The organism is Paraburkholderia sp. UCT31 (genome assembly GCF_014397655.1).
GTDB classification, from domain to species: domain Bacteria; phylum Pseudomonadota; class Gammaproteobacteria; order Burkholderiales; family Burkholderiaceae; genus Paraburkholderia; species Paraburkholderia tuberum.
In genome coordinates this window covers 1-53,882 of record NZ_VZQP01000056.1, presented here as the reverse complement: position 1 = coordinate 53,882, position 53,882 = coordinate 1, and the positions used below count along the sequence as shown (strand labels likewise).

Genomic DNA, 53,882 nt, shown 5'->3' with positions numbered 1-53,882 from the left:
GGGCAAGGGAATGCTTATGCCGTATCGCTATAGAGCCTAGTTGAAAAATCGCCCGTAAGCATAATGGGATTTTGCGCGGCCGGCATTTTCGCGCGCAGGGCGAGCGCTGGACGAGGGCATCCCGGACCTTCGCCGCCGCGCGCGGCGACCTATGATGAAGGGGGTTTCCCTGCCTTGACAACCCGCCCGCAGGACAACCATAATCGCCGAAGCGTTCGCTAAACGAATCACTGTTCACGCAACGAACAATTCAGCGGCGAAGCAATCGAAGGCGCCAGCCCGCTCTCCCCCTCGCGAGCCGTCGCCAGCATGCCCGGAGACTGTTTCCGCGCGAGCCTTGCCGGTTACGGCTGTCAGCCCCGCGGCACGTAGCGCCCCCAAAGGAAATTCGACATGATCAACAAGATTTTCGAGACACTTCAATCGGCGGTCGCCGATGTCCACGACGGCGCGACCGTCATGATCGGCGGCTTCGGCACGGCCGGCATGCCGTCCGAGTTGATCGACGCGCTGATCGAGCAGGGCGCGCGCAACCTCACCATCGTCAACAACAACGCAGGCAACGGCGATATCGGCCTCGCGGCGCTGCTGAAGGCCAAGCGCGTGCGCAAGATCATCTGCTCGTTCCCGCGCCAGACCGACTCGTATGTGTTCGACGCGCTCTATCGCGCCGGCGAAATCGAACTCGAACTCGTGCCGCAAGGCAACCTCGCCGAGCGCATCCGCGCCGCGGGGGCGGGCATCGGCGGCTTCTTCACGCCGACCGCTTACGGCACCAAGCTCGCCGAAGGCAAGGAAACCCGCCTGATCGACGGCCGTCACTACGTTCTCGAAGCGCCGCTGCACGCGGACTTCGCTCTGATCAAGGCGTACAAGGGCGATCGCTGGGGCAACCTGATCTATCGCAAGACCGCGCGTAACTTCGGACCGATCATGGCGAGCGCCGCGAAGACCGCGATCGTGCAGGTGTCGGAAGTGGTGCCGCTCGGCGGCCTCGATCCGGAAGAAATCGTCACGCCCGGCATTTTCGTGCAACGCGTGATCGCGGTGCCGCAAGCGGCGCATGCCCCCACGCCCAATCCTCACGACGCTGCTGCCTGACCCGGAGACCGACATGAAGAAACTGACTCGCGATGAAATGGCCAGGCGCGTTGCCCAGGACATCCCTGAAGGCGCTTACGTGAACCTCGGCATCGGCGTGCCGACGCTGGTGGCGAACCACCTCGCCGCAGACAAGGAAATCTTCCTGCACAGCGAAAACGGTCTGCTCGGCATGGGCCCGGCACCGGCGAAGGGCCAGGAAGACGACGAACTGATCAACGCCGGCAAGCAGCACGTCACGCTGCTGACGGGCGGCGCCTACTTCCATCACGCGGACTCGTTCGCGATGATGCGGGGCGGCCATCTGGACTTCTGCGTGCTCGGCGCGTTCCAGGTGTCGGCGAAGGGCGATCTCGCGAACTGGCACACCGGCGCACCCGACGCGATTCCGGCGGTCGGCGGCGCGATGGACCTCGCGATCGGCGCGAAGCAGGTCTACGTGATGATGGAGCATCTGACCAAGCAGGGCGAGAGCAAGATCACCGCCGAGTGCTCGTACCCGGTCACCGGTATCGGTTGCGTGACCCGTATCTATACGGACCTCGCAATGATCGACGTCACGAAGGAAGGCCTCGTCGTGCGCGAGATTTTCACGGACATCGGCTTCGACGAACTGCGGAAGCTGACCGGTGTGCCGATGACCGACGGCACGCAGGCCGCGCGCGCGGCCTGATGGTTGGCTGAGGCGTCGCGGCGGCGGTCTGCTTTGCGGCCGCGTCGATGGCGTCTCGTCTGAAAGCGGCATTGCGCGAACGGGCCAGCGCTGACGGGGCGAACTCCTCGTCAGCACTGGCCTGGCAACTTCAGCGACGGGCTGACCGCGTTTGGCGCACAATACGCAGCACATACCGCGGCATACGCACGGCACGAGCGCTTGCTCCGCCACGGCGTCTGCTTCGAACCGCCGCGCGCCGTGCCGCTTCTTCGCTTCCGATTCCCTCAAACATCGTCGTCACCATGCTCGACTCCAGCGCCCGTCTGACTGGCCTTCTTTGCGGCACACAGCCGATGAACGACATCTGGGCGCCGCGTGCCACGCTGCAGCGGATGCTCGACGTCGAAGCCGCGCTCGCGCGTGCCTCTGCCGCGCACAAAGTCATTCCCGGATCCGCCGTCCCCGCGATCGAAGCGGCCTGCCAGGCCGACCAGCTCGACGCCGACGCGCTCGCACGCGACGCCGCGCTCGGCGGCAACCTCGCGATTCCGCTCGTCAAGCAACTGACTGCACGCGTCAAAGCCGCCGATGCCGAAGCTGGCAAATACGTGCATTGGGGCGCGACGAGCCAGGACATCATCGACACCGCGACGGTACTGCAACTGCGCGACACTTTCGACCTGCTCGACGGCGGCCTGCAAGCCACCTGCGACGCGGTCGCGAAACTCGCGGCCACCCATCGCGCGACACCGATGATCGGCCGCACGTGGCTGCAACAGGCGCTGCCGATCACGCTGGGTCTGAAGTTCGCGCAATGGCTCGACGCGCTGTTGCGTCATCGCGAGCGGCTCGATGCGTTGCGCGAACGTGTGCTGGTGCTGCAATTCGGCGGCGCGGCCGGCACCCTCGCGAGTCTGCGCGAGGCGGCGCCGCAGGTCACGCAGTCGCTCGCCAAGGAACTCGGCCTCGCGGTACCGACCTTGCCGTGGCACACGCAACGCGATCGCATCGCCGAGACGGCGTCGCTGTTCGGCATGCTGATCGGCACGCTCGGCAAGATCGCGCGCGACGTGTCGCTGCAGATGCAAACCGAAATCGACGAACTCGCCGAACCGGCTGCGGCCGGCAAGGGCGGTTCGTCGACGATGCCGCACAAACGCAACCCGGTCGGTTGCGCGGCGGTACTGACGGCCGCGACACGCGCGCCCGGCCTCGTGGCGACCGTGTTCGCCGGCATGGTGCAGGAGCACGAACGCGCGCTCGGCGGCTGGCAGGCCGAATGGGACGCGCTGCCGGATCTCGCGCGCCTCGCGGGCGGCGCGCTCGCGAACATCGAACAGATCGCGTCCGGTCTGAGCGTGAACGTACCGCGCCTCGCCGCGAATCTCGACGTCACGCACGGCCTGATCCTCGGCGAAGCGGTGATGCTCGCGCTCGGCGATTCCATCGGCCGGCTCGACGCGCATCATCTGGTCGAGCGCGCGTCGAAGGCGGCGATCCGCGACGGCAAGACGCTGTATGACGTGCTCGCCGCCGACGCGGCCGTCACCGAACATCTTTCGCTCGAGCGCCTGAAGCAGCTGCTCGATCCCGCTCAATACGTCGGCCAGGCGCACGCATATGTCGACGCCGCGCTGACGCTTCACACCACGCGCGCGCAGCGCGCCCATTCCAAGGAGTAACCGGCATGCCCTACGCCGCAGTCAACGGCACCGAGCTTCACTATCGTATCGACGGCGATCGTCACGGCCACGCGCCGTGGCTCGTGCTGTCGAATTCGCTCGGCTGCGATATGTCCATGTGGACGCCGCAGGTCGCGGCGTTGTCGAAGCATTTCCGCGTGCTGCGCTACGACACGCGCGGCCACGGTCATTCGGAAGCGCCGAAGGGTCCATACACGATCGAGCAGCTGAGCGGCGACGTGCTCGGCCTGATGGATACGCTGAAGATCGCGCGCGCGAATTTCTGCGGCATATCGATGGGCGGCCTGACCGGCGTCGCACTCGCCGCGCGTCACGGCGACCGCTTCGAGCGCGTCGTGTTGTGCAACACGGCCGCGCGCATCGGCTCGCCGGAAGTGTGGGTGCCGCGTGCCGCGAAGGCGCGCAGCGAAGGCATGTTCGCGCTCGCCGACGCGGTGCTGCCGCGCTGGTTCACGGCAGACTTCATCGAGCGCGAGCCGGTCGTGCTGGCGATGATCCGCGACGTGTTCGTGCATACCGACAAGGAAGGCTACGCATCGAACTGCGACGCGATCGACGCGGCCGACCTGCGGCCCGAAACGCCGGGCATCAAGCTGCCGACGCTCGTGATCAGCGGCACGCACGATCTGGCCGCCACGGCCGCGCAAGGCCGCGAACTTGCGCAGTCGATTCCGGGCGCGCGCTACGTCGAACTCAATGCCTCGCATATCTCCAACATCGAAAAGGCCGGTGAGTTCACGAAGACCGTGCTCGACTTCCTGACGGAGGCAAAATGAACGACGAAGACCGTTACGAAGCCGGTATGGAGGTGCGTCGCGCGGTGCTGGGCAACGCGCACGTCGACCGTTCGCTCGCGAACCGCACCGAGCTGACCGAGGAGTTCCAGAACCTGATCACGCGTTACGCATGGGGCGAGATCTGGACGCGTGAAGGTCTGCCGCGTCATACGCGCAGCCTGCTGACGATCGCGATGATGGTGGCGTTGAATCGCAGCGAAGAACTCGCGCTGCACCTGCGTGCCGCCAAAAACAACGGCGTGACGCGCGAGCAGATCAAGGAAGTGCTGCTGCAGACCGCGATCTACTGCGGCGTGCCGGCGGCCAACTCCGCATTCCATCTGGCCGACAAGCTGTTTCGCGAGGATGATGCGGCGGCCGCGGCGGCGAAGTCGTAAAGACTGAGCACACGTAACTGGCCCTGCGCATCGCGCAGCGCGGCGATAAAGGCCGGGTGTCGAGCAGCGCATTGAGGTACTGGCGGTAGGAAGGGTTGCGGTAGCGGCCGGCCATTTCAGTTCGTCCATTCCGACCGGCCGCGACAGGTCAGGACTGCCTTGCGTTCAATGCAGGCCAGCGGGCCAGGGCAATGAACCACAGCAGAATGACGTTCGCCACCGGAATGAAGGTGAGCAGCGACCAGGCGCCCGCATATCCCGCCTTCTTCAGGATCAGCCATAGCGGGATAATCTCCGCGATGACGACGACAAGAACAAACACCAGCGAGTGCCATATGGAAAGAGCGCCCACGCATACCTCAATTTTTTAAAGTTGACGGGCAGAGCTGAGGATAACGACGCACGGGCGACTCCTTTCTCAATATTTCCGGCTGCCATCGATGCCGCACACCCGCTGCGCTTCACGTGCGTAGTCCTGCAACGCGGTCAGTTTCCGTATGGTCGCATCCCCGTCGCTGGTGATACCGAGAAGATCGTCAGCAGCCGCTGCGTCAAGTCCGGCTGTACCGGCTCCATCAGCTCCAACCATCCGTTCGCATCCGACCGTGCGGGAGGCGGCCAGACACTTCCGCGCCACGCAGCTGGCCGTACTCGACGCGTGCGAAGACTGGGAGGGCGATGGTTACATGCGGCCCGCAACGGGCTTTCGCGCCGGAAGCGGTATCGGATCGATTGCCCGCCTTGGCGACTATCTCGTGGAAGCCTACAGATAGACCCGAACCAGACGTACAGGCCGCGCGGGCAAGGGGTGTAATGATTGAAACAGAGCGAGGCAGGGGCCTTATGACGCGCCGCTCGCAGGCAAAAAAAGACCCGCGCGATGCGGGTCCGGGTCTGAACTGGCGCGGTTCACTCGATATGCCTGTACCGAGTGTCCCCGCCGCCACGCTGCAACTGTTTCGAAACGATAAGAAACTGTTCGTCACTAATCGTACACTCCAGTTCGCCTATCTCGTACACAGCAATCAGCTTGATCTTATTTCCGTTTCGCTCCTCAAAGGTAATCTGATACACCCCGCGCCACATTGGTTCGCCATCCTCATATTTACCGATCTTCTCGGACGCCAGTCGCACGGCCCTTGTTTTCGTAGCATCGAAATCCAGGGAGAGGATGTCAGTTTTTCTTAGCGCCATCTGGGCCACATAGGCCGGAAACCGGTCGCCGCATGGCGGGTATGGTCCGGGTTCCGCCAGGCATAGCGCGGGAAGGGATAGCAGCAGGACTGCAAAAGCGTGTTTCATGGATTCAAAGACCTCACTCTATCTGCTTGAACATTCTGTCAGCCTCGACTCTTGACAGCAAATGCTTCGAAACGACAAAAACCTCTACGGCACTCATTGAGCATTCAAATTCGCCAGCGTCGTTCACAGCAATCACCTTGACCTTGTTTCCGTTTTTTTCGTGAAAGGTGATGTGATAGACCTCACGCCACAACTGTTCGCCATCCTCATCTTTTCCTATTTTCTCGGACGCCAGTTGCACGGCTTGGGTTTTCGTATAGTCGATACTGCCAAGCATGCCAGCTTTTTTTAGGCTGTTTTCGGCGATGTTGGTCGGCCACCCGTCGCACGGCGGGTTCGGTCTGCCTTGCGCCAGGCATAGCGCGGGAAGGGATAGCAGCAGGACTGCAAAGGTGCGTTTCATGGATGTTTCACCCTAAGCATTCTGTCGCCACTGTTCCAGATTTGCTTGCGGTATGGCAAGTGCAGAACGATACATCCATTTGACGCGTTGCCGGGATCGGTCTGGCTGTCGCCGTGGATCATGAAGGCGGAACGTTCGCCTAAGCACGTTCCGCAAACCGGGTTAAGCCGCATCGAGAACGGTCCAGTTTTAGGGTGCGGAAACGGTGCCGTAATTTCATACAGGCCAACGGGGATTGGTCCCCAGTCGCGGACATACTGGCTACTGTGTTTATTCTTGTGCTCCCCCTTGCCGGAATATCCCTTACCTGTGGTTAATTTGTCGTTGTGATACAACAAGTGGCTCTCACGCTTGTAAATCCACACCACCGTCTTTTCCTCATTGGTTGTACGAACCAACGATTACACCAGATCATCTGGCTGCACACAATTTTTAAGATATACGTCAGTTTGATCTGCATCCCCGTATCGAGCCGACAGAGGCAAGTGCAATTGATCGCGAAAGATCACGGCGAATATGAGTATGGGGCCGATTCGTGGGGAAAACAGAACCACGCCGCAACGATTGCCGGCGCAACACAATGTAAAGAATGCGAATCAAAGCAACAAAAAAGAACGCGAAGATGCAGCCGCAACGAACGTTCAAAACGCAGATGTGCAAAAGCCGGACGTTACGAAGGTCGGCGAAGTGAAGCCTCAAGCCACGAAAACCGCAGCATACGAAAGCCGCAAAACGAAAACGCCTGTTACCGTTGTGAAGGAATGCGCGCCGTTCAGGACTGGTATCGAAGGAATCCGCACGGCATTCGCGGATTCGGCGCGCGTCGATATTTTTTATGCGGTAGTCGTCGCTACAACGCTCACCGGCGCCTGCACGCACACCGCACGCAACACCGTCTCCTTGATCACCTCGCGCCAATGCGCGAGCGCCGCCTCGTCCATCAGCGGCTCGCCGAGAAACGCGCCGAGCGTGTACTGATTGGCGTTATAGAAATAGCCGAGCGACGCGATCATCAGATACACGTCGCGCGCCGCGATATCGGTGCGAAACACGTGCTGCGCGCGGCCCGCCTCCAATAGCCTCTGCACGACCGAAATCGCGTAGCCCGAAATCTCCTTGAGCTTCTGCGATTTTTTCGCATGCTTGCCCTGGTGCAGATTTTCGCTCGACAGCAGCGTCACGAACTCCGGGTGATCGAGGTAGTACTGCCAGACGAACTCGACCATCTGTTCGAGGCCATGCACCGGATCGCGCAGATCGAGATCGAGTTTGCTTTCCGCTTCGTTGAACTGCGTGTAGATCGTCTCCAGCACTTCGATGAACAGCTGCTCCTTGCTGCCGAAGTAGTAATAGATCATCCGGTCGTGCGAACGCGCGCCCTTCGAAATACTTTCGATGCGGCCGCTCGCATAACCCTGCTTCGCGAACACCCTGATGGCCGCCTTCAGGATCTTGGCGCGCGTGTCCTGCGCCTGTTTCGCGCGGATACCGATGGCGCCCGGCTTGCGGGCGGCGGTGGGGCTCATGACGGTCTCGGATCTCTTTGTCAGCGTAGGTTTGAACGGCGGGCGCACAGACTCAGCACGCCGATGCCGCATTGCACCATGATTCCGCGTGACGGAAAACACGTTGCACAGTCGATTTTGATCGAGTAGATTTCAATCGAGTTTGGTGTAGAAGATACTACATGAACGGTGAGTGACCGCAACATGAAAATGGGCGGCCCACGCGGAAATGCCCTGAAACCGGGACGATTCGCGCACCACGCAGCACCGCCAGCCATGTCGCGCCTGTGATGTCGTAGGGAACCCCACGATGACAGAACATACGAAGGTCGATTTCGGTGCAGAGAGTGTCGATCGCGATACCGCGTCGACGCCGGGGCCGACCGTGCTCGCAAAGTCGGCGCCGCGCAGCGAGCGCATGGCCTCGAACAAGATCGAATGCAATGCGTGTCCGGTGCTGTGCCAGATCTCGGAAGGGCGCACCGGCGCGTGCGACCGTTATGCGAATGCGGATGGGCGGTTGATTCGCGTCGATCCGGTGGTGTTTCTGTCGCGTACGGATGATGCCGACGCCGATCCGGCAAATGCGGCGATCGAATTCGGCACAGCCCCCGCCGCGGACCCAGGCACCACCGAACCCGCCCTCTTCGTCACCGGCGTCGGTGCCTCCTCGACCTATCCCGACTACAAGCCCGCGCCGTTCATCGTCGCGTCGAAGCTCGACGACGTCGACATGGTCACCGTCGTCACCGAAGGCATCTTCAGCTATTGCAGCTTCAAGGTGAAGATCGACACCGACCGCTTTCTCGGCCCCGAACAGGCCAACGTGCGCTGCGACGGCGAGATCGTCGGTCACGTGAGCACGGCCGAATACGGCTCGCAGATGCTGAGCCTCGGCGGCGTCCATCATCTGACCGGCGGCAGCAAGAAAGAAGGCCGCGTGACCTGCGACATGATGCTCGCGCTCGGCAACAAGGAGGCGGTCGAGCTTGGTATCGACGGCGGCGCGAGTCTCGTGATTCGCGCCGGCGTCGCGCCGATCGTCGACGGTGTCGAGGAGCAGCGCATGCGCGTCGGCTGCGGCTCCGCGACGATCGGTATCTTCGCGAAGCAATGGTTCGGCCACGTCGATGAGGTGGTGGTCGTCGACGATCACATTACGGGCGTGCTGACCGAGCACCAGGCGGGCCGCTGCCTCGGCATGACGCGCTCGGGACTCAAGATACGCGGCCGCAAATCGACGCCGGGCCGCTATTTCCAGGTTGCCAATCCTGGCACCGGTTGGGGGGGCACCGACATTCAGGACCCGCTCGCGATCGTCGAAGGATTCGATCCGTCGGTCGCGAAGCCGGGCATGCGCGTGCTGATGGTCTCGACGACCGGCGAACACGCGCAATGGTACGAACTCGACGCACAGCTCGTGCCGCGCATCGCGCCGATGCCCGACGCGGTGCGCCGCACGGTCGAGCGGATCGGCGAGAACTGCGAGCCGTCGCTCGCGACGGTGCTGTTTCTCGGCGGCGCGGGCGGCAGTCTGCGCGCCGGCGCGACCGAGAATCCGGTGCTGCTCACGCGCGCGATCAAGCGCAAGCTCGTCAACGTCACGTGCGGCGGCGCGCCGGCTTATGTGTGGCCGGGCGGCGGCATCACCGTGATGGTCGATGTGACGCGCATGCCGGACCGCTCGTTCGGCACGGTGCCGACACCGGCGCTCGTCGCGCCGATCGAATTCACGATGACGTACGACACGTACCGCGATCTCGGCGGCCACGTCGAGGCGGTGCGCTCGTTGCAGAGCGTGCTCGCGAGCGGGCCGACGCATACGGAAGGCGCGCCGCTCGCGCGGCGGACGCTGGCTCGCGATCCGGACAATCCGTGGCCGCCTGCAATGCCCGGTTAAGCACCCTGACCAAAAAATCACACGATGACCCCCACCCGAACCCGCCTCGACGAACACCGCTGGCATTGGCAGCACGGGCCGATCGACCTGATCCTCGGCGCCGACGGCGAGCCCGACGCGGTGCGTGCCGCATATGACGCATGCTGGGAGCGCTTCAGTCCTGTGCTGGAGGAGCTGGTCCGCGAATTGAACGTGCTTCGGCAACCAGTGCAGGCTGTGGCGGCACGACATGATTGCCCGCTTCGAGGGCCGGTCGCGACGCGTATGTGGCGTGCGTGTCATCCGCATCGTTCGAGCTTCATCACGCCGATGGCGGCGGTTGCGGGCAGCGTCGCCGACGAACTGATCGCCGCGTTCGCGCGCGACGGCATCGCGCGTGCGTTCATCAACAACGGCGGCGACATCGCGCTGCACCTGGCGGCGGGGCAGCAGTATCGCGTGGGCGTGTTGGCGGACCTCGCGCAAATTTCGGGCACGCGTTTCGCGCACGACCCTGCGCTCGACGCGCATCTGACGCTCGACGCTCGGCAGCCGATTCGCGGCGTCGCGACGAGCGGCTGGCGCGGCCGCAGCTTCAGTCTCGGCATCGCCGACAGCGTGACCGTGCTCGCGCGCGATGCCGCGAGCGCCGACGCCGCCGCGACGATGATCGCGAACGCGGTCGAGCTCGACCATGCGGGAATCGTGCGGCGTCCGGCGTCGTCGCTGAAGGACGATAGCGATCTCGGCGATCTGCTGGTGACCGTCGACGTGCCGCGTCTGCCGCAGCCGCTGATCGATTTCGCGCTCGCGCGCGGCGTCGATGTCGCGAAGCGGTTGCGCGGCCAGGGTTTGATCGAAGGCGCCGCGCTGTTCCTGCAAGGACGGGCGCGGGTCACCGGCATCGACGATTCACGCGCGTTGTCCGCCACGCGCGTTTCACTGACAACGGAGGCGCCGTGTTCGAAATACGCCGCGTGCTGACGCACGTCGAAGACATCTTTCACGAGTTCGGCCCCGCGCCCGCGCAGCCGCTCAAACGAGGCGCGATCGCCGCGGTGATGACGAATCCGTTCGCGGGCCGCTACGAGCCGAAAATCGAACATGCGATGGAAGCGCTGAAGCCGATCGGCTTCGAGATGGCGCAACGGCTGCTGACGGCGATGGCGGTGCCGCATGCGTCGATCGAAAGCTATGGGAAGGGCGCGATCGTCGGCGCGCGCGGGGAACTCGAGCACGGCGCGCTATGGCATGTGCCCGGCGGCTACGCGATGCGCGAGCTGCTCGAAAAGCACGGCGTGCCGACCCACGCGATCGTACCGTCGACGAAGAAGGTCGGCGCGCCGTCCACCGCGCTCGACGTGCCGCTCACGCATGTCAACGCGAGCTACGTGCGCAGCCACTTCGATGCGATCGAAGTGCGCGTGCCCGGCGCCCCAGCCGCCGACGAGATCGTCTACATCCTCGTGATGAGCACGGGGCAGCGCGTGCATGCGCGGGTGGGCGGCCTCGCGAAAGAGGCGATCGTCGGCAAGGATGGCTTGCGCTGAAGCGGCGCGCGGCAACCATACAGCAAGGCAACGAAACTCGGAGAGCGCAAATGGCAATCAGGCTTCGCAAGCTGGTCGTGCAGGTCGACGAAACACGCATCGAAATGGGCCAGACCGTCGAGCCGCCCGCGCGCCGCGCGGTCGCGATCGCGGTGATCGATAATCCGTATGCGGGCCGCTATGAGGCGAAGCTCGACGCGCTGATCGAAGCTGGCGAGGAACTCGGCGCGCTGCTCGGCAAGCGCTGCGTCGAGGCGTTGGGCATCGCGCCCGGGGCGGCGCAAAGCTACGGCAAGGCGGCAATCGTCGGCGAGGCGGGCGAACTCGAACATGCGGCCGCGATCCTGCATCCGAAGCTCGGCGCGCCGCTGCGCGCGGCGGTCGAAAAGGGCGCGGCGCTGGTGCCGTCGGCGAAGAAGATCGGCACCCTGGGCACCGCGATCGACGTGCCGCTCGGCCACAAGGACGCCGCCTACGTGCGCAGCCATTTCGACGCGATCGAGGCGCGCGTGGCCGATGCGCCGCGCGCGAACGAAATCGTCGTGGCGGTCGCAGTGACCGCGTCGGGCCGGCCGCTGCCGCGCATCGGCGGCTTGCAGGCGAACGAGATCAAAGGCGAGGACGGCCTGCGCTGAGCGATCGTTTTTTTCAGCCGCCTGTTTGCCGTCGCTTGTTTTGCGGGTTGTTTCGCTGGTAGTGTCCTGCCGTTGACGCGGGCGCGCATGGTGCCGCCCGCGCTGCAACGTCCGCCGATCGGGCCGCTGCGCATGTTGCGCGCGCGCCGTTCGGCGAGCCGACGAGGGTCGCGATGCTTTCGAATCTGCTGGTACAACTGGTCAATGGACTCGCCGACGCGTCGACGCTGTTTCTGGTCGCCGCCGGTTTGTCGTTGATCTTCGGCGTGACGCGCATCGTCAACTTTGCGCACGGCTCGTTCTATATGTTCGGCATTTACGTCGCGTATAGCATCGCGAGCCGCTTTGGCCACACGGCGGGCGGCTTCTGGCTGTCGGTGCTCGCCGCCGCGCTCGCGGTCGCGGTGTTGGGCGCGCTCGTCGAAATCGTCGTGTTGCGGCGGATCTATCAGGCGCCGGAGTTATTCCATCTGCTCGCCACGTTTGCGCTCGTGTTGATCTTTCGCGACGCCGCGCTATGGCTTTGGGGCCCGGAGGATCTGTTCGGCCCGCGCGCGCCGCATCTCGCGGGCGCGGTCGACTTTCTCGGCCATCCGCTGCCCACGTACGACATCGCGCTGATCGTGATCGGTCCGGTCGTCTTGCTGCTGCTGTGGTACGCGTTGACGCGCACGCGTTGGGGCACGCTCGTGCGCGCCGCGACGCAGGATCGCGAGATGCTCGGCGCGCTCGGCATCAATCAGGCGTGGCTGTTTACCGGCGTGTTCTTCGTCGGCGCGTTTCTCGCGGGACTCGGCGGCGCGCTGCAAGGGCCGCGCATGTCGGCGAACCTGTCGCTCGACCTCGAGACGATCGGCAATGCGTTCGTGGTCGTCGTGGTCGGTGGCATGGGTTCGATTCCGGGCGCATTCGTCGCCGCGCTGCTGATCGCCGAGATCAAGGCGCTGTGCATCGGTATCGGGCACGTGACGATCTTCGGCATCGGTTTATCGCTGAGCCGCTTCACGCTGGTGGCCGAATTCGTCGTGATGGCGGTCGTGCTGGTGGTGCGGCCTTGGGGTTTGCTCGGCCGCGCGAGCGCCGCGGTGCGCGCGATGGGTACGCCGGAAACGCCATTGCGTCCGGCGGGCAGGCGTCTGAAGGGGCTGGCCGCCTTCGTGTTGCTGGTGCTGGTTCTGGCGCCGCTCGCGGCCAACGCGTTTCCGTATATGCCGGTGCTGCTGGTTGAAATCCTGATCGCGGTGCTGTTCGCGGCGAGTCTGCATTTCATCATGGGTCCGGGCGGCCTGCATTCGTTTGGCCATGCCGCGTACTTTGGACTTGGCGCTTACGGCGCGGCGCTGTTTCTGAAGGTGCTGAATCTGCCGATGGAAGCCGCGTTGCTGCTCGGGCCGCTGCTGGCGGTGGTGGGCGCGCTCGTGTTCGGCTGGTTCTGCGTGCGCCTGTCCGGTGTCTATCTGGCGATGCTGACGCTCGCGTTCGCGCAGATCGTCTGGTCGGTCGTGTTCCAGTGGGACGACGTGACGGGCGGCAGCAACGGCATTCTCGGTCTTTGGCCGTCGAACTGGCTGTCGTCGCAGGTCGCGTTCTACTACCTGACGCTCGCGTGCGCCGTGCTCGGCGTGTGGCTGCTGCGCCGCATGCTGTTCTCGCCGCTCGGCTATGCGATGCGCGCGTCGCGCGATTCCGCGCTACGCGCCGAGGCGATCGGCATCGACGTGAAGCGGGTTCAGTGGGCGTCGTTCGTGATCGCGGCGTTGTTCTGCGGACTCGCCGGATCGCTGTACGCGTTTTCGAAGGGCAACATCTCGCCCGAAGTGATCAGCGTGAGCCGCTCGGTCGATGGCCTCGTGATGGTGCTGCTCGGCGGCTTGCAGACGTTGAGCGGGCCGATCGTCGGCGCGGCCGTGTTTACGTGGCTGCAGGACACGGTCGCGCGCCAGACCGACTACTGGCAGGCGCTGCTCGGCCTCGCGATCCTGCTGCTGGTGATCGCGTTTCCACAGGGTATCGTCGGCTTCATTCGCGAGCGTTTCGGCGACGCGAACGGCGATCAGGCCGACAAGACCAACGGCGGCGCCGCGTCGCCGTCGCAACGGGCCGCCGCGGTCAAGGAGGGGCTATGAGCCTGCTGCGCGTAAGCGGTCTGTCGAGATCGTTCGGAGGACTGAAGGCGGTCGATAACGTTTCATTCGATCTCGAGGCGGGTCAACTGCTGGCGCTGCTCGGCCCCAACGGCGCGGGCAAATCGACTTGTTTCAACATGGTCAACGGCCAGTTGCAGCCGTCGTCGGGTTCGATTCTGCTCGACGGTCACGAACTCGTCGGCATGCGGCCGCGCGATATCTGGCGGCGCGGCGTCGGCCGCACGTTCCAGATCGCCGCGACGTTCAACTCGATGACGGTGCTCGAAAACGTGCAAATGGCGCTGGTGTCGCGCGAGAAAAAGACCTTCGGCCTCTGGAAGCCAGCGGGCTCGCACCATGCCGACGAAGCGTTCGCGCTGCTCGAACAGGTCGGCATGGGCGCGCACGCGAAGCGCGCGTGCGGCGTGCTCGCGTATGGCGACGTGAAGCGCGTCGAGCTTGCGATCGCGCTCGCGAACCGGCCAAAGCTGCTGTTGATGGACGAACCGACCGCCGGCATGGCGCCGAAGGAGCGCAACGAATTGATGGCGTTGACCAGGCGGCTGGTGACCGAACACGAGATCGGCGTGCTGTTCACCGAACACAGCATGGACGTCGTATTCGCGTACGCCGACCGGATGATCGTGCTCGCGCGCGGCAAGCTGATCGCCGAAGGCGACGCCGACACGATCCGCAACGACGCACGCGTGCAGGAGGTCTATTTCGGCACCGGCAAGACGTTCCGGCCGCACGCGCCACTGCAAGACGCGTCGGGCAGCGCGCGGGATCGTGGAGCATTGCAATGAGCGAACCGATGCTGAAAGTCTCCGGCCTCAATGCGTTCTACGGTCGCGCGCACATTCTGTTCGACGTCGGCCTCGAAGTCGGCCGCGGCGAGGTGGTCGCGCTGATGGGCCGCAACGGCGCCGGCAAATCGACGACGATGAAAGCGGTGATGGGACTGCTGCCGCGCCGCCACGGTGAAGTGACGTTTCGCGGCCAGAACATCAGCGCGCTCGCGCCGTACAAGATCGCGCGCATGGGCGTCGGTTTCGTGCCCGAGGACCGCCGCGTGTTCGCGGACCTGACGGTGATGGAAAACCTCGACACGGGCCGCCAGCCGCCGCGCGAAGGCGCGCCGCAATGGACGCCCGACAAGCTGTTCCGCCTGTTTCCGAATCTCGGCGAAATGCCGAAGCGCCCCGGCGGCCAGATGAGCGGCGGCGAGCAGCAGATGCTGACCGTGTCGCGCACGCTAATGGGCAATCCGTATCTGGTGCTGCTCGACGAACCGTCCGAAGGCGTCGCGCCGGTGATCGTCGAGCAGATGGCGAACATGATTCTCGAACTGAAACGCGAAGGGCTATCCATTCTGTTATCCGAACAGAATCTGCACTTCGCCGAGCTGGTCAGCGACCGCGCGTATGTGCTCGAGAAAGGGCAGATCCGTTTCAGCGGCACGATCGGCGAACTCGCACGGAACGAAACAGTGAGGCGCGCTTATCTGAGCGTGTGAATTCATCGGGTAGTGTCGGCGAAAGGAGAGGCAGATGGCGGCAGAGACGTTGACAGGCTTGTCGGGCAAGGTCGCGGTAACGAACATCGGGCTGCTGCTGTCGGGCGATATCGATCAGCCGATTCTCGACGCGGACACGCTGGTGATCGACGACGGCGTGATCGTCGCGCTCGGCCGCGAGAAAGACTGCGATCTCGAAGGCGCGCGCACGACGGTCGACTGCAAGGGCACGACGGTCGCGCCGGGCCTGATCGACTCGCACGTGCATCCGGTGTTCGGTGACTGGACGCCGCGCCAGAATCAGCTCGGCTGGATCGAGTCGAATCTGAACGGCGGTGTGACGACGATGATCTCGGCCGGCGAAGTGCATTTGCCTGGCCGTCCGAAAGACGTGCTCGGCGTGAAGGCGCTCGCGATCACCGCGCAGCGCTCGTTCGACGGCATGCGCGCGGCCGGCGTCGGTGGCGGCGTCAAGGTGCTGGCAGGCGCGCCGGTGATCGAGAAGGGCATGGTCGAGCAGGACTTCAAGGAGCTGTCCGAAGCCGGTGTGAAGCTGCTCGGCGAAGTCGGCCTCGGCAGCGTGAAGGGCGGCGAGGAAGCGCAACAGATGGTCGCGTGGGCGCGCAAGTACGGTATCCAGAGCACGATTCACACGGGCGGTCCGTCGATTCCGGGCTCCGGCCTGATCGATCGGGACGTGGTGCTCGCCGCCGATGCCGATGTGATCGGCCACGTCAATGGCGGCCATACGTCGCTGTCGTACCGGCACGTGTGCGATCTGTGCGAGCAGTCGAGCCGCGCGCTCGAAATCGTCCACAACGGCAACGAGCGGATCGCGTTGCTGACCGCGCGCCATGCGGTCGAGCTGAAATGCCCGCATCGGATCATTCTCGGCACCGATAGCCCGGCCGGCTCCGGCGTGCAACCGCTCGGCATTCTGCGCATGATCGCGCTGATCTCGAGCCTCGCCGACGTCCCCGCCGAAATCGCGTTCTGCTTTGCGACCGGCAATACCGCGCGGCAGCGCCACCTGCGCCAGGGGCTGATCGAGGTGGGCCGTCCCGCCGATCTCGTGTTCATGGACCGCGCGCAGCATACGGCCGCCGACACGCTGCTCGAAAGCGTGCAGCTCGGCGATATTCCGGGTGTGGGGATGGTGATGATCGATGGTCTGATCCGCTGCCGGCGCAGCCGCAATACGCCGCCCGCGACCGAAGTGCCGGTGGTGCTGTGAACGCGCGGCGCGACAGGGTGCTCGCATCATGATGAACCGCGCCGCGCAGCTCGTGCTGAAGGTGAACGGCGCGACGCATGTGGTCAGCGCGGCGGCGCAGACACCGCTGCTCTACTTGCTGCGCAATGATCTCGCGCTGAACGGGCCGAAGTTCGGGTGCGGTCTCGGCGAATGCGGCGCCTGCACCGTGCTGCTCGACGGCATGCCGACGCGCGCCTGCGTGACGACCGCCGAAGTCGCGCTGGGCCGCGAGATCACGACGCTCGAAGGGCTCGGCACGCGCACCGCGTTGCATCCGGTGCAGCAGGCGTTCATCGACGAACAGGCCGCGCAGTGCGGCTACTGCCTGAACGGCATGATCATGACCGCGAAGGCGCTGCTCGATCGCGATCCGCATCCGAGCGTCGCGACGATCCAGCGCGAGCTGTCGCGCAATCTGTGTCGCTGCGGCACGCATGTCGAGATCGTGCGCGCGGTGCAGCGCGCGGCGCAATTGCTCGACGCGCAAACGGACGTGGACGACGGAGCGCGCGTATGACCGGGCCGGACTTCAGCGTCGATCGTCGTGGCGCGACGCCGTCGCGCAAGCAGTTGTACGACGCGCACAGCGTGCTGATCGTCGCGCGGCCGCCGCATGCACCGGTCAAGGCCGCGCTCGGCCAGCCGGGTTCGCGGTCTTCGTTCGTGCCGAGCGAGGCGGATCTGTTTCTGGTCGTGCGCGACGATGGCAGCGTGGTCGCGTTCAACGGTCACGTGGACCTGGGCACCGGCATCGGCACCGCGCTCGCGCAGATCGTCGCGGAAGAACTCGATGTGCCGTTGACGCGTGTATCGATCGTGCTCGGCCATACCGGCGAAACGCCGAACCAGGGACCGACGATCGCCAGCGCGACGATCCAGATTTCGGCGGTGCCGCTGCGGCAGGCGGCGGCGCAAGCGCGTCAGTATCTGGTCGCGCAAGCGGCCGCGCGCCTGAATGTAGACGCGAACGATCTCGACGTGCAGGACAGCCGCGTGTTTCCACGCGATGGCGACCCGGCGCAGGGCATTCACTATGGCGAGCTGATCAAAGGCCAGCGTGTCGAACTGCTGCTGTCGAACGATGCGCCTTTGAAACCGCCGCACGCGTATCGCGTCGTCGGTAAAAGCGCGCCGCGTGTCGACATTCCCGCGAAGGCGACCGGTGAGCTGAGCTTCGTGCACGACGTGCGCGTGCCCGGCATGCTGCATGGACGCGTGGTGCGGCCGCCTTATGCGGGCGTCGCGCAGGGTGAGTTCATCGGGCATAGCCTGCTGGAAGTGAACGAAGCGGCGATTCGCGATTTGCCTGGCATCGTCAAGGTGGTCGTGATTCGCGATTTCGTCGGTATCGTCGCCGAGCGTGAGGAGATTGCGCAACAGGCGGCGCAGCGGCTCGACGTGCGATGGAAAACGGTCGATGGCCTGCCGCCGCTCGACACGAGCGAGCAGGTCGAAGCGGCGTTGCGCGCGAATCCGGCGACGCGGCGCGATCTGGTGATCGAAGGCGACGTGGATGCGGCGCTCGCGCAAGACCCGTCGCGCACGTTGGAACGCACCTACGTTTGGCCGTTCCAGATGCACGCATCGATCGGCCCGTCGTGCGCGGTCGCGGACTATCGCAACGGAGACGGCGACGACACGCAGCTGAAAATCTGGTCCGGCACGCAGAACCCGCATTCACTGCGCGCCGACCTCGCGTTATTGCTGACACTCGACGAAGCGCGCATCGACATCGTGCGGATGGATGCGGCGGGCTGCTACGGACGCAATTGCGCTGACGACGTCGCCGCCGACGCCGCGCTGCTGTCGCGCGCAGTCGGCGCGCCGGTGCGCGTGCAGCTATCGCGCGAGGACGAACACGCGTGGGAACCGAAGGGCGCCGCGCAACTGATGGACGTACGCGGCGCGCTCACCGCCGAAGGCGAACTGGCCGCCTACGACTTTGCGACGCGCTATCCGTCGAACGACGCCCCCACGCTCGCGCTGCTGCTGACCGGCACGATTCCCGCGCAGCCGCAGGTGTTCGAGATGGGCGACCGCACGGCCGTGCCGCCGTACGACTATCGCAGCATGCGCATCGTCTGCGACGACACGCCGCCGATCGTGCGCGCCGCGTGGCTGCGCGGTGTGTCCGCGTTGCCGAACACGTTCGCGCACGAGTCGTTCATCGACGAACTGGCCGAGCAGGCCGGCGTCGATCCGGTCGAATTCCGCCTCAGGCATCTGACCGATCCGCGCGCGATCGACCTCGTCAAGGCGGTCGCGGCGAAAGCCGGGTGGGAACCGCGCGAACCCGCGTTCAGAACGCGCGGCGAGGACCACGAAGACGGCAACATCGCGCGCGGCCGCGGCATCGCGTACGCACGCTACGTGCACAGCAAATTCCCGGGGTTCGGCGCCGCATGGTCCGCGTGGGTCGCCGACGTCGAAGTCGATCGCAACAGCGGCGAACTGGCGGTCACGCGCGTCGTGGTCGGCCAGGACACCGGCACGATGGTCAATCCGGATGGCGTGCGTCACCAGATTCACGGCAACGTGATCCAGACGACGAGCCGCGCGCTGAAGGAGCAGGTCAGGTTCGGCGACAACGCGGTGACGAGCCAGGAGTGGGGCGCGTATCCGATCCTGACGTTCCGCGAAGTGCCGGTGATCGACGTCGTGATGATGCCGCGCCACGGCGAGCCGCCGATGGGCGCGGGCGAGTCGGCGTCGCTGCCCGGCGCGGCCGCCATCGCCAATGCGCTGTACGACGCGACGGGGGTGCGTTTCCGTCGCCCGCCGTTCACGCCGGAAAAGATCCGCGCCGCGCTCGCCGACGCGCAGGCGGAAGACGCGGCGGCGGCGCGCAGGAAAAAGCGCTGGCGGCGCGGCTTTTTCGGCTTGTTGGCCGCGGGCGCGGTCGGCTGGCTTGGCGCGCTGTCGTTTGCCTCGGTTTCCAGCGCGCCGCTTGCGCCGATCACGCCGCCGCTTGCAAGCGCGTTTGCGCCGGAACTGGTCGCGCGTGGCAAGCTGCTCGCGTCGCTCGGTAATTGCGCGGTTTGCCATACCGCCCACAACGGCGTCCCGAACGCCGGCGGCAAGCCGCTCGCGACCCCGTTCGGCATCGTCTACAGCACCAACCTCACGCCCGACGGCCAGACCGGGATCGGCCACTGGTCGCTCGAAGCGTTCGTGCGCGCGATGCGGCACGGCATCAGCCGCGACGGTCATCGGCTGTATCCGGCGTTTCCGTACACGTCGTTCCAGAACATCTCCGATGACGATCTGCACGCGCTCTACGCGTATCTGATGTCGCAAACGCCGGTGCGCAGCCGGCCGCCCGAAACGAAGCTCGCGTTTCCTTTCAGCGTGCGTCCGCTGATGGCTGCATGGAACGGCCTGTTTCTCGGCCGCACCGCGTTTACCGCCAACCCCGCGCAGAGCGCGCAATGGAATCGCGGCGCGTATCTGGTGAATGGCCTTGGCCATTGCAGCGCGTGCCACACGCCGCGCAACGCGTTCGGCGCCGAGAAAACCGGCGCGGCGTTCATGGGCGGAGGCAGCGCCGAGGGCTGGGAAGCGCCCGCGCTGTCGGCGTTGTCGAATGCGCCGGTGCCGTGGAGCGAGGACGAACTGTTCCGCTATCTGCGCGACGGTCACGCGCCGTTGCACGGCGTCGCGGCCGGGCCGATGGCGCCGATGATCGGCGATCTGGCGGCGCTGCCCGACAGCGATATCCGCGCGATGGCCGTCTATCTCGCGTCGCTCAATCCGCTGGAGCCGAACGCCGATCCGGCCGCAACCGCGCGCGAATACGAACAGGCCAGCGCGATGACGGGCGCGCCGGTCACGGCGGGTGCGCGGCTTTTCGACGGCGCGTGCGCCGCGTGCCATCACACCGGCAGCGGACCTCAGTTGTTCGGCGCACATCCGTCGCTGGCGCTGAACACGAACCTGCACGGCGCGACGCCGGACAACCTGATTCGCGTGATTCTCGACGGCATCGGCTCGCCTGCGCGGCCCGAACTCGGTACGATGCCGGCTTACCGCGACAGTTTCAACGACGCCCAGGTCGCCGAGCTCGTGTCGTTCCTGCGCGCGCAGTTCGCGGGCGGCAAGCCGGCATGGCAGGACGTCGCCGCGAACGTGGCCAGAATCCGCGCGGAACCTCGCGAGCAATGAGCCGCCAGCCGTCGTCCGAAGGTGCGCAGGTCCACGCGCTTGCACGTCCTCACGTTCGCATGTCTGACTAAAACCACCATTCCTTCTGATAACGGAGAAACGCATGACCACGCGCGCAGGATGGATCTCTCGCCTCATGGTGTCGACCGTGTGCTCGTTTGCCGCGCTCGGCGCGAGCGCACAGCAGACCATCAAGATCGGTGAGATCAATAGCTACAAGGCGCAGCCTGCCTTTCTCGGGCCTTACAAGCAAGGCTGGAATCTCGCACTCGAGCAGGTGAACGCGGCGGGTGGCGTGCTCGGCAAGCAGCTCGAAGTCATTTCGCGCGACGACAACGGCAACCCCGGCGACACGATCCGCGTCGCCCAGGAGCTGATCGCGCGCGAGCAGGTGCAGGTGCTGTTCGGCGGCTTCCTGTCGAACACGGGCCTCGCGCTCGCCGACTTCGCGAAGCAGAAGAAGATCTTCTTCCTCGCGGCCGAACCGCTGACCGACAAGATCGTCTGGGCCGATGGCAACAAATACACGTACCGTCTGCGTCCTTCGACCTACATGCAGGTCGCGATGCTGGTGCCCGAGGCCGCGAAGCTGAAGAAGAAGCGCTGGGCGATCGTGTATCCGAACTACGAGTACGGGCAATCGGCGGTGGCGACCTTCAAGAAGCTGCTGACGGCCGCGCAGCCGGACGTGCAGTTCGTCGTCGAACAGGCGACGCCGCTCGGCAACGTCGACGCGGGCGCCGTGACCCAGGCGATCGCCGACGCGAAGCCCGACGCGATCTTCAACGTGCTGTTCGGCGCCGACCTCGGCAAGTTCGTGCGCGAGGGCAATACGCGCGGGCTCTTCAAGGATCGCGCGGTGGTGTCGCTCCTGACCGGCGAGCCCGACTACCTCGATCCGCTCGGCGCCGAAGCGCCGACCGGCTGGATCGTGACCGGCTACCCGTGGTATTCGATCGATACGGCCGCGAACAAGCAGTTCGTCGACACGTATCAGGCGAAATATCACGACTATCCGCGGTTGGGCTCGGTGGTCGGCTATTCAGCGCTGATGTCGATCGCGGACGGCATCAAGAAGGCGGGTTCGACCGATCCGGACAAACTCGCCGCCGCGTTCAAGGGGCTCAACGTGCAGACGCCATTCGGCCCGATCACGTACCGCGCGCAGGACAATCAGTCGACGATGGGCGCGTATGTCGGCGTGACCGGCGTGAAGGACGGCAAGGGTGTGATGACGTCGTACCGCTATGTGGATGGCGCGAGCGTGCAGCCATCGGACGCCGAGGTGAAGAAACTGCGCCCGGCGGATTGAGGACGTGGCGCGCGGCGGTCCGTCGTGACTGCCGCGCAATGGCCGCGCGAGTGTTGGTGAATGCGCGTCCGCAGCGGCTTTTGCCACGAGCGGGCGGCTTTGAAAACGGCGGTTGCCGTCGGCGAAACCTACTCTTCCGCGTCGTGCTCCGTGACGAAGCGCTTCAGATAAGCGAGCACGGCCGCTTCCATCGCGCGATGATCGGCGGTGTTTTTCGAGCCCGCGTTTTCTTCATCGCCGAACAGTGTGGACGGCGCGTTATGCACGTCCACTTCCTGCCCTTCGCGGAACACGCGAATTTCGTGGACGTCCTCGACGTACTCGGCGATCCAGTGCACGCCCTCGATATGCGTGCCAGCGCGAACCGTAACTATCTTCATGGCTGTCTCCATGCAAGGCGGTCGATTTGAGTTAGCGCTTCGGCGCTTACTCCCGTCCCATGTCCACCACCATACGCCGTCCCGCCGACGCACGCGAGTCCCGCCGCGCAACCGCCGCCGGACCATGGCGCGGATGGGCGCTCCGGCACGCTCGTTGCTGAACGATAGAGACTCACCCACAACCGGAGAACCGTCATGCCAGAGCAGAAAACCTTGAAGCGTGCCGAGGCCGATAAACGCGCCGGCAAATCAGCGAGTACTCAAGCGGGAGAGTTCGTCAAGGAACAGGTGGACAAGGTCCGCGCCGGCAAGCACGGCGTGCGCTCGCCGAAGCAGGCGATCGCGATCGGGTTGTCCGAGGCGCGGCGCGCGGGCGTCGACGTAAAGCCGCCGAAGAAGGGCGCCACGAGCGAGGCGACCCGCAAGAAAGCGCAGAAGGACAGCGCGGCGGGCAAGCACGAAGGCGCCGCGAAGAAGAGTGCGAGCAAGGAGTCGAGCGCGAAACGCTCGCGTGTGTCGGAGAGCGTGCTCGAGCGCGAGAGCAAGGCCGGGGCGTCGTCGGCGGCGATGTCGAAGCAGGCGAAGTCGGCGGCGGCCAAGCGGCCAGCCGCGAGCCGCTCGGCCGCAGCCAAAAAGGCCGCTGCGACGAAGGGCGCGGCTGGACGCTCCGCTGCCGCGAAAAAGGCCGCGCAAACGCGGGCCTCGCGCGCGCATCACTGAGCTTGCGGCTCGCAAAGCGGCAGCAATAAAAAAGAGCGGCGCACGCATGCGCGTGCCGCCGCTCTTTCGTCGTCGCCTGGTGGCGCGCTTGCGCGCCTTCTTACTGCACCGTCGCCAGCACCTCGCCAACGGTGCGGAAGAGCCGCGCGATCTGCTCTTCGTCGATGATCAGCGGCGGCGAGAATGCGAGGATGTCGCCGGTGAAACGGATCAGCACGCCTGCCTCGAAGCATTTGACGAACGCCTCGTAGGCGCGCGCGCCCGGCGCTCCGTCGCGCGATTCGAGCTCGATGCCCGCGACGAGGCCGAGATTGCGCACGTCCTTCACGTGCTTCGCGCCGCGCAGCCCATGCGCGGCGTCTTCGAACGTCGGCGCGAGGCTGGCCGCGCGCTCGAACAACTGGTCGCGGCGGTACAGATCGAGCGTCGCGATCGCGGCCGCGGCAGCCGCCGGATGCGCCGAGTACGTGTAGCCGTGGAACAGCTCGATCGCGCCCGCCGCGCCGCTGCCGACGACCGTGTCGTGGATCGTGCGGCTCGCCGCGACCGCGCCCATCGGAATCGACGCGTTGTTGATCGCCTTCGCCAGCGTGATCAGGTCCGGCGTGACGCCGAAGTGTTCGCTCGCGGTCGCCTTGCCGAGGCGGCCAAAGCCCGTGATCACCTCGTCGAAGATGAGCAGGATGCCGTGCTTCGTGCAGATCTCGCGCAGCTTCTGCAGATAGCCTTGCGGCGGAACCAGCACGCCGGTCGAGCCGGCCACCGGTTCGACGATCACCGCGGCGATCGTCGAAGCGTCGTGCAGCGCGACGATGCGCTCCAGCTCCTCGGCCAGATGCGCGCCCCATGCGGGCTGGCCTTTCGAGAACGCGTTGTGTTCGAGGTTGTGCGTGTGCGGCAGATGATCGACCGCCGGCAACAGCGCCCCCGAAAACGTCTTGCGATTCGGCGCGATACCGCCGACCGAAATCCCGCCGAAACCGACGCCGTGATAGCCGCGCTCGCGGCCGATCAGACGCGTGCGCTGGCCTTCGCCGCGCGCGCGATGGTAGGCGAGCGCGATTTTCAGCGCGGTGTCGACCGATTCGGAGCCCGAGTTCGTGAAGAAGATGCGATCGAGCCCTTCCGGCATCAGCTCGGCAACCTTCTTCGCCGCTTCGAACGCGAGCGGGTGGCCCATCTGGAAGGTCGGCGCGAAGTCGAGCGTCGACAGCTGCTGCGTGATCGCGGCGATGATTTCATCGCGGCCATGGCCGGCGTTCACGCACCACAGCCCGGCGCAACCGTCGAGAATCTCGCGCCCGTCGGTGCTTCGGTAGTACATGCCCTTCGCCGATTCCAGCAGGCGCGGCGCGGCCTTGAACTGGCGGTTGGCGGTGAAGGGCATCCAGAAGGACGACAGATCGTCGATGACGGGGCGCGAAGTCATGGCATCTCCTCGAAGTGGCGCGGTTGGGGCTTTAAGCGTAGCCAAACTGTAGCCCTCGCGGTTTAATGGCGGCATAAACAGTTGACCAAGTGTGGTGTCAACTGTGCTGGTGGATTCGCGCGAACTGTTCCGGTAAGCGGGCGGTCCGCGGTCCGTCTTTTTGCCCCTCGTTTTTCGCCCGAAACATGATCGAACTGGACCTTCAACGCGACCGGCGCGCGGCGCCGACGCTCGTCGAACAGGTCGTGCAGAGCTTCGCGCGCGCGATCGACTCGCAATCGCTGCGCGCCGGCGCACTGCTGCCGTCGGTGCGGCAGCTTGCCCAAAGCCACGCGCTGAGCACCTTCACCGTGACCGAGGCGTACAACCGGCTGGTGTCGATGGGGCTCGTGGTCGCGCGGCGCGGCTCCGGCTATCGGGTGGCGGCGCGCTCGCCGTCCACGCGCGCGGCCGTCGCCGACTGGACGCCGCCGAGCCTGACCGCGACGTGGCTGCTGTCCGACGTGTTCGCCGATCACTCGGTGCCGATCAAGGCGGGCTGCGGCTGGCTGCCGAGCGAATGGACCAACGAGAGCGGCCTGCAGCACTCGCTGCGCGCGCTGAGCCGGGTGCCGGCCGCGCGGCTCGGCGACTATGGCCATCCGTACGGCTTCGCGCCGCTGCGCGAGCGCATCGCCGAACAACTCGACCGGCGCGGGCTGCCCGTCGACGTCGCGAACGTGCTGCTCACGCAGGGCGCGACGCAGGGGCTCGATCTGATCGTGCGCACGCTGCTGCGCGCGGGCGATGCGGTGATCGTCGAAGATCCCGGCTACTGCAATCTGCTGCAGATCCTGAAGCTCGCCGGGCTGGTCGTGCATGGCGTGCCGCGCACGCCGGCCGGCGTCGATACGGACGTTCTCGCAACGCTGGTCGCGCGGCACAAGCCGAAGGCGATCTTCGTCAACACCACGCTCCAGAATCCGACCGGCGCGACCTTCGGCATGTCGGCCGCGTTCCGCTTGCTGCAGATCGCCGAGCGCGAGCGCATCTGGGTGATCGAGGACGACGTGAGCCGCGAACTCGCGCCGGCCGGCGCGCCGCTACTGGCGGCGATGGAAGGCTTGCAGCGCGTGTTGCACGTCGGCGGCTTTTCGAAGACGGTGACGCCGTCGCTGCGCTGCGGCTATGTGGTGGCCGAGCAGGCGGTGCTGCGCGAACTCGCGCGCACGAAGATGGCGGTGGGGCTGACGTCGTCGGAAACGATCGAGCGGATCGTCGACAAGGTGCTGGTGGAAGGGCGTTACGCGCGCCACGTCGAGATGGTCAACGAACGGCTCAAGCTCGCGCACGTGGCACTCGAAGAACGGCTGGACGCGCTCGGGCTCGAGGTGTTTCACCGGCCGCGCGCGGGGCTCTTCATGCTGGCGCGTCTGCCGATCGAAGCGGAGCGCGCCGCCGAGGTCGCGACCGCCGCGCTCGCGCACGGCATCTGGCTCGCACCGGGCTCCTACTTCCGTCCCGACGACGCGCCGAGCGCGTGGTTCCGCTTCAACGCGCCGTATTCGAGCGACGACGCGTTGTGGCGCTTCATCGAGCGGGTCGGGCAGGGGGCGTGGTAGACGCGGCGGCGCGCGTCGAAAGCTCAGCCGCTGTGCCCGATCAGCTTCAGCGTGATCGGATACAGCGACGCGACCAGCAGCAGCGCCATCGCGATGTTGAAGACGCGCAGCCGCTTCGGGTTCGACAGCACCTCGCGCATCGCGGTGCCGAAACCGGCCCACACGCAGATGCACGGAAAGCCGATCACATAGAACACCGCAGCCATCGCGACGGCGTTCATGCCGAAGCTGTTGCTCAGGTGAATCGTCGTCGCGGCGGTCAGCACCATCATCCACGCCTTCGGATTGACCCACTGAAACGCGATCGCCTCGTGAAAGCGCATCGGGCGACGCTCGCCGTTCCTGAGCTTCAGTTCGCCCGACGTGCCGATTTTCCACGCCAGATACAGCAGATAAGCGATGCTGACGACTTCGAGCACCGTGTACAGCACGGGGAAATGCACGAACGCCTCGCCGAGGCCGATGCCGACCGACAGCATCAACAGCACCACGCCGACGCTGATACCGGACAGATGAGGCAGCGTGCGGCGAAAGCCGAAATTGACGCCCGACGCGAGCAGCATCGTGTTGTTCGGACCGGGCGTGATCGAGGTGACGAGCGCGAACAGGATGCCGGCGGGCAGCGCGCTGAGAGTGACGAAAGACATGGGGGCTCCGGTGTCGCCAACAGAAAACGGTGAGGCTCATTCTAGCGACAGGGGCCGGTACAGTACCTGTACGGTTTTGAAAATGATGTCCGGTACGGATCGATGATGACTTGATTGGCCGGAAAGCGTCGCCACGCGGCGTTTCAACACTCGGTAGTTAACATATGTTGCAATTATTTTTTTAATGGCAACATATGGAGACGGCTGGCGCAGCAGCCCGCCATCTATCAGGAACCTGCTGCACGATTGGAGATACCCATGAAAGTGATGAATTGGTCCACTGTTGCCATGCTCGTGGCGGCAACGTTGGCGAGTCCGGGCGCGTTTGCGCAGGACGCGACGTCCACGCTCGCGAAGATCCAGCGAAGCGGCGTGATCGCGATTGGCCATCGCGAGACGTCGGTGCCGTTCTCGTACGTCGACGCGAACAACGAGGTGGTCGGCTTTTCGCAGGACCTGTGCAACAAGGTCATCGACGCGGTCAAGGCGAAAACGAAGCGTCCGGACCTCAAGGTGCGCTTCATCCCGGTCACCTCGCAGAATCGCATTCCGCTCGTGCAGAACGGCACGGTCGATCTCGAATGCGGCGTGACGACCAATCTCGTCGCGCGCCAAAGCCAGGTGGCGTTCGCCGACACGTTCTTCGTCGCGACGACGCGTCTTCTGACGCGCAAGGACTCGGGCATCAAGGACTTTCCGGATCTCGCGGGCAAGACGGTCGTGACGAATCAGGGCACGACGTCCGAGCGCATCCTGCGCAAGATGAACGAGGACAAGAAGATGAACATGCAGATCATCAGCGCGAAAGATTACGGCGAAGGGCGTCTCACGCTCGAAAGCGGCCGCGCCGTCGCGTACATGATGGATGACGTGTTGCTTGCCGGCACGCGCACGCTGACCGCGAAGCCGTCGGACTGGATCATCACCGGCACGCCGCAATCGTCGGAAGCGTATGGCTTCATGTTGCGACGCGACGATCCGGAGTTCAGAAAGCTCGTCGATGACACGCTCGAACAGGTGATGAAAGGACCGGAAATCCACACGATGTACGACCGATGGTTCATCAAGCCGGTGCCGCCGAAAAACATCAGCTTCGACTTTCCGATGAGCGATTCGCTGAAGCAGCTTTACGCGACGCCAAACGACAAGGCGCTCGAATAACGGCTTTGGCCGCTATTGCGCGTAGGAATGGTTTCTAGTGGCAGTCCTTTGCTCTTTCCTCTATACCTGGCTATAGGCGGCGGGTTTCGGTTGAACGTCGCCTATAGCGGGAACGGAGGTGCAAAGTGAAGAGGCCGATGGAATCTTCGCGGCGCGGACGGATTTTCCCCAGTGGAATTCTTCGTGCTGCGCTGGCGTTGGCAAGCGGCGTATTCATGGTGTCCGCAAACGTCGACGCACAAATGCGCGCGATTACGATCGTATCGGGCACTTATGGCGAGAATTGCGGCGCGCCGCGCGGCAACCTGACTCGTGAGCTCGAGCGTCATTGCAACGGACGGGAAACTTGCGATTACGCGTTGCCCGGCCTGCACAAAGGTGGCACGACGATGGCATGCCCACGCGACTTCCACGCCGAATGGCAATGCGACCACGCGGACTTCCACACTGCGGCGCTGGGTCCCGGCGCGAAATCGGGCGACACGCTCGTGCTGGGTCGCGTCGAGTCGCGTGGCGCGGGCAAATAGCTCCGTGCGCGAATAAAAAGGCCGAGACCCTAACGGGGGCTCGGCCTTTGATTTTTGCGGCGGTCTTTTTAGCTGGCTTTACGAACCCGCGCGAACCCGCGCGAACCGGCGCGAACCGGCGCGAAGCGCCGCTTGCTGAGCGACGGCCCGATACGACGGAACCGTTCCCGTTTGTGTTCTTCTTCGAAGTGCGCGAGCGACGGCTTGACCAGATCGCTGCGCGACACGATCCCCACCAGACGCATGCTGTTGCGATCGGCGACCACCGGCAGGCGTTCGAGCCCCAGCACGGCGAGCCGCGTCGCCACCAGCCGGCAGGTTTCGGATGACAAAGCAGACGCGGTGTTGTGTTGCGCGAACACGTCGGCGAGCGTCATCGCGCGCTTGCGTTCCGTGTCCTCGGCGCAGAAGCGTTCGAGCAACATGCGGTCGGCCACGCCGATCACCGCGCCGTCGCGCACCACCGGATACGCGCGGCGCAGCTGGTTCGCGCCGAACAGCGTCTGCAGCGTTGCGCCGACCGTCGTGGCGGCATCGACCGATTCGACCGAGGCGGTCATCACTTCGTCGACATAGTGGCGCTCGAGCGGATCGACGCCGTACTCGCGATAGATGTGATAGCCGCGTCGCGCGATTTTCTCGGTCATGATCGAGCGCCGCATCACGACCGTGGAGAAGCCGTGCGCGATCAGCGTTGCCGTCAGGAGCGGCAACAGCGCGTTGGCGTCGTGCCTGAGGCCGAACGCGAACACGATGGCCGTCAGCGGCGCGCCGAGCGTGGCACCAAGCGTCGCGGCCATGCCGGCCGCCGCGCCCGCCACGAGCAGCGTCTTGCGTTCCGCCGACGTGACCTTCACGCACTGCGCGATCAGCGAGCCGAGCGCGCCGCCGGTCATGATGATCGGGCCTTCCGCGCCGAACGGCCCGCCGCTGCCGATCACGATGCCCGACGACAACGGCTTGAGCACCGCCACTTTCGGCGACATCTTGCTCTTGCCGAACAGGATCGCCTCGATCGCCTCGGGAATGCCGTGGCCGCGAATCTTTTCGGAGCCGAAGCGCGCCATCAGCCCGACGATCAAACCACCGATCATCGGCACGCCGATCACCCAAATGCCAAGCGTATTGGTGGCGGGCGAACGGTCGACGAACGACAGCGTGCCGAAGAAAAACAGATTGGTGAACAGGCGAATCAGGTTCAGCAGAACAAAGGCGGCAATCGTACTGACGAAGCCGATGCCCGCGGCGAGCGCGAAGATGCCGGGCAGCCGTGCATTCGCCGCGAAGTCGCGTTTGTGGGAATCCATGCTCATGGTTAGTCGAGGTCGATCCGTGGAACCTGGAAGGAGCCTTCGAGCGATCTCAATTCGGCGCGATGCAATTCCGCAAGCCGTTCGAGTACCCGTTCTCCCGCTCTTTCGAGGTGTACTTCAACCTGGCGGCGATCGGTCTCGCTGACCTGGCGGCGCACGAGATTCAGTGCCTCGCAGCGCGATACCAGCGCGACGACGCCGTGATGTTGCGCCTGCAGACGCTCCGCGAGTTCGCCGACGGTCGCCCAGTCGCGCTCCGGATAGCCCTTGATGTGCAGCAACAACAGGTATTGCAACGGCGTGATGCCCTCGCTTTGCGCGGCCTGCTCCGAGAAGCGCTCGAAGCGCCGCATCTGATAGCGAAACTGCGACAACTGCTCGAAATCGCTCTTAACGAGCTTGCGAGTCCGTACTTTCATGGCAAATCCGCCAATGTGAAGAAAACCGAAAATATATCACGTGATGATGTATTTAAGCGAATTGCGGCCGTCGCAACGGCATCGCGCGGCAGGTCTCCTCGGTCTTTTAGTTGAAAATCAGGCCGCCTCGCGGGCTCGGGTGGGGGTTTGCCGATACAGGCCGGAGATCAGGTCCACCTGCGTGATCATGCCGACCACGCGGCCCGCGCGATCGAGCACCGGGATGTGGTGATGGCCGAAGTTCGCGAACATCGGCACCAGTTCCGTGATCGGATCGGTGGCGGCGGCGCGCGTGCCCGGCGACACCGACACGACGTGGCGCGACATCACGTCTTCGCAGCGCAGTTCGTTGAAGCTGCGCGAGAACGCCTGAAGCTGCGTTTCGCGCAGCAGCGAATAGAGATCGTCGGTGTCGATGTCGAGCAGTGCGTCACGGCGCCCGAGCACGGCTTTGACGTCTTCGCGCGTGAAGCCGACGCGCGCGGCTTCGTCGGCGGCCTGGCTCGGCGTCGCGCGGTCCTGGCGTCCCGCATGCGGATAACGGTGGCCGGTTGCCGCATGATAGACGAGCGCCGCGAACAACAGCGCGGCCGACTGGATCGCGATCGGTTCGAGCACGAAGCGGTAGCCGAGCGCATGAATGACCGGGCCGCCCAGCACCGCGGTCAACGCGACCGCGCCCGACGGCGGGTGCACGCAGCGCAGCGCGAACATGCCGGAGATCGACAGCGCCACCGCGAGGGCGGCCGCCAGCGTCGGATCGCCGATCAGCATCGCGCAGGTTACGCCGACCGTCGCGGACACGAGGTTGCCGCCGATGATCGACCACGGCTGCGCCAGCGGGCTCGCGGGCACCGCGAACAGCAACACGGCGGAAGCGCCCATCGGCGCGACGAGCAGCGGAATATTTGCGACGGGACCGAGCAGCAGATACATCAGACCGCCGGTGAACGCGATGCCGAGCAGCGCGCCGAGGCACGAACGAGCACGCTCGTGCCATTTCACGGTGACCGGTGCAGGGAGAAAGCTGGCAAGCCAGCCGAGAGCAGGAGAGCGGGACAAGATAGGAGCAGAAAGTAGTCGATGATGCCGGGCCCGAGATTACCGGGAAAACCTGGCAACGCGAATACAGTCTGGTCATGATTATATGTCAATATGATATAAAAGTTCTCCGCCCCCCCCCCCCCGCGCGGCGCGCGGAATCTGTCGCATCTCGCAGACAGTCGAGAACACAGCCGACGTGCTTCAGCATGGCCCTTAAATCACCCCTCGGCGCGTTCTTTTTTGTCACGTCGTGATATAAAATGAAAGCAGACGGATTGAGAGGACTGGTTGGCCGTTGCCTGATAGACCGATAAAGGAGCCATCATGATGGTCACGTTTCAATCGACGGCGTCGCCGGATGTCGTCATGCTCAGGGATCTCGCACAATATCTGCTTGGTCTGATCGGCAAGCGGCTCGGCGCGCGGGGCGTTATCAGCCACGACGAGCTGCCCCGCGCGATCGATCGGCTCGAAACCGCCATCACCGAAGACGCGGCCGCGGAAACGACCCTCGAAGCATTGCACTGCTCAACCAGTAATCAACGCGAGTCGCGCAACCGGCTGTCGCAGCGCGCGTGGCCGTTTCTGGACATGATGCGTGCGGCGCGCGACTCGGACGCGGACATCATCTGGGGGCTGTAGTTCGTCGAGGGAATCGCGATGAAACAACTTGCGTCGTGTCGACGTTTCGCACTCGTCCTTATTTCGGTTTGCGCCGTTCCGCTTGCCTATGCGTTCTCACCCGCGCAGCAGACCGGCCGGTACCCGCAGCCGGTGTGCGGCTCTTGCACCGCATCGTGCGGCACGGGGGTGCGAAGCAGTGTGATCGGCGTGTACGGCGGCACCGTTGTCGACCAGTTGTCCAGCGGAGCGGTGGTGCTCGTGAGATGGCCGAACGGTTCGCCGCACGAGGCATGGACCGCTCGGTCGCATGGCTATGGTCTGCCCGTCGATCCCGCGGCAAACGCTGCTCATGTTTTCTTTCTGTGGCCTGAGTCGTAGCGCGGTGTTCCTGATCGCCGTGCCGAGCAACCGCCATTTCAGGGCAGGGATTCGGTGGCCGCCGAAACTGGCGAATAGTGCCTGTTTGACGGCGTTTCTGTAGGTATTTGCATGCATCGGTGTCGCACGGTATATATCACGAACTGACATATAATTAATTGATCACGTGCCGCACGGCGCAAGGAGGTTCTCATGTCGAGCTTCAGGCGCATTCTTCTCTGCTACGACGGAACTCGCGAAGGACAACACGCGTTGAAGGACGGTGCCGCTCTCGCGCAAGACCTGAACGCTGAAGTGCACCTGCTTTCCGTGCTCAACAATACGGCGTGGATGCAGGGCGCGGACATCACGTCCACGGTGCCGATCGATTTCATCAACGAATCCGCCAAAACGCTGCTCGACGAGGGCCTACAGAAGCTCGCCGCACGCGGAATTCGCGCGACCGGTCATCTCGCGATCGGCGAACCACTCGATGAGATTCCGTTTTTCGCTAACGATCTGAAGGCCGATCTGGTCGTCGTCGGTCATCGTCGCAGTCACGGACTCGCGCGATGGTGGGGTGGCCGGCACGACGGGCTGCTGCTCGATCGCGTGACGTGCAGCGTGCTGGTCACGATGGGCGCGGCAACCGATGCGCCGGCCGCAGCCGCAGGCACGGGCGAGACCGCGCGGTCCGCCGAACATTCATGAGCGTTGTGTTGTGTGTTGAGTTGCGTTGCGTTGGCACGGAGGCACATCATGAAAGACGTCGACGAACAGTTCAATCATCCTCATCCTCAGCCCGTCAGGCACAGCGATAACGAAAAGAGCAAGCTGCCGCAGCGCGCCGCCGATGCGCAGCGGCCGAAGAAAAAACCCGAAGGCGAGCCGCCGGTCGAGTAACGAGGGGCGGCGCCACGCCGTTCAGTTCGCGCGGAAACACTAAAACGCTGCCAGCCCGAAAGGCTGGCAGCGTTTTAGTCATGCATGCAAACCGCTGGCACAGGCGACCGACGTCACGTCAGACAATCAGAAGTCGGTGCTGACCGACAACAGGAACGTACGCGGTGCGCCCTGGGTCAGGTACGTCGTCGCGCCGTAGGCCGACACGGCTGACCAGTACGCCTTGTTCGTCACGTTCTGCACGGTGGCGCGCAACGTCGTCCTCTTGCCGTAGATGGACGTCTCGTAACGCGCCCCCAGGTCGAAGCGGTTCCACGACGGGATCGACAGCGTGTTGGCCGCGTTCGCTTCCTGCGCGCCGGTATGGATCCAGCGCGCGTTGACCGCGAGCCCCGGCACCATCGGAATGTCGTAATCGGCGCCCAGATTGAACAGGAAAGTCGGCACGCCCACCGGACGGTTGCCGTCGTAGGTTCCGCCTGGTGTGTTCTCGAGCGTCGCGTCCATCAGCGAAGCGCCGGCCAGCAGACGCAGGCCCTTGAGCGGCTCGCCGTACACTTCGGCTTCGAGACCGCGATGGCGTTCGTTGCCGTTCAGGCCATAGATATGCGTGGCCGGGTCGGTGAACGCCGACGGCTGTTCGATCTGGAAAGCGGCAAACGACGCGCCGAGCCTTTCGGTGTCGTACTTGACACCCACTTCCCACTGCTTCGTGCGGACCGGCGCCAGTTGTTGACCGTAGTTCAGCGTGCCCGCCGGCGCGATGCTGCCCGCTGCCAGCGCTTCGCTGCGGTTCGCGAAGATCGACACGTTCTGCGTCGGGCGCAGAACGAGGCCGAACAGCGGCGTCGTGATGCCGTCGCTGTAGTTGCCGCTGCCGATGCCCGTGTTGTCGTAGTTGGCCGTCGCGATCTGCTGGCGACGCGCGCCGACCGTGAACAGCACCCGGTCATGCAGGAAGCCGAGCGTATCGGACGCGGACACGCTGCGGATCACCGTGGTGGCCGTCATGCCCGGATCGGCCAGGTTGCCGCCTGACATCGTCGTGGCCGGGTAAGGCGTCTGCACCGTGTTGTAGAGCGAGACCGGGCCCATGAAGGCGTAGGTCCACGCGGAGTTGGTGTTCTCGCTCGTGATGGCGCCGCCCGCCGCAACCCTATGCGAGACCGGGCCAGTGTCGAAGCGGCCGCGCACGCCGACTTCGGCGGAGCTCGAATTCTGGTTGTACGGCACGCCGAGACGGGCACCGGTGACGCCGGTCGACGAATAGGTCGGCGAGTAGTACTCACCTTGCTCGACCGTGCGGCGCACACCACCGGTCGCATAAGCGGTCCAGCCCGGCAGGAAGTCGTATTCGGCCTTCAGGATGCCGACGGTGTCTTCGAGGTTCGTGTACGACCAGTTCTGCGCGTAGTTGTACGTTGCCGGCGGCACGGCGGGAATCGCGTCGGTGAAGTAGACGACCGGGCGGCCGTCGCTGACGTGCTCGCGCTGATACAGGAAGTCGCCGGACAGACGCAGCTTGTCGCCGCGCCAGTCGAGCGCGACGGCCGTGGTGTTGTCGCGGCGGTGTTCGCCGTCGATGCTCGTCTCGCCGTCACGATTCGCCTGGTTCACGCGAATCCCGAACTGGCCTTCGCTGCCGAAGCGTCGGCCGACGTCCACGTGCGCGCCGAACTCGCCGGAGCCGCTGGTTGCGAGTGTCACGTTGGTGGTCGGCGTGTCCTCCGCTCGCTTCAGCTGCACGTTCACGCCGCCGCCGATCGCCGAGCCCGTCGGCGAAGCACCGTTCAGGAACGCGTTGGCGCCCTTGAACACGTCGACCCGCTCGACCGCCGCGGTCGAGACCAACTGGCGCGGCGTAACGCCGTACAGACCGTTGATCGAGATGTCGTCGGCATTGAGCTGGAAGCCGCGAATCACGAACACTTCCGAGAAGTTGCCGTAGCCGTATGCGGTTCGCACCGACGGGTCGTTTTCGACCACGTCGGCGAGCGTGCGCGCCTGCTGATCCTTGATCAGCTTGGCCGTGTAGGTCGTCATGCTGAACGGCATGTCGATGTTGCGCTGCTTGCCGAGCACACCGTAGTCGGCGCCGCGCGCGACCTGGCCGCCCGCGTATGTCGGCGACAGGTCGCCGGGCAACTCTTCGACGGCGGCCGCCTGAACCTTGATGGCGGGCAGCGTGCCGGCGGCGGCGGGGGCGGAGTCGGTGGATTGAGCGAACGCGCTGGCCGGGACACTGAAAGCGACGGCGATGGCGGCAAGGATGGTGGCGCGATGCAGAGTGGTTTGAGCAGGCGTGGCCTGCGGGCGATTCCAGCGTGAAACGGACATGAATTGGAAAGTAGGCGTGGTCGTCGATCTTCCGTCCCGGGGCGCTAGTTGGAATCCGGGCGGCATTTTTCCTGGTTGCACGCGCGGACGATGTCATTTATGTAAGCGGTCCGAGCGCGAAACGAAAGGTTCGGCGGAAGTATAGTGCAAATAGGAATCATTCCCATTATAGAAGCGCAACGATTTACAGAACTGATGGCAAAAGTGGAGGTTTTGATGACGTCAAGCCGCCGCGACGCGCGGGTTTGACGCCGCCGCAGCCGCGGTACAGCGCTTGCTACCCACCCAAAGGTTTACTCGCAGGCCGCCATACATGCCACGAAATCCGACAACCTGCCAGAGGTGGAGCGCCCGAGAGGTCCAGCTATTGCACGGCGTGCCGCGCGTGCTCGTCATCGACGACAACGAGAACGCCGCCGAAGCGCTTGCCACCTGGCTTTCCTACGAGGGCGTCGAGGCGCGCGCCGCGACCGGCTGCACGGCGGCGCTGCACTGCGTGCGCAACTGGGTGCCCGACGTCGTCGTGCTCGACATCATGATGCCGGAGCGCGACGGCTACGAAACGGCGAGCGCGCTGCGCCGCTATCTGCCGACGCACAGCCTCGGCATCGTCGCGTTTACGTCACTAGACGAGGACCACGTGAGGCAAACCGGCCGCGAGCGCCACAACTTCGACGGTTATTGCCAGAAGGGCACGGCGCCGGCCGTGTTGCTCGCACTGCTGCGAGGGTTGTGGCGCGGCTAGCGACGGGGCGCGCGTCGATAAAAAAACGCGGCGGCGTGGACATCGCTCCACACCGCCGCGCTTTTCAACCGCGCTTTTTTGTCGGACCCGCAACCCGCCGCGCTCAACCGCTCAGCTCTTTCGCGCGGTCTGCATCCAGCCGGCTTGCACGCCGAACTGCGCGATCTGTTTCGCGACTGCATCGGCGAGGCGCTTTGCATCGTCCGACACGCCCGCGCGCTTCGTTTCGGTCACGCCGTGCAGGCCCGCGCCGGCCGCTGCCGCGGTCGCGACGGTGCCGGCCGCTGCGCCGACCCCGGCGGTTTCGACCATGCCGGGCATCTTGCCGCTGTCCGCGTTGGCCGTGAAGCTCTGCACGACACGCGGCGTGCCGCCCGCGGGCTGGTAGACGATCCGCACCGCGCTGCTCACCTCGCTCTTGCCCGCGCCCAAGCCGATCAGCGTGCGGCGGCGGCGATTGCCGGCGTCGATCGTCTCGAAGCTGCCTTGCACGAGCAGCACGTTCTGGCCGGCGGGCACCGGCGCGTCGGTGCGCACCGCGTGCAGACCCATCGCCTGCAGCTGATGGACGATCTCGTCGGCGACCTGCTCGCGCACCTGGGCGGCATCGGCAACCTGCTGCTGCGCGTCCGACGAGCCCGACATCTGCATCTTCAGTTTTTGCAGCATGCCGCCGTTGTCGAGCTTGACCTGCTGCGGATCGGCATCGAACGTGTAGACGTAGATCGTGTCCGGATGCATCGTCGATTGCGTGCCTGCGTCGGCCGTCGCGGACGTGCTCGTCGCGCTCAGATTCGTGACGCTGGCGCCGGCGCAGCCGCTCAGCAGCGCGCCGCCGCACACGAATGCCATGCAGGTGAAACGGGCGGCGTTCTTTTTGATGAAGTTCACTGAAGTCAACATGATGATCCTGTGGTCGGCACGCGGTGCCAGTCTGTTCGAGTCCATCGCCGATGATCGGGCAACCGGGGGATCGTCGATCATCGGCGAAGGGATTCGCACGTGAAGCCTTTCGATCTCATGCGTCTGTGATTCGTCACGCACCGGCAGCGAACGAAGTATGGGTGAGCGGCTCGCCGAACTCCATTCAACAATTATTTCGAGCGATGTCACGGCGAAACGAAAAAGAGCGCGCGGACGTCGAGCCGCCGATCAGCTCAAAGCGAGCTTGACGATGCAGCACAGGACGAAAACTAGCAGGGCGGCGGCAATGGCCATGTCCAGCGGATAGCGCATTCCTTCACCCTGCCCTGACGTTGCGGAGCTCCTATCGTAATCACCTGACGGAAGATGAAAAGCATCAGTGAAGCGCCAATGTGGGACAGGCAACGTAGTCCCGGAAAGCCGCGCGGGGCAGGGCTGCGGGAGCGCACGGACGAGATGCGGCGATGGAGCGGTCGCTCGAACGCGCTCGCATGCTCCGGCGCAAAGAAAAAGCGCCACGTGGCGCGGCGCTTTATTCGCAATTCGCGATGAAAATTTATTGCGGTTGTGCCGCTGGCTGACCCGGCGGCGTGCCATGCGGCGCCTTGTTCGCCGCCACGAGATCTTCGGCGAGACTCGTGCGTAGCGTCGCGATCGCCTGCTCGGGATTGGCGGGCTTCAGCTGCTCGCGTGCGAGCGAGTCGTACACGTAGTGACGCAGCATCGGATCCTGGGTCTTGTTCAGAACCTCGTGGTAGACGGCGACGATCTCGCCTTCATGACCGTTTAGCGCGTATAGACGGCGCAGTTGTTCGAGATCATTGATCACCGCGAAAGCTGGGCTCGGGTGACCCATCATCGGACCGTGCCCCGGCGGCCCGTCGCCGCGCGGGCCGCCGTCGTGCATAGCGGCGGGCGGGGACGGCGGCATGCCGTCGTCGGCGAGCGCGGCCGTCGCGATGATGCCAAGAACCGCGGCCACGGCCGCGCCGAAGAATGCGTTTCTCATGATGTCGCTCCCATCGAAAACAGCGCCGGCGCCACGATGGACCGGCTCCTCGCAACGATAGTCGACCCGCTGATTCATCGGGTTACGAAAGCCATTCAGTAACTTTCCGAGCCTTTCGCGGCGCGCGGCTTAGCGGCGCGCGGCCTAGCGGCGCGCGGCTCTGCGGCGCAGACCCCGAAGCGACGCACGTTGCCGTGAACCGGTTTTCGCCAGGGTGAGTCCGCTGGCGCAACCCAGCCGGATAGCGCATGATTGCTCCGATGTGCCGTGCGACCCCAAAAGCAGCTTGCTGTGGCGGCACGCGCGGCACACGCAGCCGCCGGCATCTGCGTCGCGCCTGGTGCGGGCGACGCAGAGGCGATGAGTCTTCAACCGCAAGGAGGATTTCGCATGGACCGACCCGATGCAGCCAATCCGTTTGGCGATCTAACCAAAATGCTGGAGCAGTTCAAGCTCCCCGGATTCGACGTGCCCGCCATCATGGAAGCGCGCCGAAAGGACATGGAAGCGCTGGTTCAGGCGAATCAGACAGCATTCCAGGGGATGCAGTCGCTCGCGCAGAAACAGGCCGACATGCTGCGCACCACGCTGGGCGAGCTACAGGCGCTGACTGCGCAGCTCACGGCGGCCGGCACCGCGCCGTCGACCAAAACCGCGGAGCTGATCCAGCAGAGCCTGCACAAATCGCTCGCCGACATGCAACAGCTCGCACAAGCCGCGTATCAGACGCAGGCGGAGTCGTATGGGGTGATCGCGAAACGCGTCGAGGAGAACGTGCAGGAGTTGAAGTCGCTTCTTCAGCAACCGAAGAAGTAGCGCACGCCGCGTGTTCCGGACGATCTATGAAGCGGAGGGCCGCCAGGCCCTCCGCTTTTTTTTTTGCCCCGTCGGGATCTGTGCCGCAAGCCTCATGTAGTCAGAGGAATGCGGACTCCGCCCGCTCGTTATTCGGCAGACGCTTACATCGAAGAACAAACGCTGCTCACGTTCGCAACTTTTACGCGTGGCGGCCGCAATTTTCGCAGTCGGTCAGTTCTAAATGTCAGACGGAAACCGAATAAGCGTCAAAGCATTGTCGCCAAAAGGCTTTGCCCACGCTGATCAAACTTGATCGATCGATTCAGGAACTCCGAACAGTTTCGATCGCGCCGCAAACGATTGCCGCGCGCCATTCCCCTGACTAAAGTTTCGCCTCGCCTTTCCGTAGACGCATTCACGCAGCCCAACCGGCGTGAAGGCAACCGGCTTTGCCGGTCAGGTGTGCGCCCCTAGTCTCGCGTTTGTGATCGGCTACATGCAGGTCGCGGCGTTTCACCTCGAAGGAAATCTCTTGAAACCGATGCTTCTCACCCGCATTGCCTGCGCAATGCTCGGGGCGAGCTGCGCGTTGCCGTTCGGCGCGCACGCGACGCTCGGCCAGAACGCCAGCACCGTCGACGGCGATCAGGCGCGCCTGCATGCGGTTGCTCGCGCGGCCAGCGCACAGGGCGCGTATTCGGTGCATGCGCTGACGCTGCCGTCCGGCACCGAGGTGCGCGAATACGTGGCGGCCAACGGCATCGTGTTCGGCGTTGCGTGGGATGGCCCGACGCTGCCCGATCTGAAGGCGATGCTCGGCGCGTCCTTCGATGCCTACGTCGCCGCCAGCGCGGCGCGGCGCGGCGCGCCGCTCGCGGTCTCGACCAGTGACCTCGTGGTGTTCTCGAGCGGCCATCTGCGCGCGTTCACCGGCTACGCCTATCTGCCGCAGGCGGTGCCCGCGGGCGTCGACGTCAGCGTTATTCAATAACGGAGCGAATCATGCGATCCAGGTCTTCGTGGATGACTCTGCTGGGCGCGGCGCCCATCGTGGTTCTGGCGCTGCTGTTGAGCGCGTGCGGCGGCGGGGGCGGCAGCGCGAGCACCACGGCCGATTCGAGCACCTCCAGCAACTCGAACGGTTCGAGCAGCTCGACCAGCTCGTCGGGTTCGACCGTGACCAACACGTCGCCGTCGCCGCAGGTGCTGGCCGCCAACGCGGTGCGCGTGACGGTCGACTCGGGCGTCAGCAACGTGCCGAACATGCCGTTCGTCAGCATCACGATCTGCGCGCCCGGAACCAGCAACTGCCAGACGATCGATCACGTGCTCGTCGATACCGGCTCGTGGGGCGTGCGCGTGTTCGCGTCGCAATTGCCCGCGTCGATGAGCCTGCCGCAGCAGAAGGACGGCTCGGGCAACCTGGTTGCAGAATGCATGCAGTTCTTCGACGGCTACACGTGGGGCGCGGTGAAGCTCGCCGATGTGCAGATCGCCGGCGAAAAAGCCGCTGCGCTGCCGATCCAGGTGATCGATCCTGGCTACGCGTCGCTGCCGGGCGATTGCGCGGCCGTCGGCGCGGCGCGCAACACGCCGGCCGCCTTGCAGGCGAACGGCATTCTCGGCATCGGCGTGTTCAAGCACGACTGCGGCGCGAACTGCGTGCAGCAGGCGATCCCCGCGACCTACTATGGTTGCAGCGGCACCAGCTGCACGTCGATACCGCTCGCGCAGACGTACCAGGTCGCCAATCCGGTGCCGTACTTCGCGACCGACAACAACGGCTCGATGCTCAGTCTGCCGACCGTGTCGGGCGGCGCGCCATCGGTGTCGGGGCAACTCGTGTTCGGCATCGGCACGCAGAGCAACAATGCGCTCGGCGGGGCCCAGGTGGTCGGTGTGAGCCCGTCGAACGGCACGTTCACGACGGTGCAGAACGGCACCACGTATACGCGCAGCATGATGGACAGCGGCTCGACGGGACTCTTCTTCCAGACCACCTTGATGCCGGCCTGCGCGAGCCCGAACAGCGCTTATTACTGCCCGAGCTCGACGCAGCAGTTGAGCGCGATGATCGAAGGCGTGAATGGTACGACGAGCGCGGTGACGTTCAGCGTCGGCAATGCGATGTCGATCGCGCAGACTTATAGCGGCGACTCGGCATTGCCGCTGCTCGCGGGCCCGGCATTCGTCACGTCGACGGTGTTCGACTGGGGGCTGCCGTTCTTCTATGGTCGCAATGTCTATGCGGCGATCGAGCAGCAGTCGACGCCGGGTGGGACGGGGCCTTATGTGGCGTACTGAAGTGGCGAGCCGAGCGCCTGTAGCCGGGGTTGCTCGCGGCTCGATGATGAGCGTCATATGCGCCCGCTGCCGGCTGGTCCGGCGGCGGGCTTTTTTATGCGCTGGTTGGCTCGCGGTCGCCCCGCTTGTCACCCGCTGCCGCGATCACGCGATGCACAAAGCGCAGCTTGTCGACCACCGGCGCGGCGAGCGTGAACGGATAGCCGTCGGGCATGCCGAGACTGCGATTCAGACTGTTCAGCGCATAGGTGAGCGGAAACCAGCGCTTCATCAGATTGCCGAAGCTCGCGTCCTCGACCGGCGTGCGGTCGGTCAGCGTCGGCTCGCTCGGATCGTCGGGCAGCAGCGCGAGGCCGTAAGACGTCGACGTGTCGAGCACGTCGACGATCAGCAGATAGTGCGCCCATGTCTCCGCCCAGTCTTCCCACGGATGCATCGTCGCGTAAGCGCTGATGTACGACGCCTGCCAGTCGGCCGGCGCGCCGTCGCGATAGTAGGCGTCCAGCGCTTCGCCGTAGTCGGCCTGCTCGTCGCCGAACAGCTTGCGAAACGGTTCGAGCCAGCGCGGCTCGGTTTCGATCAGGTGGCGGAAAAAGTAGTGGCCCGTCTCGTGGCGGAAGTGGCCGAGCAGCGTGCGGTACGGCTCGCCCATCGCGGTGCGCACCTTCTCGCGATGCGCGTCGTCGGCCTCGGCGATGTTCAGCGTGATCAGCCCGTTGTCGTGACCGGTCATCACGGGTTTGCCGTCGCCGCCGTCGGCGAGAAACTCGAAGGCGAGACCGCGCTCGGGGTCCGCGTCGCGCGATCGCACGTCGAGGCCAAGCTCGGCCAGCGTGTACAGCAGACGCCGCTTCGCGACTTCGAGCCGGTACCAGTAGAGCCGGTTTTCCGGTTCGCTCAGGTTCGGAATCGTGCTGGTCAACTGGCAGGCGTGGCACAGCGTGTCGGGCGAATCGGCCGGGATCATCCAGTTGCAGACGTTTTCGACCGCGTAGTTGTGGCATTGTCGGAACAGCGCGCCATTCGCCTCGGGATGCAGGCTGCGCCAGCGGCCGTCGCCGGCGTCCCCGAACGCGCTGATTTCCCGCAGTTCAGGCAGATAGCCGAGCAGCGACTCGCAGCGCTCGCAGCGGACGTTCTCGTAGAACACGAGGTGCGCGCAGCGATTACAGTGGAAGGTTTTCATCGGGCGGTCCTCGTGATCGGTGCTATGTCGTTTGCGATGATGAGCCATGGTAAGCGGCATCATCAACGCGATAGCGGACGAAAGCCGGTCGCAATCTTCATGCCGCGATTGCAAGACGTCACCGCTTTAACGCACAGTACGGTCATGATCGTGCATCGGCGCTGCGCCGCTTTGGTGCACGGTCCGACGCGAGCCCGCGGCAGGGCGCGAGGTACGCAACGCAAACGCAGTTCAGGCAAGACCAAACGATTCATACGGGTTTGTCCAGCAACGGCATAGAGCTTGCTTTTTTGGCGGGCTGCCCCCTTCGTCGAGGAGTCCGGAGTGTCCATACGCGTCGCGTTGCATCACGTTACTCATTACCGCTATGACAGGCTGGTCACGCTGTCACCCCAGGTCGTGCGGCTGCGGCCCGCGCCGCATTGTCGTACGCCGATCCTCTCGTACTCGATGCGCGTCGAACCCGCGGGGCACTTCATCAACTGGCAGCAGGACGCGTTCGCCAACTATCAGGCGCGGCTCGTGTTTCCCGAGCAGACCCGTGAGTTCAAGGTGAGCGTCGATCTGGTCGCCGAAATGGCCGTCTACAACCCGTTCGACTTCTTTCTCGAACCGTCGGCCGAGCAGTTTCCGTTCGACTACGCGCCGGAGCTGGCGGCCGAACTCGCGCCCTACTGCGTGAAGCGGCCGATGACGCCGCGCTTCGCCGGGTTCGTCGCGAGCATCGACCGCACGCCGGCCGGCACCGCGAACTTCCTGGTGGCGCTGAACCAGCGGCTGCAACGCGAGATCCGCTACCTGATCCGGATGGAGCCGGGCGTGCAGACGCCGGAGGAAACCTTGACCAATGCGGCGGGCTCGTGCCGCGATTCGGGCTGGCTGCTCGTCGAGACGCTGCGGCAGCTGGGCTTCGCGGCGCGCTTCGTGTCGGGCTATCTGCTGCAGCTCGCGCCCGACGTCAGATCGATCGACGGCCCGAGCGGCACCGAGGTCGACTTCACCGACCTGCACGCGTGGTGCGAGGTCTATCTGCCAGGGGCGGGCTGGATCGGGCTCGATCCGACCTCGGGGCTGCTCGCGGGGGAAGGGCACATACCGGTCGCGTGCACGCCGGAGCCGGGCAGCGCGGCGCCGATCTCGGGTGCGGTCGACGAAAGCGAGGTCGAGTTCGGACACACGATGTCGATCGAACGCGTGCTCGAGTCGCCGCGCGTCACGAAGCCGTATAGCGAAGCCGCGTGGCGCGACGTGCTGAAGATGGGCGCGCGGGTCGACTACGAACTCGCCGACATGGACGTGCGACTGACGATGGGCGGCGAGCCGACCTTCGTATCGGTGCGCGATCGCGACGCCGCCGAATGGAACACCGACGCGCTTGGACCCACCAAGCGCGGCTACGCGGTCGCGCTGATGGACCGGCTGCGCGACCGCTACGGCGCGAACGGCTTCCTGCATATCGGCCAGGGCAAGTGGTATCCGGGCGAGCAACTGCCGCGCTGGGCGATGTCGCTGTACTGGCGCGCCGACGGCGAGCCGTGCTGGCACAACCCGGCCCTGTTCGCCGACGAACGCGAGCCGGGCCGCTACACGGCCGCCGACGCGCAACGCTTCATCGCGCATCTGGCCGCGAAGTTGTCGCTCGACCCCGACTGCATCCAGCCAGGCTACGAAGACACCTTGTACTACCTGTGGCGCGAGCGTCGCCTGCCGGTCAACGTCGATCCGTTCGACGCGCGTCTGGACGACGAGCTCGAACGCGCGCGACTGCGGCGCGTGTTCGACGCCGGGCTCGCGAGCCCGGCGGGCTACGTGCTGCCGATCGGCCGCGAGCGCGGCGCGCCGGGCATCGCGCCGACGTGGATCACGGGCCGCTGGTTCTTCCGCGACGAACGCATGTATCTGATTCCCGGCGATTCGCCGATGGGCTACCGGTTGCCGCTCGAATCGCTGCCGTGGGTGTCGAAGACCGACTATCCGTATCAGCACGCGCACGATCCGTTCGCACCGCCGCAGCCGCTGCGCACGGCCGCGCAGTTGCGCGTGCAGTACGAAGGCGGGCGCGAGGGCCGGCAGGTCGCCGAGGAAGAGACCAGCGCGCGGCAGGCGGCCGCGCTGTCGCTGCCGGCGGCCGATCTGCTGAGCGGCATGCCGCACGGCGGCGTGCTTGCGTATGCGCCGCAGCGCCATGACGAATCGCTGCCCGCGCGTGGCGAATCGTCGAAGGACACGCTGCGTACCGCGCTGTGCATCGAGGTGCGCGACCCGAAACGCGCGGCCGGCCCGGAAGCCGAAGCCGATTCGTTCGGCAGCGGCCGTACGCTGCTGCACGTATTCATGCCGCCGCTGACCGATCTCGACGACTATCTCGACCTGCTCGCCGCAGTCGAAGCGACGGCCGCGGAGCTGAAGATGCAGATCGTGCTCGAAGGCTATCCGCCGCCGCGCGATCCGCGTCTGAAAGTGCTGCAGGTGACACCGGACCCCGGCGTGATCGAAGTCAACATTCATCCGGCCGCGAACTGGGACGAGCTGGTCGATCACACCGAGTACCTTTATCAGTCGGCCGCGCACAGCTATCTGAGCAGCGAGAAGTTCATGCTCGACGGGCGCCACACTGGCACCGGCGGCGGCAATCACTTCGTGCTCGGCGGCGCGACGCCGGCCGACAGCCCGTTCCTGCGCCGGCCCGATCTGCTCGCGAGCCTGATCGCGTACTGGCACAACCATCCGTCGCTGTCGTATCTGTTCTCGGGGCTGTTCATCGGACCGACGAGCCAGGCACCGCGCGTCGACGAAGCGCGCAACGATCAGGTCTACGAACTCGAGATCGCGTTCTCCGAACTGCAACGCCAGGTCGATCTGCTCGGCGGTCGCGACAGCGGCAACCCGCCGCCGTGGATGATCGACCGCGCGCTGCGCAACATCCTGATCGACGTGACCGGCAACACGCACCGCGCCGAGTTCTGCATCGACAAGCTGTATTCGCCCGACGGCCCGACCGGCCGCCTCGGCCTGCTGGAGCTGCGCGGCTTCGAGATGCCGCCGCACGCGCGCATGAGTCTCGTGCAGCAACTGCTGCTGCGCGCACTGGTCGCGCGATTCTGGCGCATGCCGTACACGCAGCGGCTCACCCGCTGGGGCACCGAGTTGCACGATCGCTTCCTGCTCGGCACCTTCGTGAAGATGGATTTCGACGACGTGCTCGCCGAGCTCGGCGAAGCCGGCTTCGCCTTCGATAGCGCGTGGTTCGCGCCGCACTTCGAGTTCCGCTTCCCGCTCGTCGGCGAGATGACGCTGAGCGGCATCGACCTGACGATCCGTAATGCGCTCGAACCATGGCACGTGATGGGCGAGGAGGGCGCCAGCGGCGGCACGGTGCGCTATGTCGATTCGTCGGTCGAGCGGCTCGAGGTGCGCGCGCTCGGGTTGAACGGCAATCGTCACGTGCTGAGCGTCAACGGCGTGCCGGTGCCTTTGCAGCCGACCGGCCGCGTCAGCGAGTACGTGGCCGGCGTGCGTTTTCGCGCGTGGTCGCAGCCTTCGGCGCTGCATCCGACGATCGGCGTACACGCGCCGCTCACGTTCGACCTCGTCGACACATGGAGCGGCCGCTCGCTCGGCGGATGCCAGTATCATGTCGCTCATCCGGGCGGGCGCAACTATCAGACCTTCCCGGTGAACGCCTACGAGGCGGAAAGCCGGCGACGCGCGCGCTTCTTCGCGTCGGGTCATACGCCCGGGCCGCTCGTCGTGGGCAGACCGCAGCGCAGCCGCGAATTTCCGTTCACGCTCGATCTGCGCCACAGTTGAAAAACACGCATCACTGACAGCAAACGACCTTGGCCTTTCAATCGACTTTGCCCTTCGAAGCGTCCGCCATGCCGGCGGACGCTTCGTCCCTGTTGCGATTGCTGCCGGGTCATGACGGACATTGGGACGAGCTGCGCGACGCGTCGGGCGCGCTGCGCGAGCCGTGGCGGCAGTTCTTCGCACTGCTCGACGAAGACGGCGTGGCGCGGCTCGCGGACCATCACGCGTCGATCGCGCAGCAGATCCGCGACAACGACATCAGCTACAACGTCTACGCGGACAACGGCAAGTCACGGCCATGGGCGCTCGACCTCCTGCCGTTCCTGATCAGCGAGGCCGAGTGGGCGCACCTCGAGCGCGGCGTCGCGCAGCGCGCGCATCTGCTCAACGCGATCGTTGCCGACATCTACGGACCGCGGACGCTGCTCGAAGATGGCCGACTGCCGCCCGCGCTGGTGTTCGGCCATCCGGGCTATCTGCGTTCGGTGAAGGGCTTTACGCCGCCCGGCGGTCAGTATCTGCAGGTCGTCGCGCTCGATCTCGCGCGTACGCCGGGCGGCGAGTGGAGCGTGATCGCGCATCGCACCGAGGCGCCGTCCGGTCTCGGCTACGCGCTCGAAAACCGCCTGATCGTGTCGACGCTCCTCGCGGAGCCGTTCCGCTCGCTGCGCGTGAGCCGGCTCGCGCCGCTCTATTCGCAACTGATCGCGACGCTCGTGCAGGCCGCGCAAGCGACGATGCGCAACGAGGAAAGCGCCGACGCGTCACCGCATATCGCGCTGCTCACGCCTGGGCCGTACAGCGAAACCTATTTCGAGCATGTGTTTCTGGCGCGCTATCTCGGTGTCACGCTGGTCGAAGGCAAGGATCTGACCGTGCGCGGCGACCGGCTCTATCTGAAGACCCTGGCCGGCCTCGAACGCGTGCACGTCGTGCTGCGCCGTCTCGACGACGCATTCTGCGACCCGATCGAACTGCGCGCCGATTCGACGATCGGCGTGCCGGGGCTGTTGCAGGTGATGCGCGCGGGCAATGTGATCGTGTCGAACGTGCCGGGCTCGGGGTTCGCCGAGTCGCCGGCGTTGCACGGTTTCATGCCGCGTATCGCCGAAGCGTTGCTCGGCGAAGAGCTGCTGCTGCCCGGCGTGCCGACCTGGTGGTGCGGCGAACGGGCCGCGCGCGAGCATGCGTTCGCGCATCTCGACGACGCGTTCATCGTGCCGACGTGGCCGCTCACGGGACGCGACACGCCGCCCGGCATCGAAGGGGGCAGGCAGCCGCTCGCGACATGGCGCGAGCGCATCGACGCGTTGCCCGACGCGTTCACGATCCAGCAGGAGCAGCGCTTTTCCTGCACGCCGCGCTTCGAGGAGGGCACGATCGGCGGAAGGCCGTCGGTGCTGCGCGTCTATGCGATCGCCGACGTCAACGGCGGCTGGCACGTGATGCCGGGCGGTTTTACGCGCATGGCCGCGGAGCGTCAGACCACGGTATCGATGCAGCACGGCGGCAGCAGCGTCGATACCTGGGTGCTGTCGAGCCAGCCGAGCTCGACCTTCACGCTGCTGCCTTCGCCGATGCAGCCCGCCGATCTCACGCGCAAGCATCGTACGGTATCGAGCCGTGCGGCGGAGAACCTGTTCTGGGCGGGCCGTTACGGCGAGCGGGCGGAAAACAACGTGCGTCTGCTGCGGCTGATTCTCGGCTCGCTCGAAGGCAACGACGCCGATTCGATGTTCGCGACGCTGGTCGAACTCGCGACATGGTGCGGCCTCGTGCAGTCGGGCGACCTGGCGTCGCCGCACGGGCTGCCGTCGCCGCAGACGTTCGAGCGCGCGCTCGTCGCGAATCTCGGCGAGAGCGCGGGCAGCGTCAGCATCAGCCAGAACCTCAATTGCCAGGCGCGCGCGAACGGCGAGGTGCGCGGGCGTTTGTCGAATGATCATTGGCGCATGATCCTCGCGGCGCGCAACGACTTTCAGGACGCGTTGCAGGAATTGCTGCCGGCCGTGGACGCGGGCAACGGCGGTGCGGGCGCCGCGAGTAGCGGTAGTGCGTTCGATCGCTACGACCGCGTGACGCTCGCAAATGCGCTCGAGCGTCTGTCGGTGCAACTATCGGCGATCAGCGGCGCGCAAGGCGACCGCATGACGCGCGATGAAGCGTGGCGGCTGCTGTTCGTCGGGCGTCATATCGAACGCGTCGCGACGATGGCCGCGTTCATGCGCGGCGTCGCCGTGAACGGCCAGCTCGCGACGCCGGCCGGCTTCGATCTGCTGCTGCAAATGTTCGACAGCACGCTCACGTATCGCTCGCTGTATCCGGGACGTTTCGAAGTACCGGCGCTGCTCGATCTGCTCGTGATCGAACCGCATAATCCGCGTGGCATTTATGGCGTGTACGAGCGCCTGCGCAACAAACTCGACGAGATCGCCATCGCGGCGGGCAGCGTGCGGCATCGGCCGTTCGCGGAGCTGCTGCCGCCCGTCGAATCGCTGCCGACGCTCGAATCGCTGTGCGAGGTCGACGAACAGGGCTCGTATGGCAAGCTGATCGCGCTGTGTGATCAGATCGGCGGCTTCGCCAACGCGGCCGCGCATGAGATCAGCGCGCGCTATTTCAGTCACGCGACCACGGTTGCCTCGCAGGTGTGGGCATGAAGAACGCGTCGACGGTGCTGTCTGTTTCGCATCGCACTGTTTACCATTACTCGACGTATGTCGAAACCGCGCAGCATCTGGCGACGATCCGGCCGCTCGCGTGTCCGTGGCAGCGTGTGATCTCGCGCAGCGAGCGCATCGAGCCGCAGCCGTCGTATCAGCATAGCCGCATCGACGCATTCGGCAACGACGTGCTGTACTTCGCGCTCGATACACCGCACGAGCGCCTGCAGCTCGTCAGCGAAACCACGGTCGCGCTGACGCCGCGCTGGACCAACCTCGACGCCAAGGCCACCCCGCCCTGGGAGACGGTGGCCGAGGCGCTGCGGTTTCGCGTGGGCGGCGCGTTCCGTGCCGAGGCGGAGTACTGCTTCGCTTCGCCGAATATTGCGCTACGGCCGTCGCTGCGCGCGTATGCGTTGCCGAGCTTCACGCCCGGCCGGCCGCTCGTCGCGGGCGCGATCGATCTGATGCATCGGATTCACGAGGACTTCGCGTACAAGCCGTCGGCGACGCTGTTCGATACGCCGGCCGAACGCGCGTTTGAGCTGAAGAGCGGCGTGTGTCAGGATTTCGCGCAGGTGATGATCGGCTGTCTGCGCTCGCTTGGCTTGCCCGCCCGCTATGTCAGCGGCTATCTGCGCAACGATCCGCCGCCGGGACACCCGCGCCTGATTGGCGCGGATGCTTCGCACGCCTGGGTGTCGGTGCATTGTCCGGCTAGCGGCTGGATCGATCTCGATCCGACCAATGACGTGCTCGCCGATCTCGATCATGTAACGCTTGCGATCGGGCGCGATTACAGCGATGTGTCGTTACTGCGCGGGACGATTCTCGGCGGCGGCGCGCATCGGATGGAAGTCGGGGTGACGGTGCTGGAGTTGTGATTGCGGGCGCGGTTCGGTGCCGGTATTGGACCGAGGTCGGCCAACTATTCGCCCCGCAACTCATTGTCGAGCAGAACGCGAATAAAGCCGAATCGCGTTGACTGTCTGTGGCCCGGAACGCTGATCGACCAGCTACGATTATTGGCCTTCTCGCGCAATTCAGGCTCCGCTAGAAGTCCTGCTGTGACTGTCGAGGAAAGACACGAACGCCGCAACCTGCTGGAGCTCATGATCCAGATCGGCGAGAACTACCACGCAACCAATCGCACCGATCAGGAACTGTTCACCGTGCTTGCGCTTGACGCCAAGCGGCTTCCTAACCGCCAACTGACACCGGGAGACGCGACAGCGCTTCTCGCTGACCCTGCGCAGGGCGCGAACGGGAAACTGGCGGCTATGGACGCTTCATGGGCAAAGCACTGACCGGCGTCGGTCACTTACGGTAAAAGCGGCTCAATGCCGCTTTTTTTGTTGGACGGTGATATTGGAAAACTGCACCTGAAAATGAGATGGCCAGAGCAATTGTGAATATCTGTCAAAACTGGATTATCTCGAATTAAAGTCATTGACGGTGACCCGTTTAAATGATTTATTCGATAGATGTTTTTCTGGAAAACAGAAGAGGTCAAATGGGAAAACTGAAACAAGATGGTGCCGTGGGCAAGGAAGAATGCCTGCTTTGCCGTATCACCCATTTAGTCTACTTAAACTTCACGCCAATTCCGTCTGCAATGGGTCTGAATGTCGAATCCGGCGAATTTTTTCCGCGGGATAGGCTTCAGTTGTATCCGATCTGAACCATAACGCGGAGGGTAACTGATGGTGCTCTTACGCGTGCTCAATGGTCTGATGGTCTGAGAGCGCGAATTAACCTATGGGAGGGTCCAATGTATGAAAGGATGCGCTCCGCAGAGGCGATCATTGCAGAAATGAAGGCTCGCTTTGCGGATATGTTCGAGGGATCAGATAACCGGGAATGTCTTGATTGCCGTATTACATTCAAGATATACAAAGAGTGGCCTGATATGCCTCATGCAATGACGACGAATCCGAAATCCGGGGAGCGGATTCCGATTAATGCGATCAGGGCTCTCCCATCCGGTTACGACATGAGGCAGGCGTTAGGGCAAGGCGAGGGGTGCCTCTGTCGCAATCGACCTGCAGGCCCGTTCGATGAACGGTTCACCATCAGGGATTACAACGGCAACCCTGTACCAGATGTGCGATACCGGATTCTCGCCGAAGGCAAAGAAATCTGCAGCGGCAAGACGAACGCAGCCGGGCAGACTTCTCGCGTTACAACGCAGGGTTTCAAGTTTCTTACGATTGAAGTGGAGCGCTAGCAAAGTGAACGACAACACCGAATGGGTAACTCTCGATGACACTGCTTTTACAAACACGACTCCTGGTTCAAATAGGGACGTCACGATCAACACGACCTCTATCTGCCCGAACATGACCAACAAGGAGTTTCGCAGACAGGCTATGCGGGCATGCGATATCGGCGTCGAGTTAATCAAAAAACGCATTGAGGGCCTTGCACGTTGGGACAGGAAAGAGCAGGACCGGGTGACGACCTTCTTTGCGTGATTGATGGTTACGTCGCCGCTCACCGGCTCGGCAGCTTCGATATCGCGATAGCAGTTGTTGAACAGGACGTGTGTGCGCGCCGTGCGCCCCGCAATGTCCTCAATCGGTGGCGCGAGTTCGCGAAGCTCGTCGTCGCTATCGTCATGGTTGAACCGTTCCGCCGCCGACTCGGTGCCGCTCCATATCGACGCGTTGCGGCCATGCAGCCGTACGATCGCGAGTTCGGGCGACGTCGCTTCCCAAACTGAGTGCGCGCGCTTCGTCACGCCTTCCGGCGCACCGACAATCACGTGAACGAACCCGCGTTCACGCTCCATCGCAAGGGTTGACTCGCGGTGCTTATCGCTGAACCGGCTCTCGTGCCGAAATTCGAACGCGGTCACAAACGGGTGCATGCGCTCGGCGCAGTGCTCGACGTGCCTCATCGCTTTCGGTACTGCGGTTATCCAGTTCGGAAACTGGAATAGCACCGCGCCGAGTTTGCCCGCCACACGTGCAGTGGCTGCAGGGCCGCAAAGAAGCGCGCCCACAGTTCCTCGATAACTGGCGGCGGTACATCCTTGTAATAGAGATTCTTCTTGCCTGCTAGGCCATGCTGCCCCCGTTCATGCCGCAGAAAAAGGAATTCGCTGGATGAGTGCCAGGGTTTGCTGAACTCGAAGGCGTGGAATTCATTGGATTGCAGGGCATGCCCATCGTGACCAAACCCGCCAGGAAGCAGCAATCTCCCTCCCGTCTCGCTGTAGACGCTCTCCAGTATGAACGCCTCGCGCTTGCCGCCTTCCATCTTTGCGACCGGCAGGGGCAGCAACTCCGACATCTGATTACACTTGCGACCTCGATGTTCAGGAGTCTTGCCGTGACTGCCGAGGAAAGGCACGAACACCGCAACCTGCTGGAGGTGATGATCCAGCTCGGCGAGGACTACTACGCCGCCAATCGCTGCGATCAGGAACTGTTCACGGTGCTTGCGCTCGACCCCAAGGGGCTTCCTAACCGCCAATTGACACCGCAGGACGCCGCAGCGATTCTCGCTGACGCTGCGCAGGGCGCGAACGGGAAACTGGCGGCTATGGACGCCTCATGGACAAAGCACTAACCCGCGTCGATGACTTACGGAAAAAGCGGCTCAATGCCGCTTTTTTTGTTGACGGTGATATTGGAAAACTGCACCTGAAAATGAGATAGGCAGAGCAATTGTGAAATTCCGTCAAAACGGTTTTATCTCGAATTAAAGTAATTGACCGTTTCACGTTTTGGACGGTTAATTCGTCGGGTGTGTTCCGGAAAATCAGCAGAGGTCAGATGGAACAACAGAAACAGGATGAAACCGGGGGCAAGGAAGAGTGCCAGCTTTGCCGTATCACCTATTCAATCTACTCTAACTTTCCGCGAATGCCATCCGCGATGGCGCTCAACGCCGAAACCGGCGAATGGTTTCCGTTCGATAGGCTGAAGTCGTATTCGAACGGTTACGACATGGCTGAAGCCCTGGGTTACGCATGGGCGTGCGATTGTCGCGAGCGTGCCCCCAAGCGGTTCAATGAGCAGTTCGAGCTAAGAGACTCCACCGGCAAGCGACAGACGGGGGTGCGTTACCGGATACACGTCGGTTCGAGGGTCATCGCGAAAGGTGTCACCGATTCTCAGGGGCGTACCCAGCGTGTTTCGACAGATAACGCAAAGCAGGTGTCTATCGAAGTTGCCGGGCCATAGTGGTGGACAGCAGGTAAGTCTCTTATCACGGGAGAGCAGATGACAAATGAATTCTTGAACAAAAATAGCCAATACCTCAAGACCGACGAGAATGAAGAATGGACCGAGATCGGCACAGCCATTACCAATACAACTCCTGGGTCAATATCCAATGTCGTAATCAATACGACGCCTATCTGTCCAAACATGAGCAACAAGGAATTCCGAAAGGAGGTCATGCGTGCCCGCGATATTGGTGTGGAGTTGGTCAAGCGACGCATCGAGGGTCTGGCGCGTTGGGACGAGAAGGAGCGGGCGCGCGTGACAACTTTCTTTGCCCGCGCAGACGACGCTACAAAAAAGGTACTGAGCGATGGACTGCCGCGATTGCTCGCGGCCATGCAGCAGCTAGGGAAACGCTGATTAATGGAGCTCGGCGGTCATCGCTCACGTAGCCGAAGACGTTATAGAAGGCAGCTCACAGAACGGACTCACGAGGATGAAGAGGCAGATCGGCTTCGCGGAAGCGGAAATT

50 protein-coding genes and 1 pseudogene are annotated in these 53,882 nt (G+C 64.5%); 35 read left to right on the top strand and 16 right to left on the bottom strand.

The window, feature by feature from the left end; all coding sequences use genetic code 11:
* The first annotated feature begins 393 nt into the window (after window positions 1–393).
* From F6X40_RS33505 to pcaC, 5 genes are all read left to right on the top strand, one after another.
* Entirely contained in the window at window positions 394–1,101 is a 708-nt protein-coding gene (locus tag F6X40_RS33505; RefSeq protein WP_062131411.1) for a 3-oxoacid CoA-transferase subunit A, read from the top strand.
* Window positions 1,102–1,114: 13 nt separating this feature from the next.
* A complete protein-coding gene (locus tag F6X40_RS33500) occupies window positions 1,115–1,774 on the top strand; it encodes a 3-oxoacid CoA-transferase subunit B (protein WP_184063230.1) in 660 nt (219 codons plus the stop codon).
* Between the two features lie 284 nt (window positions 1,775–2,058).
* Complete coding sequence (locus tag F6X40_RS33495; protein ID WP_187630776.1) at window positions 2,059–3,438, top strand: 3-carboxy-cis,cis-muconate cycloisomerase; 1,380 nt, start codon at window positions 2,059–2,061, stop codon at window positions 3,436–3,438.
* Between the two features lie 5 nt (window positions 3,439–3,443).
* Window positions 3,444–4,235, top strand: a complete 792-nt coding sequence (pcaD, locus tag F6X40_RS33490; protein ID WP_090807263.1) for a 3-oxoadipate enol-lactonase — start codon at window positions 3,444–3,446, stop codon at window positions 4,233–4,235.
* Window positions 4,232–4,633, top strand: a complete 402-nt coding sequence (pcaC, locus tag F6X40_RS33485) for a 4-carboxymuconolactone decarboxylase (protein WP_187619599.1) — start codon at window positions 4,232–4,234, stop codon at window positions 4,631–4,633. Before pcaD ends, pcaC begins: the two co-directional genes overlap by 4 nt.
* A gap of 148 nt (window positions 4,634–4,781) precedes the next feature.
* Here pcaC and F6X40_RS33480 read toward each other — a convergent pair whose 3' ends face one another.
* From F6X40_RS33480 to F6X40_RS33460, 5 genes are all read right to left on the bottom strand, one after another.
* Complete coding sequence (locus F6X40_RS33480) at window positions 4,782–4,985, bottom strand: hypothetical protein (RefSeq protein ID WP_187630775.1); 204 nt, start codon at window positions 4,983–4,985, stop codon at window positions 4,782–4,784.
* A 557-nt stretch (window positions 4,986–5,542) separates the two neighbouring features.
* Window positions 5,543–5,935 (bottom strand): hypothetical protein, encoded by a 393-nt coding sequence (locus tag F6X40_RS33475; protein ID WP_184063218.1) that lies wholly within the window; start codon window positions 5,933–5,935, stop codon window positions 5,543–5,545.
* Between the two features lie 13 nt (window positions 5,936–5,948).
* Entirely contained in the window at window positions 5,949–6,338 is a 390-nt protein-coding gene (locus tag F6X40_RS33470) for a hypothetical protein (RefSeq protein ID WP_187630774.1), read from the bottom strand.
* Window positions 6,335–6,736 carry a tlde1 domain-containing protein gene (locus F6X40_RS33465; protein ID WP_222946233.1) on the bottom strand — a complete coding sequence of 134 codons (402 nt, stop codon included), beginning with the start codon at window positions 6,734–6,736 and terminating at the stop codon, window positions 6,335–6,337. Before F6X40_RS33465 ends, F6X40_RS33470 begins: the two co-directional genes overlap by 4 nt.
* Before the next feature lie 435 nt (window positions 6,737–7,171).
* The gene (locus F6X40_RS33460; RefSeq protein WP_187630773.1) at window positions 7,172–7,864 is read right to left on the bottom strand and encodes a TetR family transcriptional regulator; all 693 of its coding nucleotides are present in this window, start codon (window positions 7,862–7,864) and stop codon (window positions 7,172–7,174) included.
* Between the two features lie 289 nt (window positions 7,865–8,153).
* Here F6X40_RS33460 and F6X40_RS33455 point away from each other — a divergent pair, with 289 nt between their 5' ends.
* From F6X40_RS33455 to F6X40_RS33405, 11 genes are all read left to right on the top strand, one after another.
* Complete coding sequence (locus F6X40_RS33455) at window positions 8,154–9,743, top strand: 6-hydroxynicotinate reductase (protein ID WP_187630772.1); 1,590 nt, start codon at window positions 8,154–8,156, stop codon at window positions 9,741–9,743.
* A 24-nt stretch (window positions 9,744–9,767) separates the two neighbouring features.
* The gene (locus F6X40_RS33450) at window positions 9,768–10,706 is read left to right on the top strand and encodes a UPF0280 family protein (protein ID WP_187630771.1); all 939 of its coding nucleotides are present in this window, start codon (window positions 9,768–9,770) and stop codon (window positions 10,704–10,706) included.
* A complete protein-coding gene (locus tag F6X40_RS33445) occupies window positions 10,682–11,272 on the top strand; it encodes an amino acid synthesis family protein (RefSeq protein WP_184063206.1) in 591 nt (196 codons plus the stop codon). The genes F6X40_RS33450 and F6X40_RS33445 overlap by 25 nt, the downstream gene beginning before the upstream one ends.
* A gap of 50 nt (window positions 11,273–11,322) precedes the next feature.
* Window positions 11,323–11,907, top strand: a complete 585-nt coding sequence (locus F6X40_RS33440; protein WP_184063204.1) for an amino acid synthesis family protein — start codon at window positions 11,323–11,325, stop codon at window positions 11,905–11,907.
* 173 nt (window positions 11,908–12,080) lie between these two features.
* A complete protein-coding gene (locus tag F6X40_RS33435) occupies window positions 12,081–14,033 on the top strand; it encodes an ABC transporter permease (RefSeq protein WP_187630770.1) in 1,953 nt (650 codons plus the stop codon).
* Window positions 14,030–14,839: an ABC transporter ATP-binding protein gene (locus F6X40_RS33430; RefSeq protein ID WP_184063200.1), complete on the top strand. Its 810-nt coding sequence runs from the start codon at window positions 14,030–14,032 to the stop codon at window positions 14,837–14,839. Before F6X40_RS33435 ends, F6X40_RS33430 begins: the two co-directional genes overlap by 4 nt.
* A complete protein-coding gene (locus tag F6X40_RS33425; protein WP_018423559.1) occupies window positions 14,836–15,549 on the top strand; it encodes an ABC transporter ATP-binding protein in 714 nt (237 codons plus the stop codon). The genes F6X40_RS33430 and F6X40_RS33425 overlap by 4 nt, the downstream gene beginning before the upstream one ends.
* Window positions 15,550–15,583: 34 nt before the next feature.
* Window positions 15,584–16,783 carry an amidohydrolase family protein gene (locus F6X40_RS33420; protein ID WP_187630769.1) on the top strand — a complete coding sequence of 400 codons (1,200 nt, stop codon included), beginning with the start codon at window positions 15,584–15,586 and terminating at the stop codon, window positions 16,781–16,783.
* A 31-nt stretch (window positions 16,784–16,814) separates the two neighbouring features.
* Entirely contained in the window at window positions 16,815–17,321 is a 507-nt protein-coding gene (locus F6X40_RS33415; RefSeq protein ID WP_090807233.1) for a (2Fe-2S)-binding protein, read from the top strand.
* Window positions 17,318–20,965: a molybdopterin cofactor-binding domain-containing protein gene (locus F6X40_RS33410; protein ID WP_187630768.1), complete on the top strand. Its 3,648-nt coding sequence runs from the start codon at window positions 17,318–17,320 to the stop codon at window positions 20,963–20,965. Before F6X40_RS33415 ends, F6X40_RS33410 begins: the two co-directional genes overlap by 4 nt.
* A gap of 103 nt (window positions 20,966–21,068) precedes the next feature.
* The gene (locus F6X40_RS33405) at window positions 21,069–22,277 is read left to right on the top strand and encodes an ABC transporter substrate-binding protein (protein ID WP_187630767.1); all 1,209 of its coding nucleotides are present in this window, start codon (window positions 21,069–21,071) and stop codon (window positions 22,275–22,277) included.
* A 128-nt stretch (window positions 22,278–22,405) separates the two neighbouring features.
* Here F6X40_RS33405 and F6X40_RS33400 read toward each other — a convergent pair whose 3' ends face one another.
* Entirely contained in the window at window positions 22,406–22,657 is a 252-nt protein-coding gene (locus F6X40_RS33400) for a hypothetical protein (protein WP_018423554.1), read from the bottom strand.
* A gap of 195 nt (window positions 22,658–22,852) precedes the next feature.
* Between F6X40_RS33400 and F6X40_RS33395 the strand changes: the two genes are divergently transcribed.
* Complete coding sequence (locus F6X40_RS33395) at window positions 22,853–23,377, top strand: DUF6496 domain-containing protein (protein ID WP_184063192.1); 525 nt, start codon at window positions 22,853–22,855, stop codon at window positions 23,375–23,377.
* A gap of 100 nt (window positions 23,378–23,477) precedes the next feature.
* Here F6X40_RS33395 and F6X40_RS33390 read toward each other — a convergent pair whose 3' ends face one another.
* Window positions 23,478–24,806 (bottom strand): aspartate aminotransferase family protein, encoded by a 1,329-nt coding sequence (locus F6X40_RS33390; protein ID WP_184063190.1) that lies wholly within the window; start codon window positions 24,804–24,806, stop codon window positions 23,478–23,480.
* 185 nt (window positions 24,807–24,991) lie between these two features.
* Here F6X40_RS33390 and F6X40_RS33385 point away from each other — a divergent pair, with 185 nt between their 5' ends.
* Window positions 24,992–26,407, top strand: a complete 1,416-nt coding sequence (locus F6X40_RS33385) for a PLP-dependent aminotransferase family protein (RefSeq protein WP_187630766.1) — start codon at window positions 24,992–24,994, stop codon at window positions 26,405–26,407.
* A 23-nt stretch (window positions 26,408–26,430) separates the two neighbouring features.
* Here F6X40_RS33385 and F6X40_RS33380 read toward each other — a convergent pair whose 3' ends face one another.
* The gene (locus F6X40_RS33380) at window positions 26,431–27,054 is read right to left on the bottom strand and encodes a LysE family translocator (protein WP_187630765.1); all 624 of its coding nucleotides are present in this window, start codon (window positions 27,052–27,054) and stop codon (window positions 26,431–26,433) included.
* 258 nt (window positions 27,055–27,312) lie between these two features.
* Here F6X40_RS33380 and F6X40_RS33375 point away from each other — a divergent pair, with 258 nt between their 5' ends.
* Together F6X40_RS33375 and F6X40_RS33370 are read left to right on the top strand one after the other, a co-directional pair.
* On the top strand, window positions 27,313–28,215 hold the full coding sequence (locus F6X40_RS33375; RefSeq protein WP_184025029.1) for a glutamate/aspartate ABC transporter substrate-binding protein: 903 nt from the start codon (window positions 27,313–27,315) through the stop codon (window positions 28,213–28,215).
* Window positions 28,216–28,430: 215 nt separating this feature from the next.
* Window positions 28,431–28,742 (top strand): hypothetical protein, encoded by a 312-nt coding sequence (locus tag F6X40_RS33370; RefSeq protein WP_262421647.1) that lies wholly within the window; start codon window positions 28,431–28,433, stop codon window positions 28,740–28,742.
* Window positions 28,743–28,810: 68 nt separating this feature from the next.
* Here the strand turns inward: F6X40_RS33370 and F6X40_RS33365 are convergent, their stop codons facing one another.
* The 3 genes from F6X40_RS33365 to F6X40_RS33355 all read right to left on the bottom strand — a co-directional run bounded on the left by F6X40_RS33365 (window position 28,811) and on the right by F6X40_RS33355 (window position 31,536).
* On the bottom strand, window positions 28,811–30,055 hold the full coding sequence (locus F6X40_RS33365; protein ID WP_187630763.1) for a chloride channel protein: 1,245 nt from the start codon (window positions 30,053–30,055) through the stop codon (window positions 28,811–28,813).
* Window positions 30,056–30,057: 2 nt separating this feature from the next.
* Window positions 30,058–30,474: a MarR family winged helix-turn-helix transcriptional regulator gene (locus F6X40_RS33360; RefSeq protein ID WP_090807212.1), complete on the bottom strand. Its 417-nt coding sequence runs from the start codon at window positions 30,472–30,474 to the stop codon at window positions 30,058–30,060.
* A gap of 117 nt (window positions 30,475–30,591) precedes the next feature.
* Complete coding sequence (locus F6X40_RS33355; protein ID WP_187630762.1) at window positions 30,592–31,536, bottom strand: HPP family protein; 945 nt, start codon at window positions 31,534–31,536, stop codon at window positions 30,592–30,594.
* 306 nt (window positions 31,537–31,842) lie between these two features.
* Between F6X40_RS33355 and F6X40_RS33350 the strand changes: the two genes are divergently transcribed.
* From F6X40_RS33350 to F6X40_RS33340, 3 genes are all read left to right on the top strand, one after another.
* Entirely contained in the window at window positions 31,843–32,160 is a 318-nt protein-coding gene (locus F6X40_RS33350; RefSeq protein WP_187630761.1) for a DUF1840 domain-containing protein, read from the top strand.
* Between the two features lie 552 nt (window positions 32,161–32,712).
* The gene (locus F6X40_RS33345; RefSeq protein WP_184025075.1) at window positions 32,713–33,210 is read left to right on the top strand and encodes a universal stress protein; all 498 of its coding nucleotides are present in this window, start codon (window positions 32,713–32,715) and stop codon (window positions 33,208–33,210) included.
* A 48-nt stretch (window positions 33,211–33,258) separates the two neighbouring features.
* Entirely contained in the window at window positions 33,259–33,402 is a 144-nt protein-coding gene (locus F6X40_RS33340; RefSeq protein ID WP_184063176.1) for a hypothetical protein, read from the top strand.
* 126 nt (window positions 33,403–33,528) lie between these two features.
* On the opposite strand, the gene F6X40_RS33335 is transcribed toward F6X40_RS33340, so the two are convergent.
* Window positions 33,529–35,739 carry a TonB-dependent receptor gene (locus F6X40_RS33335; protein ID WP_187630760.1) on the bottom strand — a complete coding sequence of 737 codons (2,211 nt, stop codon included), beginning with the start codon at window positions 35,737–35,739 and terminating at the stop codon, window positions 33,529–33,531.
* 313 nt (window positions 35,740–36,052) lie between these two features.
* Between F6X40_RS33335 and F6X40_RS33330 the strand changes: the two genes are divergently transcribed.
* Window positions 36,053–36,484 (top strand): response regulator, encoded by a 432-nt coding sequence (locus tag F6X40_RS33330; RefSeq protein ID WP_187630759.1) that lies wholly within the window; start codon window positions 36,053–36,055, stop codon window positions 36,482–36,484.
* Between the two features lie 111 nt (window positions 36,485–36,595).
* Here the strand turns inward: F6X40_RS33330 and F6X40_RS33325 are convergent, their stop codons facing one another.
* Together F6X40_RS33325 and F6X40_RS33320 are read right to left on the bottom strand one after the other, a co-directional pair.
* Entirely contained in the window at window positions 36,596–37,387 is a 792-nt protein-coding gene (locus F6X40_RS33325) for a DUF4410 domain-containing protein (RefSeq protein ID WP_187630758.1), read from the bottom strand.
* Window positions 37,388–37,964: 577 nt separating this feature from the next.
* Window positions 37,965–38,417, bottom strand: coding sequence for a hypothetical protein (locus F6X40_RS33320; RefSeq protein WP_187630757.1), 453 nt, complete (start codon window positions 38,415–38,417; stop codon window positions 37,965–37,967).
* 390 nt (window positions 38,418–38,807) lie between these two features.
* Here F6X40_RS33320 and F6X40_RS33315 point away from each other — a divergent pair, with 390 nt between their 5' ends.
* The 3 genes from F6X40_RS33315 (at window position 38,808) to F6X40_RS33305 (ending at window position 41,519) form a co-directional block, all read left to right on the top strand.
* The gene (locus F6X40_RS33315; protein ID WP_184063168.1) at window positions 38,808–39,233 is read left to right on the top strand and encodes a phasin family protein; all 426 of its coding nucleotides are present in this window, start codon (window positions 38,808–38,810) and stop codon (window positions 39,231–39,233) included.
* Window positions 39,234–39,756: 523 nt separating this feature from the next.
* Window positions 39,757–40,206 (top strand): DUF2844 domain-containing protein, encoded by a 450-nt coding sequence (locus F6X40_RS33310; RefSeq protein WP_187630777.1) that lies wholly within the window; start codon window positions 39,757–39,759, stop codon window positions 40,204–40,206.
* Window positions 40,207–40,217: 11 nt separating this feature from the next.
* Window positions 40,218–41,519: a DUF3443 domain-containing protein gene (locus F6X40_RS33305; RefSeq protein ID WP_184063166.1), complete on the top strand. Its 1,302-nt coding sequence runs from the start codon at window positions 40,218–40,220 to the stop codon at window positions 41,517–41,519.
* A 94-nt stretch (window positions 41,520–41,613) separates the two neighbouring features.
* Here the strand turns inward: F6X40_RS33305 and F6X40_RS33300 are convergent, their stop codons facing one another.
* Window positions 41,614–42,705, bottom strand: coding sequence for a putative zinc-binding metallopeptidase (locus F6X40_RS33300; RefSeq protein WP_187630756.1), 1,092 nt, complete (start codon window positions 42,703–42,705; stop codon window positions 41,614–41,616).
* 324 nt (window positions 42,706–43,029) lie between these two features.
* Between F6X40_RS33300 and F6X40_RS33295 the strand changes: the two genes are divergently transcribed.
* From F6X40_RS33295 to F6X40_RS33275, 5 genes are all read left to right on the top strand, one after another.
* Window positions 43,030–46,515, top strand: a complete 3,486-nt coding sequence (locus F6X40_RS33295; RefSeq protein ID WP_187630755.1) for a DUF2126 domain-containing protein — start codon at window positions 43,030–43,032, stop codon at window positions 46,513–46,515.
* 68 nt (window positions 46,516–46,583) lie between these two features.
* On the top strand, window positions 46,584–49,175 hold the full coding sequence (locus tag F6X40_RS33290) for a circularly permuted type 2 ATP-grasp protein (protein WP_262421646.1): 2,592 nt from the start codon (window positions 46,584–46,586) through the stop codon (window positions 49,173–49,175).
* Complete coding sequence (locus F6X40_RS33285; protein ID WP_187630753.1) at window positions 49,172–50,062, top strand: transglutaminase domain-containing protein; 891 nt, start codon at window positions 49,172–49,174, stop codon at window positions 50,060–50,062. Before F6X40_RS33290 ends, F6X40_RS33285 begins: the two co-directional genes overlap by 4 nt.
* A 183-nt stretch (window positions 50,063–50,245) precedes the next feature.
* Window positions 50,246–50,485: a hypothetical protein gene (locus F6X40_RS33280; protein WP_187630752.1), complete on the top strand. Its 240-nt coding sequence runs from the start codon at window positions 50,246–50,248 to the stop codon at window positions 50,483–50,485.
* A 206-nt stretch (window positions 50,486–50,691) separates the two neighbouring features.
* Window positions 50,692–50,859: a hypothetical protein gene (locus F6X40_RS33275; RefSeq protein ID WP_187630751.1), complete on the top strand. Its 168-nt coding sequence runs from the start codon at window positions 50,692–50,694 to the stop codon at window positions 50,857–50,859.
* A gap of 831 nt (window positions 50,860–51,690) precedes the next feature.
* Here F6X40_RS33275 and F6X40_RS33270 read toward each other — a convergent pair.
* Window positions 51,691–52,235: pseudogene (locus tag F6X40_RS33270) on the bottom strand (DUF72 domain-containing protein); the annotation flags it as partial.
* Between the two features lie 276 nt (window positions 52,236–52,511).
* On the opposite strand from F6X40_RS33270, the gene F6X40_RS33265 reads away from it, so the two are divergent.
* The 3 genes from F6X40_RS33265 (at window position 52,512) to F6X40_RS33255 (ending at window position 53,770) form a co-directional block, all read left to right on the top strand.
* Window positions 52,512–52,751 carry a hypothetical protein gene (locus F6X40_RS33265; RefSeq protein WP_187630750.1) on the top strand — a complete coding sequence of 80 codons (240 nt, stop codon included), beginning with the start codon at window positions 52,512–52,514 and terminating at the stop codon, window positions 52,749–52,751.
* A 206-nt stretch (window positions 52,752–52,957) separates the two neighbouring features.
* On the top strand, window positions 52,958–53,368 hold the full coding sequence (locus F6X40_RS33260; RefSeq protein WP_187630749.1) for a hypothetical protein: 411 nt from the start codon (window positions 52,958–52,960) through the stop codon (window positions 53,366–53,368).
* A 39-nt stretch (window positions 53,369–53,407) separates the two neighbouring features.
* A complete protein-coding gene (locus F6X40_RS33255) occupies window positions 53,408–53,770 on the top strand; it encodes a hypothetical protein (protein WP_187630748.1) in 363 nt (120 codons plus the stop codon).
* Window positions 53,771–53,882 lie beyond the last annotated feature (112 nt).

What these genes read in the sequence shown, in the direction of transcription:
- F6X40_RS33505 (WP_062131411.1), top strand. Translation starts at nt 394, where the DNA reads ATGATCAACAAGATTTTCGAGACACTTCAATCGGCGGTCGCCGATGTC.
- F6X40_RS33500 (WP_184063230.1), top strand. Translation starts at nt 1,115, where the DNA reads ATGAAGAAACTGACTCGCGATGAAATGGCCAGGCGCGTTGCCCAGGAC.
- F6X40_RS33495 (WP_187630776.1), top strand. Translation starts at nt 2,059, where the DNA reads ATGCTCGACTCCAGCGCCCGTCTGACTGGCCTTCTTTGCGGCACACAG.
- pcaD (WP_090807263.1), top strand. Translation starts at nt 3,444, where the DNA reads ATGCCCTACGCCGCAGTCAACGGCACCGAGCTTCACTATCGTATCGAC.
- pcaC (WP_187619599.1), top strand. Translation starts at nt 4,232, where the DNA reads ATGAACGACGAAGACCGTTACGAAGCCGGTATGGAGGTGCGTCGCGCG.
- F6X40_RS33475 (WP_184063218.1), bottom strand. Translation starts at nt 5,935, where the DNA reads ATGAAACACGCTTTTGCAGTCCTGCTGCTATCCCTTCCCGCGCTATGC.
- F6X40_RS33470 (WP_187630774.1), bottom strand. Translation starts at nt 6,338, where the DNA reads ATGAAACGCACCTTTGCAGTCCTGCTGCTATCCCTTCCCGCGCTATGC.
- F6X40_RS33460 (WP_187630773.1), bottom strand. Translation starts at nt 7,864, where the DNA reads ATGAGCCCCACCGCCGCCCGCAAGCCGGGCGCCATCGGTATCCGCGCG.
- F6X40_RS33455 (WP_187630772.1), top strand. Translation starts at nt 8,154, where the DNA reads ATGACAGAACATACGAAGGTCGATTTCGGTGCAGAGAGTGTCGATCGC.
- F6X40_RS33450 (WP_187630771.1), top strand. Translation starts at nt 9,768, where the DNA reads ATGACCCCCACCCGAACCCGCCTCGACGAACACCGCTGGCATTGGCAG.
- F6X40_RS33440 (WP_184063204.1), top strand. Translation starts at nt 11,323, where the DNA reads ATGGCAATCAGGCTTCGCAAGCTGGTCGTGCAGGTCGACGAAACACGC.
- F6X40_RS33435 (WP_187630770.1), top strand. Translation starts at nt 12,081, where the DNA reads ATGCTTTCGAATCTGCTGGTACAACTGGTCAATGGACTCGCCGACGCG.
- F6X40_RS33430 (WP_184063200.1), top strand. Translation starts at nt 14,030, where the DNA reads ATGAGCCTGCTGCGCGTAAGCGGTCTGTCGAGATCGTTCGGAGGACTG.
- F6X40_RS33425 (WP_018423559.1), top strand. Translation starts at nt 14,836, where the DNA reads ATGAGCGAACCGATGCTGAAAGTCTCCGGCCTCAATGCGTTCTACGGT.
- F6X40_RS33420 (WP_187630769.1), top strand. Translation starts at nt 15,584, where the DNA reads ATGGCGGCAGAGACGTTGACAGGCTTGTCGGGCAAGGTCGCGGTAACG.
- F6X40_RS33415 (WP_090807233.1), top strand. Translation starts at nt 16,815, where the DNA reads ATGAACCGCGCCGCGCAGCTCGTGCTGAAGGTGAACGGCGCGACGCAT.
- F6X40_RS33410 (WP_187630768.1), top strand. Translation starts at nt 17,318, where the DNA reads ATGACCGGGCCGGACTTCAGCGTCGATCGTCGTGGCGCGACGCCGTCG.
- F6X40_RS33405 (WP_187630767.1), top strand. Translation starts at nt 21,069, where the DNA reads ATGACCACGCGCGCAGGATGGATCTCTCGCCTCATGGTGTCGACCGTG.
- F6X40_RS33400 (WP_018423554.1), bottom strand. Translation starts at nt 22,657, where the DNA reads ATGAAGATAGTTACGGTTCGCGCTGGCACGCATATCGAGGGCGTGCAC.
- F6X40_RS33395 (WP_184063192.1), top strand. Translation starts at nt 22,853, where the DNA reads ATGCCAGAGCAGAAAACCTTGAAGCGTGCCGAGGCCGATAAACGCGCC.
- F6X40_RS33390 (WP_184063190.1), bottom strand. Translation starts at nt 24,806, where the DNA reads ATGACTTCGCGCCCCGTCATCGACGATCTGTCGTCCTTCTGGATGCCC.
- F6X40_RS33385 (WP_187630766.1), top strand. Translation starts at nt 24,992, where the DNA reads ATGATCGAACTGGACCTTCAACGCGACCGGCGCGCGGCGCCGACGCTC.
- F6X40_RS33380 (WP_187630765.1), bottom strand. Translation starts at nt 27,054, where the DNA reads ATGTCTTTCGTCACTCTCAGCGCGCTGCCCGCCGGCATCCTGTTCGCG.
- F6X40_RS33375 (WP_184025029.1), top strand. Translation starts at nt 27,313, where the DNA reads ATGAAAGTGATGAATTGGTCCACTGTTGCCATGCTCGTGGCGGCAACG.
- F6X40_RS33370 (WP_262421647.1), top strand. Translation starts at nt 28,431, where the DNA reads ATGGTGTCCGCAAACGTCGACGCACAAATGCGCGCGATTACGATCGTA.
- F6X40_RS33365 (WP_187630763.1), bottom strand. Translation starts at nt 30,055, where the DNA reads ATGAGCATGGATTCCCACAAACGCGACTTCGCGGCGAATGCACGGCTG.
- F6X40_RS33360 (WP_090807212.1), bottom strand. Translation starts at nt 30,474, where the DNA reads ATGAAAGTACGGACTCGCAAGCTCGTTAAGAGCGATTTCGAGCAGTTG.
- F6X40_RS33350 (WP_187630761.1), top strand. Translation starts at nt 31,843, where the DNA reads ATGATGGTCACGTTTCAATCGACGGCGTCGCCGGATGTCGTCATGCTC.
- F6X40_RS33345 (WP_184025075.1), top strand. Translation starts at nt 32,713, where the DNA reads ATGTCGAGCTTCAGGCGCATTCTTCTCTGCTACGACGGAACTCGCGAA.
- F6X40_RS33340 (WP_184063176.1), top strand. Translation starts at nt 33,259, where the DNA reads ATGAAAGACGTCGACGAACAGTTCAATCATCCTCATCCTCAGCCCGTC.
- F6X40_RS33335 (WP_187630760.1), bottom strand. Translation starts at nt 35,739, where the DNA reads ATGTCCGTTTCACGCTGGAATCGCCCGCAGGCCACGCCTGCTCAAACC.
- F6X40_RS33330 (WP_187630759.1), top strand. Translation starts at nt 36,053, where the DNA reads ATGCCACGAAATCCGACAACCTGCCAGAGGTGGAGCGCCCGAGAGGTC.
- F6X40_RS33325 (WP_187630758.1), bottom strand. Translation starts at nt 37,387, where the DNA reads ATGTTGACTTCAGTGAACTTCATCAAAAAGAACGCCGCCCGTTTCACC.
- F6X40_RS33320 (WP_187630757.1), bottom strand. Translation starts at nt 38,417, where the DNA reads ATGAGAAACGCATTCTTCGGCGCGGCCGTGGCCGCGGTTCTTGGCATC.
- F6X40_RS33315 (WP_184063168.1), top strand. Translation starts at nt 38,808, where the DNA reads ATGGACCGACCCGATGCAGCCAATCCGTTTGGCGATCTAACCAAAATG.
- F6X40_RS33310 (WP_187630777.1), top strand. Translation starts at nt 39,757, where the DNA reads ATGCTTCTCACCCGCATTGCCTGCGCAATGCTCGGGGCGAGCTGCGCG.
- F6X40_RS33305 (WP_184063166.1), top strand. Translation starts at nt 40,218, where the DNA reads ATGCGATCCAGGTCTTCGTGGATGACTCTGCTGGGCGCGGCGCCCATC.
- F6X40_RS33300 (WP_187630756.1), bottom strand. Translation starts at nt 42,705, where the DNA reads ATGAAAACCTTCCACTGTAATCGCTGCGCGCACCTCGTGTTCTACGAG.
- F6X40_RS33290 (WP_262421646.1), top strand. Translation starts at nt 46,584, where the DNA reads ATGCCGGCGGACGCTTCGTCCCTGTTGCGATTGCTGCCGGGTCATGAC.
- F6X40_RS33285 (WP_187630753.1), top strand. Translation starts at nt 49,172, where the DNA reads ATGAAGAACGCGTCGACGGTGCTGTCTGTTTCGCATCGCACTGTTTAC.
- F6X40_RS33275 (WP_187630751.1), top strand. Translation starts at nt 50,692, where the DNA reads ATGGGAAAACTGAAACAAGATGGTGCCGTGGGCAAGGAAGAATGCCTG.
- F6X40_RS33260 (WP_187630749.1), top strand. Translation starts at nt 52,958, where the DNA reads ATGGAACAACAGAAACAGGATGAAACCGGGGGCAAGGAAGAGTGCCAG.
- F6X40_RS33255 (WP_187630748.1), top strand. Translation starts at nt 53,408, where the DNA reads ATGACAAATGAATTCTTGAACAAAAATAGCCAATACCTCAAGACCGAC.